This window comes from Micromonospora sp. NPDC000442 (assembly GCF_042898635.1).
Lineage (GTDB): Bacteria > Actinomycetota > Actinomycetes > Mycobacteriales > Micromonosporaceae > Micromonospora.
Genome location: NZ_JBIAYZ010000001.1, coordinates 507,656 through 563,420, shown reverse-complemented (window position 1 = coordinate 563,420; position 55,765 = coordinate 507,656). Strand labels below are relative to the sequence as shown.

General features: G+C 69.8%; 44 protein-coding genes (1 of these 44 only partly in view). 20 read left to right on the top strand and 24 right to left on the bottom strand.

Features of this window, described 5'->3' with window-relative positions:
• Nucleotides 1-286: 286 nt before the first annotated feature.
• Entirely contained in the window at nucleotides 287-3,358 is a 3,072-nt protein-coding gene (locus tag ACFY2A_RS02670) for a BTAD domain-containing putative transcriptional regulator (protein ID WP_387167449.1), read from the bottom strand.
• Nucleotides 3,359-3,935: 577 nt separating this feature from the next.
• Here ACFY2A_RS02670 and ACFY2A_RS02665 point away from each other — a divergent pair.
• From ACFY2A_RS02665 to ACFY2A_RS02650, 4 genes are read left to right on the top strand one after another with little or no spacing between them, the layout of a single operon-like run.
• The gene (locus ACFY2A_RS02665) at nucleotides 3,936-6,344 is read left to right on the top strand and encodes a putative bifunctional diguanylate cyclase/phosphodiesterase (RefSeq protein WP_387167545.1); all 2,409 of its coding nucleotides are present in this window, start codon (nucleotides 3,936-3,938) and stop codon (nucleotides 6,342-6,344) included.
• 13 nt (nucleotides 6,345-6,357) lie between these two features.
• Entirely contained in the window at nucleotides 6,358-7,662 is a 1,305-nt protein-coding gene (locus tag ACFY2A_RS02660; RefSeq protein WP_387167446.1) for a glycosyltransferase 87 family protein, read from the top strand.
• A gap of 17 nt (nucleotides 7,663-7,679) precedes the next feature.
• The gene (locus ACFY2A_RS02655) at nucleotides 7,680-8,312 is read left to right on the top strand and encodes a phosphoribosyltransferase (protein WP_387167443.1); all 633 of its coding nucleotides are present in this window, start codon (nucleotides 7,680-7,682) and stop codon (nucleotides 8,310-8,312) included.
• Nucleotides 8,313-8,331: 19 nt separating this feature from the next.
• Complete coding sequence (locus tag ACFY2A_RS02650; RefSeq protein ID WP_387167440.1) at nucleotides 8,332-8,733, top strand: zf-TFIIB domain-containing protein; 402 nt, start codon at nucleotides 8,332-8,334, stop codon at nucleotides 8,731-8,733.
• Nucleotides 8,734-9,194: 461 nt separating this feature from the next.
• Here the strand turns inward: ACFY2A_RS02650 and dnaB are convergent, their stop codons facing one another.
• Entirely contained in the window at nucleotides 9,195-12,134 is a 2,940-nt protein-coding gene (gene dnaB, locus ACFY2A_RS02645; protein ID WP_387167437.1) for a replicative DNA helicase, read from the bottom strand.
• A gap of 377 nt (nucleotides 12,135-12,511) precedes the next feature.
• Here dnaB and ACFY2A_RS02640 point away from each other — a divergent pair, with 377 nt between their 5' ends.
• Nucleotides 12,512-14,170 (top strand): hypothetical protein, encoded by a 1,659-nt coding sequence (locus ACFY2A_RS02640; RefSeq protein WP_387167434.1) that lies wholly within the window; start codon nucleotides 12,512-12,514, stop codon nucleotides 14,168-14,170.
• A 77-nt stretch (nucleotides 14,171-14,247) separates the two neighbouring features.
• Here ACFY2A_RS02640 and rplI read toward each other — a convergent pair whose 3' ends face one another.
• From rplI to rpsF, 4 genes are all read right to left on the bottom strand, one after another.
• Nucleotides 14,248-14,694, bottom strand: coding sequence for a 50S ribosomal protein L9 (gene rplI / locus ACFY2A_RS02635; protein ID WP_363921010.1), 447 nt, complete (start codon nucleotides 14,692-14,694; stop codon nucleotides 14,248-14,250).
• A gap of 13 nt (nucleotides 14,695-14,707) precedes the next feature.
• On the bottom strand, nucleotides 14,708-14,947 hold the full coding sequence (rpsR, locus tag ACFY2A_RS02630; RefSeq protein WP_007073789.1) for a 30S ribosomal protein S18: 240 nt from the start codon (nucleotides 14,945-14,947) through the stop codon (nucleotides 14,708-14,710).
• Nucleotides 14,948-14,988: 41 nt separating this feature from the next.
• On the bottom strand, nucleotides 14,989-15,498 hold the full coding sequence (locus ACFY2A_RS02625; protein WP_093409371.1) for a single-stranded DNA-binding protein: 510 nt from the start codon (nucleotides 15,496-15,498) through the stop codon (nucleotides 14,989-14,991).
• Nucleotides 15,499-15,598: 100 nt separating this feature from the next.
• Nucleotides 15,599-15,889 carry a 30S ribosomal protein S6 gene (gene rpsF / locus ACFY2A_RS02620; RefSeq protein WP_093409369.1) on the bottom strand — a complete coding sequence of 97 codons (291 nt, stop codon included), beginning with the start codon at nucleotides 15,887-15,889 and terminating at the stop codon, nucleotides 15,599-15,601.
• A gap of 510 nt (nucleotides 15,890-16,399) precedes the next feature.
• On the opposite strand from rpsF, the gene ACFY2A_RS02615 reads away from it, so the two are divergent.
• Both ACFY2A_RS02615 and ACFY2A_RS02610 read left to right on the top strand, forming a co-directional pair.
• A complete protein-coding gene (locus ACFY2A_RS02615; protein WP_387167430.1) occupies nucleotides 16,400-17,191 on the top strand; it encodes a deoxyribonuclease IV in 792 nt (263 codons plus the stop codon).
• Nucleotides 17,188-19,428, top strand: a complete 2,241-nt coding sequence (locus ACFY2A_RS02610) for a hypothetical protein (protein WP_387167427.1) — start codon at nucleotides 17,188-17,190, stop codon at nucleotides 19,426-19,428. The genes ACFY2A_RS02615 and ACFY2A_RS02610 overlap by 4 nt, the downstream gene beginning before the upstream one ends.
• An 18-nt stretch (nucleotides 19,429-19,446) precedes the next feature.
• Here the strand turns inward: ACFY2A_RS02610 and ACFY2A_RS02605 are convergent, their stop codons facing one another.
• From ACFY2A_RS02605 to ACFY2A_RS02590, 4 genes are all read right to left on the bottom strand, one after another.
• The gene (locus ACFY2A_RS02605; protein WP_387167424.1) at nucleotides 19,447-20,979 is read right to left on the bottom strand and encodes a glycosyltransferase family 87 protein; all 1,533 of its coding nucleotides are present in this window, start codon (nucleotides 20,977-20,979) and stop codon (nucleotides 19,447-19,449) included.
• A 233-nt stretch (nucleotides 20,980-21,212) separates the two neighbouring features.
• Entirely contained in the window at nucleotides 21,213-21,728 is a 516-nt protein-coding gene (locus tag ACFY2A_RS02600) for a hypothetical protein (protein ID WP_387167422.1), read from the bottom strand.
• Nucleotides 21,729-22,095: 367 nt separating this feature from the next.
• Entirely contained in the window at nucleotides 22,096-24,933 is a 2,838-nt protein-coding gene (locus ACFY2A_RS02595) for a transglycosylase domain-containing protein (RefSeq protein ID WP_387167419.1), read from the bottom strand.
• Nucleotides 24,934-25,129: 196 nt separating this feature from the next.
• Nucleotides 25,130-25,591: a DUF5318 domain-containing protein gene (locus ACFY2A_RS02590; RefSeq protein ID WP_363921023.1), complete on the bottom strand. Its 462-nt coding sequence runs from the start codon at nucleotides 25,589-25,591 to the stop codon at nucleotides 25,130-25,132.
• 174 nt (nucleotides 25,592-25,765) lie between these two features.
• On the opposite strand from ACFY2A_RS02590, the gene ACFY2A_RS02585 reads away from it, so the two are divergent.
• The 3 genes from ACFY2A_RS02585 (at nucleotide 25,766) to ACFY2A_RS02575 (ending at nucleotide 28,336) form a co-directional block, all read left to right on the top strand.
• Entirely contained in the window at nucleotides 25,766-26,404 is a 639-nt protein-coding gene (locus tag ACFY2A_RS02585; RefSeq protein ID WP_093409356.1) for a PadR family transcriptional regulator, read from the top strand.
• Between the two features lie 23 nt (nucleotides 26,405-26,427).
• Nucleotides 26,428-27,507, top strand: a complete 1,080-nt coding sequence (locus tag ACFY2A_RS02580; protein ID WP_093409473.1) for an inositol-3-phosphate synthase — start codon at nucleotides 26,428-26,430, stop codon at nucleotides 27,505-27,507.
• Between the two features lie 163 nt (nucleotides 27,508-27,670).
• Nucleotides 27,671-28,336 carry a hypothetical protein gene (locus ACFY2A_RS02575; protein ID WP_387167415.1) on the top strand — a complete coding sequence of 222 codons (666 nt, stop codon included), beginning with the start codon at nucleotides 27,671-27,673 and terminating at the stop codon, nucleotides 28,334-28,336.
• Here ACFY2A_RS02575 and ACFY2A_RS02570 read toward each other — a convergent pair whose 3' ends face one another.
• From ACFY2A_RS02570 to ACFY2A_RS02560, 3 genes are all read right to left on the bottom strand, one after another.
• Complete coding sequence (locus ACFY2A_RS02570) at nucleotides 28,337-28,816, bottom strand: methylated-DNA--[protein]-cysteine S-methyltransferase (RefSeq protein WP_363921027.1); 480 nt, start codon at nucleotides 28,814-28,816, stop codon at nucleotides 28,337-28,339. It lies immediately after the preceding gene.
• A 102-nt stretch (nucleotides 28,817-28,918) separates the two neighbouring features.
• Nucleotides 28,919-30,961 carry a S8 family serine peptidase gene (locus ACFY2A_RS02565; RefSeq protein WP_387167412.1) on the bottom strand — a complete coding sequence of 681 codons (2,043 nt, stop codon included), beginning with the start codon at nucleotides 30,959-30,961 and terminating at the stop codon, nucleotides 28,919-28,921.
• Nucleotides 30,962-31,210: 249 nt separating this feature from the next.
• Nucleotides 31,211-32,671 carry a CCA tRNA nucleotidyltransferase gene (locus ACFY2A_RS02560; RefSeq protein ID WP_387167409.1) on the bottom strand — a complete coding sequence of 487 codons (1,461 nt, stop codon included), beginning with the start codon at nucleotides 32,669-32,671 and terminating at the stop codon, nucleotides 31,211-31,213.
• A gap of 126 nt (nucleotides 32,672-32,797) precedes the next feature.
• Between ACFY2A_RS02560 and murJ the strand changes: the two genes are divergently transcribed.
• The 7 genes from murJ (at nucleotide 32,798) to ACFY2A_RS02525 (ending at nucleotide 41,328) form a co-directional block, all read left to right on the top strand.
• Entirely contained in the window at nucleotides 32,798-34,549 is a 1,752-nt protein-coding gene (murJ, locus tag ACFY2A_RS02555) for a murein biosynthesis integral membrane protein MurJ (protein ID WP_387167406.1), read from the top strand.
• 441 nt (nucleotides 34,550-34,990) lie between these two features.
• Nucleotides 34,991-36,589 (top strand): protein kinase family protein, encoded by a 1,599-nt coding sequence (locus ACFY2A_RS02550; protein WP_387167403.1) that lies wholly within the window; start codon nucleotides 34,991-34,993, stop codon nucleotides 36,587-36,589.
• A gap of 34 nt (nucleotides 36,590-36,623) precedes the next feature.
• Nucleotides 36,624-37,364 (top strand): RNA polymerase sigma factor SigM, encoded by a 741-nt coding sequence (gene sigM / locus ACFY2A_RS02545; protein WP_387167400.1) that lies wholly within the window; start codon nucleotides 36,624-36,626, stop codon nucleotides 37,362-37,364.
• A complete protein-coding gene (locus tag ACFY2A_RS02540; protein ID WP_387167396.1) occupies nucleotides 37,361-38,470 on the top strand; it encodes a hypothetical protein in 1,110 nt (369 codons plus the stop codon). The genes sigM and ACFY2A_RS02540 overlap by 4 nt, the downstream gene beginning before the upstream one ends.
• 174 nt (nucleotides 38,471-38,644) lie before the next feature.
• Nucleotides 38,645-39,595, top strand: coding sequence for a thioredoxin-disulfide reductase (gene trxB, locus ACFY2A_RS02535; RefSeq protein ID WP_363921041.1), 951 nt, complete (start codon nucleotides 38,645-38,647; stop codon nucleotides 39,593-39,595).
• 31 nt (nucleotides 39,596-39,626) lie between these two features.
• Nucleotides 39,627-39,950 carry a thioredoxin gene (trxA, locus tag ACFY2A_RS02530; protein ID WP_164448776.1) on the top strand — a complete coding sequence of 108 codons (324 nt, stop codon included), beginning with the start codon at nucleotides 39,627-39,629 and terminating at the stop codon, nucleotides 39,948-39,950.
• Nucleotides 39,951-40,161: 211 nt separating this feature from the next.
• On the top strand, nucleotides 40,162-41,328 hold the full coding sequence (locus ACFY2A_RS02525; protein WP_387167393.1) for an N-acetylmuramoyl-L-alanine amidase: 1,167 nt from the start codon (nucleotides 40,162-40,164) through the stop codon (nucleotides 41,326-41,328).
• A gap of 66 nt (nucleotides 41,329-41,394) precedes the next feature.
• Here the strand turns inward: ACFY2A_RS02525 and ACFY2A_RS02520 are convergent, their stop codons facing one another.
• On the bottom strand, nucleotides 41,395-42,060 hold the full coding sequence (locus ACFY2A_RS02520) for a GNAT family N-acetyltransferase (RefSeq protein ID WP_099848413.1): 666 nt from the start codon (nucleotides 42,058-42,060) through the stop codon (nucleotides 41,395-41,397).
• Between the two features lie 318 nt (nucleotides 42,061-42,378).
• Here ACFY2A_RS02520 and ACFY2A_RS02515 point away from each other — a divergent pair, with 318 nt between their 5' ends.
• Nucleotides 42,379-43,692: a PLP-dependent aminotransferase family protein gene (locus ACFY2A_RS02515; protein ID WP_363921046.1), complete on the top strand. Its 1,314-nt coding sequence runs from the start codon at nucleotides 42,379-42,381 to the stop codon at nucleotides 43,690-43,692.
• An 8-nt stretch (nucleotides 43,693-43,700) separates the two neighbouring features.
• A complete protein-coding gene (locus ACFY2A_RS02510; RefSeq protein WP_363921048.1) occupies nucleotides 43,701-44,690 on the top strand; it encodes a D-alanine--D-alanine ligase in 990 nt (329 codons plus the stop codon).
• Between the two features lie 381 nt (nucleotides 44,691-45,071).
• Here the strand turns inward: ACFY2A_RS02510 and ACFY2A_RS02505 are convergent, their stop codons facing one another.
• The 10 genes from ACFY2A_RS02505 to rpmH form a co-directional block, all read right to left on the bottom strand.
• The gene (locus ACFY2A_RS02505) at nucleotides 45,072-46,100 is read right to left on the bottom strand and encodes a hypothetical protein (RefSeq protein ID WP_387167542.1); all 1,029 of its coding nucleotides are present in this window, start codon (nucleotides 46,098-46,100) and stop codon (nucleotides 45,072-45,074) included.
• 1,043 nt (nucleotides 46,101-47,143) lie between these two features.
• Nucleotides 47,144-47,281 carry a hypothetical protein gene (locus tag ACFY2A_RS02500; protein ID WP_387167389.1) on the bottom strand — a complete coding sequence of 46 codons (138 nt, stop codon included), beginning with the start codon at nucleotides 47,279-47,281 and terminating at the stop codon, nucleotides 47,144-47,146.
• A gap of 1,183 nt (nucleotides 47,282-48,464) precedes the next feature.
• Entirely contained in the window at nucleotides 48,465-49,475 is a 1,011-nt protein-coding gene (locus tag ACFY2A_RS02495) for a ParB/RepB/Spo0J family partition protein (RefSeq protein WP_387167387.1), read from the bottom strand.
• Nucleotides 49,476-49,502: 27 nt separating this feature from the next.
• Complete coding sequence (locus tag ACFY2A_RS02490; protein ID WP_387167385.1) at nucleotides 49,503-50,789, bottom strand: AAA family ATPase; 1,287 nt, start codon at nucleotides 50,787-50,789, stop codon at nucleotides 49,503-49,505.
• A 339-nt stretch (nucleotides 50,790-51,128) separates the two neighbouring features.
• Complete coding sequence (gene rsmG / locus ACFY2A_RS02485; protein WP_387167383.1) at nucleotides 51,129-51,917, bottom strand: 16S rRNA (guanine(527)-N(7))-methyltransferase RsmG; 789 nt, start codon at nucleotides 51,915-51,917, stop codon at nucleotides 51,129-51,131.
• 3 nt (nucleotides 51,918-51,920) lie between these two features.
• Nucleotides 51,921-52,508: a R3H domain-containing nucleic acid-binding protein gene (locus tag ACFY2A_RS02480; RefSeq protein ID WP_363921056.1), complete on the bottom strand. Its 588-nt coding sequence runs from the start codon at nucleotides 52,506-52,508 to the stop codon at nucleotides 51,921-51,923.
• Between the two features lie 213 nt (nucleotides 52,509-52,721).
• Nucleotides 52,722-53,711, bottom strand: coding sequence for a membrane protein insertase YidC (gene yidC, locus ACFY2A_RS02475; RefSeq protein WP_363921058.1), 990 nt, complete (start codon nucleotides 53,709-53,711; stop codon nucleotides 52,722-52,724).
• 3 nt (nucleotides 53,712-53,714) lie between these two features.
• Nucleotides 53,715-53,954 carry a membrane protein insertion efficiency factor YidD gene (yidD, locus tag ACFY2A_RS02470; RefSeq protein ID WP_363921529.1) on the bottom strand — a complete coding sequence of 80 codons (240 nt, stop codon included), beginning with the start codon at nucleotides 53,952-53,954 and terminating at the stop codon, nucleotides 53,715-53,717.
• Between the two features lie 44 nt (nucleotides 53,955-53,998).
• Complete coding sequence (gene rnpA, locus ACFY2A_RS02465) at nucleotides 53,999-54,412, bottom strand: ribonuclease P protein component (protein WP_387167538.1); 414 nt, start codon at nucleotides 54,410-54,412, stop codon at nucleotides 53,999-54,001.
• Nucleotides 54,413-54,447: 35 nt separating this feature from the next.
• Nucleotides 54,448-54,585, bottom strand: coding sequence for a 50S ribosomal protein L34 (gene rpmH / locus ACFY2A_RS02460; RefSeq protein WP_013736606.1), 138 nt, complete (start codon nucleotides 54,583-54,585; stop codon nucleotides 54,448-54,450).
• Between the two features lie 617 nt (nucleotides 54,586-55,202).
• Here rpmH and dnaA point away from each other — a divergent pair.
• Nucleotides 55,203-55,765 carry the beginning of a chromosomal replication initiator protein DnaA gene (dnaA, locus tag ACFY2A_RS02455; protein ID WP_387167379.1) on the top strand. Its footprint extends 1,243 nt past the window's final position, so 563 of the gene's 1,806 nt are visible here — the first part of the coding sequence; it begins with the start codon at nucleotides 55,203-55,205; its stop codon lies off the right edge, out of view.

The following is a 55,765-nucleotide window of genomic DNA, read 5'->3' as shown; positions in this document are numbered from 1 at the left end:
GCGTGCCGCGCCGGCGGTGTCGACGTGGGTGAGCTGGGCGGGTTCGGTCACGGTCGCGAGCCTATCCCGGCGGTACGACAGCACGTTTCCGTAGCTCGGAAGGAGCGGCGCGGGAACGCCGCCCCTTCCTCACCAGCCTGCCTCGGGTTGCTGGGGTAGACCCGGCGGCAGGGGTCGCGACGAGATCCGGCAACTGTCGGATCTCCCCCCGTCGACGAACGCTCGGGAGGTTAGCGACCCTGGCGATAAGAAATCGATAAGGACGATGGCCAGCGAGATCCGGCGATCAGCAGATCGGTGTGCCCTGCTTCAGCGCGGCGAGACGGCGCTCGATCTCGAACCGCTCGGGTGCTCCGGTTGGCACGATGAGCACCAGTGCCCGTTCCAGATGTCGCCGGGCTTCGGTCGGGTCCGCGCTCAACAGGTGCTCGGCCAGACCGGCCAACGCCCGGGCCTGCTCGTAACGGTTGTCGATCCGGACCGCCAGATCAAGCGCTCGCCGGTGTGCCCGCAAGGCGCCGTCGACGTCGCCGTCGGCCGCCAGCGTCAGGCCGAACTCGTTCAGCGCCGTGCACTCCGCCTGCCGCTCGGCCGAATGGCCGGTGAGTTCCAGCGCCAGTTCGTGCTGCCGCCGGGCCTCCGCAAGCAGACCCACGCCGCGATACGCCGCGCCCATCACATTGCGCGCGTCGCCTTCGCCGTGCCGGTGACCAGTCTGGGCGTACAGCACCATGGCGGACCGCAGCAACCGCAGGGCCGGAGCGTGCTCCCCTAAGCGCACCCGTGCGGCGGCGATGTGGCTCAGCGCGTTGGCGATCTGGTACCGGTCGCCTTCCACCCGTGCCCAGAGCAGATGAAGGCGATGTACCCGCAGCGCCTCCTCGTAACGACCCAACCAGGTAAGGGCGATACCGACGTTCGGAAGGTGTATCCGAACCTGACCTATCAGCCGCATCGGAAGGTCGCGCAGTGCTGCCATAGCAAGATCGATCGACTCCCTAAAATCACCCACCATGCAGTGGACCACGCTCAGGTTTCCACGAATCCGGGCGATGTCTCCACGGCGGCCTGCTGCCTCAGCCTCCGCCAGCGCACTCTTCAAGCACTGAACCGCCTGGTGATGCGAGCCGGTCTTGGTGAGTGCGGAGGCGAGATAGTTGTTCATGATGCCGGCCGCGCGATCGTTCCCCAACTGCTGTGCGGCGGTGAGTCCCAACTCGTGCGTAAGCTGAATATCCTCAAAATAGCCCCGCACATAGTAGAAACGCCAAAGGACGCGAGCCAGTCTCCAGGTATGACCATGAAGAGAGTTTTCTGCGGCCAGTTCGATGAAGAGATTCAGGTTGGCCCTTTCCCGTTCAACCCAGTCGATGTCGACCGTCCCAGGCGCGGGCAGTAGATCGGGGCGCTCCGGCACCACTTCGCCTATGTCGCCGAAAATGTCGACGAGCCTGTTCAGCGACTTCGTGGCGGCGATTGACAGTTGCATGACCTGGTCGAGCAGACTGGCAAGCGCAGCCCTTCTGGCCTCGTTCGAATCTTTTTCCAGGCACTTCTCGCGAGCGTACTGTCGGACTAGGTCGTGCATCCGATAACGACCATTTTCCGACTCTTCGAGTAAGTGCCGATCCACCAGGTCATCGAGGATGTGCCCAGCTTTCGCGTATGACAACCCGGACATGGCCGCAACCATGCTGATGCAGTAGTGCCCATTATGCACACCAAGCAAGCGGAACACACGCTTACTCACCTCGTTCAACGGCTCGTACGAGGCGGTGAAGGCCGTAGCGACGCTGGGCTCACCCGTCCCGAAGGTGGCCAACCCTGACTCGTTTGCGGCGAGGCGAGCGGCCAAGTCAACCAGCCGACGGTTGCGCCGGTGAGCCAGCCGCGACCCGACCAGCCGGATTGCCAGCGGCAGGTAACCACAATTGCGGACTATCTCCGCAGCGGATTCAGGTTCTGCATTTACCCGCTCTTCTCCAGCGCTGACCGCGAGCAGACGGACAGCCTCTTCTGACGACAGCACCGATAGGGACTCCGGAGGCCCTACATCCAGGTCGAGGAGTCGCCGACGAGAAGTGATCAGTATTACCGAAGACGCCGTGACTGGTAACAGCGAAGCCACCTGCTCGCTGTCGGCCGCATTGTCGAGAACGACGACCGCACGGCGAACGGACAGTTCCCTACGCCACAACCCTCGCCGCTCATCGATGTCAACTGGAATTCGAGGAGCCGGAACACCCAACTGGCGGAGAAGCACCACGAGGGCAGTGGCGGGATCCATCACGTTGCCCTCATCGTGACCGCGCAGGTCGATGAAGAGTCGACCATCCGGGTGCGAGGTCGCCAGATGCCTGGCGACTTGCACGGCGAGGGTCGTCTTGCCGCTTCCGGCCATCCCGTCGATCAGGTGAACGACGGGTGCCGGGCCTGCGGCGGCTCGGCTCCGGCCGATCATTCGGTCGACGAGGGCCTCCCGGCCAACGAAGTGAGCTACAGGTCTGGGCAGCCAGTCCCAGTCGATCCCACCGATGTCAGGCGTCGTCGAGTGCAACGCGCTCGAATCGTCGCTGTCCCCGGAACCCCTGGAGGGGAACGCCGATATCGCAGCCGCTCGATGCCCGACCATCTCCTGATGCAGTCGCCGAAGATCGGATCCCGGCTCGACGCCGAGTTCGGCCCTCATGACTCGGGCCGCGGATCGAAATACCGAGATCGCGCCGGCCACGTCGCCGCGCCGATGCAGCGCCCTCATCAACAGCAGCAGCGCCGGCTCTCGGATCGGATGGGTCGCGACCGTTCGCCACAGCAGCGGTAGGGCCTCCTCCACGCGGTCCGCTGCGAGGTGGAGGTCCGCGAGGAGTTCCACGGCGAGAAGGTGCTGTTCCTGGGCGGCGGCCACATGAGCAGCCAGCGAGGCCCCGAGAGGCACACCCAGCAGGGGTGGCCCGTGCCAGAGGGGCATCACCCCGCTCAGCAACGACCGCGCCGTCTCCGGGTCGTCGCGGTGGTTGCGTTGACGGGCCCGCTCAACCTGGTCAAGGAAGTGGAACAGATCCACGTCGTCGGTCGCGACCTCCAGGCGGTACCCGCCGCGCTGACGTACCAGCACCCCCTGGCCAGCTTCGTGCGCCTCGAAGGTACGTCGAAGGTTTGCGGCGTAGGTCCGGACATTCGGTACGGCCGAACGCGGTGGGCCCTCCGGCCAGATCTCGTCGATCAGTTCCTCTATGGCTACCGTCCGTCCCGAGTTCATCACCAGCTCGGCCAGAACGGTTCGTTGCTTCGGCGTGCCGAGGTCCACCTCGGACGAACCAAATAAGACCCGAAAGCCGCCAAGCACCTCAATCTTCACTTTTCGAACCCCTTGTGAGGCAGGCATTCGCGTGACCGCACCTTAACAATGCGCATCGCACCGGGTGAACCGCAACAAACGCTCGGTCACGGGGATGGCGACATCGGCGATGTGCGACCACAATCCGAAGTGGCGACGAACAAGCCTTGCCGAATTCGGTAAGCCAACTGTCGGCAGTAGACGAGCAACTCGACAAACTTCACGATCGATGCGCTCCGCACAACACATATAAACGGACGGTCATGAATAGCGGCATCCTTGGCTAATGTTGCGTATTGTCACATTTATCCTGGCTCGTCCGACCTGTCTCGACTTAACCTCGCTTTCGCCATCGAATGGAGTCTCCATCGATGAGCTGAGGCGTCGAGTTGAGGAGGCGAAGACATGCGTGGCAACGACTGGACCTGATCGATACCGCGGGATGCCCGCACCGGCGGTAGGCTGCCATCACGGTGGAGCGGCCGTCAGGAGTGGCATGATCCATCTCTCGACACGAGACAATGAGACCGATCGGCGGCTCACGCTGCTAGTCGGTCTCGTCGTCGTGGCGGCGACCGCAGCCGTCTCCGCCTCGACCATGATCGCGTCGACCTCGCCGTTGATCACCCCTCTCAACGAGCTGTCCGTTCTGGTTATGTTGATCTTCATGAGTGCGGTCGGCACTCTCGTCAACACCCCCGTCCGGATCAGGTCGACAGGTCATTCGATCAGCTGGAACGAGACTGCGCTGGTGATGGCCCTGGCTCTCGCGCCAACGCCGTGGGTGGTCCTGTGCACCGCGGCCGGCGTGGCACTGGCCTCGCTCCGGCTACCACCGATCAAGCTCGCCTTCGGCGTGGGCAAGAACGTTCTGATGGCCGTAGGTGCCGGCGCCACCCTCCACGCCGCCGGTTGGGACGGCCTCAGCGGCGACCCGTGGCTGCTGATACCTCCGCTCGCAGCGGCCTACCTCGCCGCCGCTCTGCTCGACGAGGCGCTGGCGATGCCCGTGATCGCGCTGGCCTCGCGAACTCCCATCTCCCAGCACTTCCGCAACAACCTCGATCTGAGGATTGCTGGATACCTCGTACGCTTCTGCGTCGCCATCGGCAGCCTGCTCATCCTCGAAGCGGATCCCAGGCTGCTACTCGCCGTTCCACCGCTCGTGCTCAGTCTGCATCTGGCGTACGCCGGCCGGATCCGACAGCGCACCGAGCAGCAGGTGTGGCAGCGGCTCGCTCAGACCACCGACGCGCTCAACGTGGTCGAGCTGGACGAGGTCCTCACCACCGCGGTCACCCGGGCATCCGAACTCTTCTCCGCCGACGAGGTGGAGGTCGAGCTGCGCGAGACAGACCGGGTCGTGCGCGGCGGCGCCGAGGGAGTCAGCTACGACGGGCCGGCCGACGAGTCCACCACCGTCCAGGGCGCGGTGGTCCCCGTCCGCCTGGAAGGGCACGACAAGACGGTCGACGTGGGCATGCTGCGGCTGCGATTCCGCGGACCGGTGAAACTCTCCGAGCGGGAGCACTACACCCTCTACACCTTCGCCTCGGCGCTGTGCACCGCCATCCGCAACGCTCAGGCGTACGCCGAACTCGCCCGGGTGGCCCAGGCCCACGCGCACGACGCGACGCACGACGCGCTCACCGGTCTGCCGAACCGGCGTCACCTGCTCGACGCGGGCAACGACCACCTGAACCAACGGCACGCCGACGGGGTGACCGCCCTGGTCCTGATCGACCTGAACCACTTCAAAGAGGTCAACGACACCCTTGGCCACACCGCCGGTGACCAGATGCTGGCCGCCGTCGCCGAACGGCTGCGCGCCGCCGCCCACGCCGAGGACCTGGTCGCCCGGCTCGGCGGCGACGAGTTCGCTGTACTCCTGCGCGCCCTGCCCGCGCCCGCGGTCGCCGCACACCGCACCGAAACGCTGCTGGCGGCGCTGCACGAACCCTTCGACATCGACGGCATGCGGCTCAACGTGGAGGCCAGCGGCGGCATCGCCGCCGCGCCCGCCACCGGCGGCATGGTCGAACTGCTGCGCCGCGCGGACGTCGCCATGTACCAGGCCAAGCGGGCCGGGCAGCGTCTGGCCAGCTACGCGTCCGCCCGGGACACCGCCGACCTGGGTCGCCTCACGCTCGGCGGCGACCTGACCCGAGCCGTGGCCGACCACGAGTTCACCGTCAAGTTCCAGCCGATCGTCGAACTCGGCACCGGTAAGGTCATCGCCGCCGAAGCGCTGGCCCGATGGCGTCACCCCACCCACGGCATGATCGACCCGCTGCGCTTCCTGGAGACCGTCGAGCGGTCGGGCCTGCTACCCGCCTTCGCCGAAGCCATCCTCGACCAGGCCCTGATCGCCGCCGGCACCTGGCGGGACGCCGGCTTCGACGTACCCGTGGCGGTGAACGTCTCCCCCCGCAGCCTGCTCGACACCCGGTTCCCCGGTTCGGTGCTGGCCCGCCTGCGCGCCCATGACCTGCCACCCGACCGGCTGATCCTGGAACTGACCGAGACCCTCACCCTCAGTCAACTCGACGTCGTAGACCAGGTACTCACCCGACTGCGCGACGCCGGCATCCGGCTCGCCCTGGACGACTTCGGCACCGGCTACTCCTCGCTCTCGCTGCTCTCCCGGATCCCGGTGCACCAGCTGAAGATCGACCGGAGTTTCGTCACCGCCATGGAATCCTCCACCGAGGCCGCCGCGATCATCCGCTCCACCCTCGATCTCGGTCGCAGCCTCGACCTCGCCGTGGTGGCCGAGGGTGTGGAGCGGGAGGCGCAGCGACGCACGCTCTGGGAACTGGGCTGTACCGCCGGCCAGGGTCATCTCTTCGCCCGCCCACTGCCCGCCGGAACGCTGCTCGCCGCCCTCCAGCGCGGCACCGGTGACCGGACCGGCTGCCTGGCGGTCGCCCTGCACGACGCCGGTGCGGTGGTCCGGCTACCGCAGGGACGCCGACAGGGCGGCCGGGGCCGCCACCAGCCGGCCTGACACACTTGCCCGGGTGAGCACGACCCTCCCGACCCGCCGCCGTTCCGGGTGGTGGCACCGGATCGACAGCGCCGCCGGAGGTCTCGCTCTCGACCTCGGCCTCTACACCGTCTCCGCCGCCTTCGCCGCAGTCACCGCGGCCACCTCCACCCTCCTGCCGCACCGCGCCTGGGGCGGCATCGCCGCGCTCGGCTACCTCGGCGCGGCAATCGTGGCGCTCGGTCAACTCCTGCTCCGGCGGCACCGGCCCGGCTCGGCGCTGGCCGGACTTCCCGGACGCTGCCTGGTCACCGTCCTCACCTGGATCGCCGTCGCCCTGCTACCGCTGCTCTGGCAGAGCGTGCAGCGCGCGGCGGGGCGTACCGACCGGGCCCAGGAAGAGGTGCTCGTCGTCGAGGAATCCGGGCGGCGGCTGGTGGAGACCGGCACGCCCTACCTGGGACCAGACGCCATCGCCGCGCTGCCGCCCGGCGAACAACTGCTCGGCTACACGCCGTACCAACCGGCCATGGCCCTGTTCGGGCTGCCCCGCGCGGCCACCGACGCGTGGTGGAGCGACGCCCGGGTCTGGTTCGCGATCGGCACCGCCCTCGCTCTCCTCCTCGCCGTCCGCGTCCTGCGCCGGCCGGAGGGTGTGGCCGCAGCGGTCGGGCACGACGCCGCCGTGCTGCGCGGGGTACAGGCCGCCACCGTTCTGCCGATCTGCGCGCTGACCCTCGCCACCGGTGGCGACGACCTACCCGTACTCGCGCTCTGCCTGCTGGCCCTCGCGCTCGCCGCCACCGCACGACCCGATTGGGCCGGCGTCGCCGTCGGACTCGCCGGTGCACTCAAACTCTTCGCCTGGCCGGTCGCCGCCGTCCTGGTCATCTGGGGTATCTGCCGGCGGGCCGGCCTGCGGGTCGCCGCCGGTGCGCTCGGCCTACCCGCCGCCGCGCTGCTGCCCACCCTGCTGGTGGACCGGGACGCCCTGGTGGAGAACGTGCTGCGGTTCCCCCTCGGACACGGCCTGGTCTCCAGCCCGGCGCAGTCACCGTTTCCCGGCTATCTGATCGCGAACGCGCTACCGGCGGGCCGGGCCGTGGCAGCGGCCCTGCTGGTCGCCGCCGCAGTGGCGATCGCCGTCCGGCTCGCCCGCCGCCCGCCCCGCACCGCCCGCACGGCAGCGCTCGTCTGCGGGTACGGGCTGCTCGTGGCGATCCTGCTGATGCCCAGCACCCGGTTCGGCTATCTGCTCTACCCGGTGGCGTTCCTCGTGTGGGCACCCGCACTCGACGTTCCCGGGATCCGGCAACCGGCGAGCGAAGACGGCCCGTAGGGCGTAGACCTGAGAGCATGACCACCTACCGCGACCGCAGCGAGGCGGGCCAGGTGCTCGCCGACCGACTCACCGCCCTGATCGGCGAACCGGACGTCGTCGTCCTGGGACTGGTACGCGGCGGCGTGCCGGTCGCCCAGGTCGTCGCCGAACGCCTCGGCGCACCACTGGACGTGCTCGTGGTCCGCAAGCTCGGCATGCCGTGGGCCCCCGAGGTCGCCTTCGGCGCGCTCGGTCCGGCGGGCGTACGCGTGGTCAACGACGTGGTGGCCGGGCAGCTCAGCCCCGACGACATCGCCGACGTGCAGCGCCGGGAACAGGCGGAACTGGATCGGCGCGAACGGCTCTACCGGGCCGGCCGACCGCCGCTGGATCTGACCGGACGCACCGCCGTCATCGTCGACGACGGGCTGGCGACCGGGGCCACCGCCCGGGCCGCCGTGCAGGTGGCCCGCCATCTCGGCGCCCGTCGGGTGGTGGTCGCCGTACCGGTCGGTGCCCAGGAGGCGTACGAGATGCTCGCCGCCGAAGCCGACCAGGTGATCTGTGCTCAGCGGCCGCCCACCTTCACTGCCGTCGGGGCGCACTACGACGACTTCCACGAGGTTTCCGACGACGAGGTGACGGAGGCGCTGACCGCTACCGCGTGAGTCGACCAGGTACCGTCGGGTGATGAGCCTGACCTGTCCCAAGTGTCACGGAGAAATGCGTCAGTACGAGCGCAGTGGCGTCGTCATCGACCAGTGCGGCGAGTGCCGAGGGATCTTCCTCGACCGCGGCGAGTTGGAGAAGCTGTTCGAGGCGGAGGCCAACTGGAGCGCCCAGCAGGCCCCGCCGCCGCCCGCCCCGCAGCCGGCCCAGCACGCCCCCCAGCCGGGCGGCTACCAGCCCCCGCCCCCACCGCCCGCGCCACACCAGCCGGGCTACGGCGCCGTGCCGCCGCCTCCGCCCCCGCCGCACGGCTACCCGGCCCCGGCGCCCGCCTACGGCCACAGTCAGCAGCACTACGGCTACCACGGGCACTACCGCCGGAAGAAGCGCAAGAGCTTCCTCGACGACATGTTCGGCTGAGCCGTTCAGCTCCGGAAGACCGGTCCGGCCGAACGCCCGGACCGGTCTTCCACTCCACAGCCAGTCACATCCCGGCCAGCCCGGTCACCGGTGCCTGCGCCCGGCCAGCCCGCCGCCCGACCCGTCGCTGCCCGGCTGAAACCGGGTCCGGCCGCGCCCGGCACCGCCCGACCGGTCGCTGAACGCGCTGGCGGTCGCCGGCTGTGGGACGCTGCCGGCATGGGGTCGCGAGCTTCGCACATCGCACTTGCCAACGCGTACGACGGCATCATTCCATCAGCTACTGGCACGCGTTCCCCGGCGGTACCGGAAACGCCCGGCACGCCTGGTGGGCCCGTCGCTCCGCGGCTGCATTCGAGAGTCCGTCCGAAGTGGTCCAACTCCTGAGCGGCGTGATCTCGATGCCTTGGCCGCCCGCTTCCCGGTGCTCGGCTGAGCCCGTGAGCCTCGGCTGAGTCAGGTCAGACGATCGCCATGTCCACGAAGCGCGACAGGTGCAGCTGGGCGGCGACCGTCACAGTGTCAGTCGGGCCATTTCTGTGTTTAGCGATTATGAAATCCGCCTCTCCGGCGCGGGGGGACTCCTTGTCGTAGTAGTCGTCGCGATGCAGAAGGATGACAACGTCCGCATCCTGTTCAATTGACCCAGATTCACGTAGATCGGACAATTGTGGGCGCTTGTCGGTGCGCTGCTCAGGGCCACGGTTCAGCTGGCTGACCGCGATGACCGGACACTCGACCTCCTTAGCCAGCAGCTTCAAGCCACGGGACAGGTCCGCGACCTCCTGCTGCCGGCTCTCGGTACGCTTCGGCGAGGTCATCAGCTGGAGATAGTCGACCACGATCAACTTGAGGTCATGCCGCTGCTTGAGCCGACGGGCCTTCGCCCGGATCTCCATGAGGTTCATGCTGGGCGTGTCATCGACGAACAGCGGGGCCTCGCTGATCTCACCCATGCAGCGGGCCAGCTTCGTCCAGTCGTCATCGGACAGTTGCCCGCTGCGCAGCACGTGCAGTGGCACTCGGGCCTCGGCCGAGAGCAGCCGCATCACGATCTCGACCTTACTCATTTCCAGCGAGAAGATCGCCGCCGCCTGGTTGGCACGAATCGCAGCGTTACGCGCGAAGTCCATGCTTGCTGTGCTGTTGTGCGTGGGAATCATCGACCGCCCGGCAAGGTACAGGTGATCCTCGTTGTCGACCGTGACGCACCGCACGGGGACACTCGGCACCGGTCGCACATCCACGATGTAGCGGGATCGGGTACCCGCGTGCCGGCGCGTGGCGTGCGACTCCCGCTTCCTGGTCAACCGGAACACCTCGTCCGAGGTAGAGAAGTTCAGTGTGAAAGCCGTCGAGCTTTCGGGAGTGCGGCCGTTGACTCGCTTGCGGTTGATCGAGCATCGGTAGCCCAGGCTGACGACGAGTTCGTACATATCCTCGGCCATCCGCTCCGAGGTGGTGGTGTATTGGATGTGTCCGGCTGGCGCGGCGGTACCGTCGGTGTCGAGCAGTCCGGCCAGCAGCTTCCGTCGCTGCTCCTCCGACGCTCGGAGGTAGGGCTGCGGAATGTGCTTGTCGTTAAGGACACCGGCGGCTCGAAGCAGCCCGGTGAACGAGCCACGCAACCGGCGACACGACGCGCAGTGGCGGGCACCGTTCCAGCTGGACTTCGTCGCCGTACCGCAGGTCTCGCAACCCTCGCGGTCGGCGGTCTCGACCATGCCTCTCGACCTGGCGCCACACGTCCTTCCGCAGGTTCTTACCGCAGGCGCGCGGGGAGTGAAGATGACGCCGCAGACGATGCAGCGACGATCGTCGAGTGGTGCCCGCGGCGGCAGCTTGATGCCATAGGAGTAGGTCCCGCTTCCCGGGGCGACGATGAAGCCATCGGCTGCGACGTACTGTGCGATCTCCGGATCCGCCGACGTGAACCGGGCGCCTGCCGAGTGCCCGTCGCCCAGCCACACGCCAAGCGTGTACGGGGGGATCGGCAGGTCCTCGCGGGCGGGAAGGGACAGCGGTCGAGCATTGGTCACCGCGTGGTTTGCGCGCCCGTCAGCCGGATGCCGCAGTGTCGCGGCGATGTGTTCGGTAGTGACGGCCCGAGGGTGTGCCACGGTCGTATTGCTGTTCATCATCCGACTCACCCGGCTCAGGTGTGCGTCGAACAGGGCATGGGCGCTGTAGGCGTCGACCGTCCGACGCCAGGGCCTACCGTTCCGGGAGTACTGACGTTCGACAGTGCCTGCGATGCCGACCTTGGCCGCCACAACGTGCAGGACGTTCCGGAACTGGGACCCGGCGATCTCCACGGCTTCCCGGTAGGTGACAAGCCGGTCGGGAATTGCGGTGACGGTCCGGTGTACGGCTGCCGCCTTGACGCGCGCCGAGGCATCCCGCTGGTAGCGCGGCCGGCGCTCATTCTGTTGGCGGCGTGAGGCCCGGGTGGTCGTCGTCCACAGGTGCTCGGCATCGGCGACGATGACTGAACCGTCGGAGAACTCGACCTCGTAGCAGGGGCGGTCGTGGCGCACCTCGTAGGCGTGCGTGACGGTGGTAGGGCGGCCGTCCGCACCGATCAGCTGATCGCCTACCTGCACCTCGCCCATCGTCGTCCAGCCGGCCGGAGTTGGCAGGGGCGTGTCGAGCGCGAGCGCCTTTCCGAGGCCAGGTCTCCCCGCCACAATGATCAACTGACCGGCATGCAGCCCGTTGAGCAGGCGATCCAGGTCGGTGAAGCCGGTCGGCACGCCGGTCATCACGCCGCCCTGCGCACCGACCGCCTCGATCTCGTCGAGCGTCGGTTGCAGCATGTCGGCCAGGATGGCGAAGTCCTCACTGACCCGGCGTTCCGTGACGTCGTAAACGGCCTGCTGAGCCAGGTCGACGACGTCGTCCACGTCCCGGCTGCCACCGCTCGCGGTGCCGTAGCCGAGTTGGACGATCCGGGTGCCGGCCTCGACCAGGCGCCGGAGCACCGCGCGTTCGCTGACGATGCGCGCGTAGTAGGCGGCGTTCGCGGCGGTCGGCACGCTCGCGATCAACGTGTGCAGGTACGGAGCGCCACCCACGCGGGCCAGATCGCCGGAGTCGGCAAGTGCCGCCGCGACGGTGATGGCGTCGGCCGGTTCGCCCCTGCCGTAGATCTCCAGGATGATGTCGAAGATGGTGGCGTGCACCGGCCGGTAGAAGTCGTTGGTCTTGAGGATCTCGACGACGTCGGCGATGGCGTCCTTGGAAAGCAGCATGCCGCCCAGGACGCACTGCTCCGCGGCAACATCCTGCGGTGGCGTCTTGTCGAACTGACCGTCGCGTGGTCCGTCGCCGGACTGCTGCCCGCCGCCCGGGAACGACTCCGTCCGCCTGTCGTCGGTGACCGACACCGGGCCCCCCTCCACTGCGTCGGATCGGTTCCAGGCTTACCGCCCGGATGCGACAACGTCGACCGGCCGCTTCGATCGGGGGCCATCGGGTCAGCAGGTCGGTGGCAACCATACGGACTCCGAGGTCAGCCACTCAACCGTGGCGGTGGACGAGCCTCGGGACAACCTGTGGATTCAGGTGGACAACCATGTGCGCAGCGTGTGCACAGGGTGTGGATAACGGATGGGGAATTCTCGCCGGAAAGGCGCTGACCTGCGGAAACTCTTTCCCCAGCCTGTGGAGGGGAATTTCCGGGTAGGGCTTTGTCCTGAACCTCCCGTAAGATCGGTGGCCTACGGCTACACCTGGACAGCGGATTGCACTTTCGGTTGAGAAGGGTCACGCTCCGGCCGTGAGTTACCGGGACTGGGCACGCGGGGAGGACGGTCCGCGCGAGCGGCGACCGACCGCTTCGTGGGCCGAGCCCGTCGAGGATTCACGGGCCGACCGTTACGACTCGGCGGTCGAGCGCTACCGCACTCCGAGCCGTCGGCGGGCGATCGAACGTGGCCAGGAGGAACCGGCCGAGCCGTATCTGCCGCGTTGGGCACTGGAGTCGGGAGTCAGCAGCGTCGACGGTGGCGGCCGGCATGCCGCGCCGGACGACGATGACGATGACGACCGGCCGCGCTACGGCGATGACGGCTGGAGATCGTCGAGGGCTTCCCGGAGCAGTCGGAGCCGGCGCTCCCAGGAGGCTGAATGGCGTGATCCGCCGCCTCGCGCCATCGCCTCGTCGCCAGCGGTGGCACCGCAGTCCGATCACACCCGCGAGTGGACCTTCGACCGTCCACAGGAGGAGGGGTACGTCGGCAGCCGCCGGGCCGAGGAGGACGATCCGGTCTCGGGTGTGGCGCCGCAGAGTCGGCCTCGCCGCGCGCAGTCCCGCCAACGCCAGGTGACCTGGTCCGGCCTGGCGGACGAGGGCCAGCAGACCCCTGACTCGGAGCCGGTCGCCGAGCCGACGCCTCGACGTCGGCGGCGGGCGGCAGAGCCAGCACCCGGTCCAGCGGTGGATCCCTGGGAGCGGGCAGCGGAACCGTGGGATCGGGCGGCAGAGCCAGCACCGCGCCGGCCCGCGGTGGATCCGTGGGACGCCTCCGGTCTGCACGCCTGGGAGCAGCCCACCGGTCTGGATCGTCGTGCCGATTCCAGCCCGGTCGATCCCTGGGACGCCGACAGTACGAGCCAGTGGCTTCAGTCGTCGCCGTCGGAGCAGTGGCTGGAGCCGGACAGCACGGGCCAGTGGGACCGCGATCCCGAGCTTGACCGACGGGAACGGCAGCGGGACGGCAACAGGTGGGAGGACTACTCCGAGGCGGACCGTTGGGATCGTACGGAGCGCCCCCGGTCGGGTGGCGCACCCGGTGCCCAGCAGTGGTCGCGGAGCAGCCGGCCCCAGCCGGAGCCGCCGCAGGAGACCTTCTGGCCGGGTACCCGGTTGGCCGGTGACGATCCGCGTTGGGTGGACGCGCCCGCCTCGGCGCCCCGGTCGCCGGTGGTGGGCTACACGGCACCGCGTCCCCGCCCGGCACCACGGCGGCGTACCGCCGCGGTCCCGCAGGCTCGGCCGGTCGGTATGGCGGCGGTACGACGCCGCATCGAGTCGGTGGGCAACGCAGGTTGGAACCGCCGGCTGGAAGACGACCTGCTTGATCCCGATCCGGGCGGCCCCTGGCTGCCCCTGCTCTACACCGCGGCCTGTTACGTCCTACCGGCGGTCGTGGTCTTCGTCTGGCTGCTGACCCTGGACGGGGCGCCACCTGCGGGCTGTGTGACCGACATCAGTGGCGGTGGCTGCGAGTCGCCCCGGGCGCGGGCGTTCGGGGCGATGGTGGGCGGGCTGCCGCGCTTCGGCCTGGCCCTGGCCAGCAGCCTGGCGATCGCGACGCTGCTGCGTCGGGTGGGTACGACCTGGCGTCCGACCACTGTGGCGCTCGCCGCCGCCGTGGTGGGTGGCGGTCTCTCGACGGTGATGATCAGCGCGGTGACCGGCCAGCCCATCGGCTGACCGGGTACTTCACGAACAACGACGCAGGGCCTGCACCGTGCACCGGTGCAGGCCCTGCGTCATCTGCCGGCCGGGACTCAGCCCTGCACGACGTTGAGGTTGAACGTGGCGGTCACCTCGGGGTGCAGCTTGATCCGCACGGGGTGCGACCCGATCGACTTGACGTGACCGGAAACTTCCAGCCGCCGCCGGTCGAGGGCCGGGCCGCCGGCCGCCTTGACGGCGTCGACGATCTCGGCCGGGGTGACCGAGCCGAAGAGCCGACCACCTTCACCGGCGCGGGCCTTCAGGTTCACCTTGAGGGCCTCGAGCTGTGCCTTCACCTCGTTGGCGTGATCCAGGTCGCGGATCTCGCGGGCCGAGCGGGCCCGCTTGATGAGGGTGACCTGCTTTTCCGCGCCCTTGGTCCAGGCGATCGCGAAGCCCTGCGGGAGCAGGTAGTTACGGCCGTAGCCGTTCTTGACCTCCACGATGTCGCCCGGGGCACCGAGCCCGGACACCTCCTGAGTCAGGATGATCTTCATGTCGGTGCCTCTCTCAGCGGGCCGTCGCGGTGTACGGCAGGAGCGCCATCTCACGGGCGTTCTTGACCGCACGGGCGATCTGCCGCTGCTGCTGCGAGGTGACGCCGGTCACCCGCCGAGCGCGGATCTTGCCGCGATCGGAGATGAACTTGCGCAGCAGCGCGGTGTCCTTGTAATCGATGTACGTGATCCCGTCCTTGTCGAGCGGGTTCACCTTCTTCTTCGGCTTGCGCAGTGCCGCAGCCTTCGCCATTGCTCTTGCTCCTGGTTTACGATCACGGGCGCTCGGCGCCATTAGAACGGAGGCTCCTCGTCGAAGTTGCCGCCACCCGAACGTGAGGGGGCCGGTGCAGCCGAAGCCCAGGGGTCGTCGAAGTTACCTCCGCCGCCCTGGCCACCACCGCCACCACTACCGAAGCCGCCGCCACCGCCGCCGGACCGGGACATCTTCTGCACCTTCGCCGTGGCGTAGCGCAGTGACGGGCCGATCTCGTCGACCTCCAGCTCGATGACGGTGCGCTTCTCGCCCTCGCGGGTCTCGTAGGACCGCTGACGCAGCCGACCCGAGACGATCACGCGGGCACCGCGCTGGAGCGACTCCGCAACGTGCTCCGCGGCCTGCCGCCAGACGGTGCACGAAAGGAACAGCGGCTCGCCGTCCTTCCACTCACCGGATGCCTTGTCCATGAACCGGGGCGTCGAAGCGACCCGGAACTTGGCGACCGCGGCACCGGAGGGGGTGAACCGCAACTCGGGGTCATCGGTCAGGTTGCCGATGACCGTGATGGTGGTGTCTCCTGCCATGACCAAACTCCTCGCGCGCTCATCCGTTCCGCCGTACAGGTTCTCAGAACCCTCCGACAACGACGGTGAGGCTGATCCGGGTGGGGCCGGGGTGGGTTTGCTAGCGCATTTCCGGCCGGAGGACCTTCGTACGCAGCACGGACTCGTTGAGCCGCAGCTGGCGGTCCAGCTCGGCCACCGCCTCCGGCGTCGCCTGGAGGTCGATGACGGCGTAGATGCCCTCGGCCTTCTTGTTGATCTCGTACGCGAGGCGCCGGCGGCCCCACACATCGGTCTTCTCCACCGAGCCACCCGCGGTCCTGATCACGTTCAGGTACGTGTCGAGCGACGGGGCGACGGTGCGCTCCTCGAGGCTGGGGTCGAGGATCACCATGATCTCGTAATGACGCAAGACGTGCTCACCTCCTGTGGGCTAAGCGGCCACGGTCCTTCCGTGGCAGGAGGTCGTGCGTCGTGGCCCGTTCCGGTACCGGGGGGACCCGGCCGGGGACGGACAACCGGACCAGGATACCCGGCCCGGACGATCACCATCACCGAGGTGACGGGGTACAGCAAACCGGGGGTCCGTGCCGACGTCGCTGTCGGCACGGACCCCCGGCCACGGGCCGCGGGGCGCCTGGTCCGCATTCCTTGGGTGGGACCTGGGGAGGAACGACCACACCGATGAGGTTGGACCGGAGACGCCCCGCGGAGCTTTATCACGTTGTTACCTGACGTTATCGCAGAAGCCGGTGCTTCATGGGGCAAATCTTAGAATTACCGACATTTTCCTTTACTGGGTCCTGCCGAGTCGTCTTGACCGGAGGATCCATTGGCATCAACGACTGCCGTCGGTGCCGGTGACGCGGCCAGGTAGCGGGCGTCGGCCCGCCCGTCGGTGGCGGGACGTAGGCTCGCCTGCATGCGTATCGGAGCCCACGTCGATCCGACCGACCCGCTGGCGGAGGCGACCGCCCGAGCGGCAGACGCCGTGCAGTTCTTTCTCTCCGACCCCCAGGGCTGGAAGTCGCCGCAGCCCCGCGCCGACGCGGCAGCGCTGATCGGTTCCGATGTCGACGTCTACGTGCACGCGCCGTACGTCATCAATGTCGCCACCGGCAACAACCGCATCCGGATCCCCAGCCGCAAGCTGCTGCTCGCGCACGCGAAAGCGGCCGCGGCGATCGGCGCCAAGGGCCTGGTGGTGCACGGCGGGCACGTGAACGCCGGTGACGACCCGTCGACCGGGTTCGACAACTGGCGCAAGGCACTGTCGTACGCGGCCGAGTCGGGGGGCTTCGGGCTTCCGGTGCTGATCGAGAACACCGCCGGTGGCGAGAACGCCTGCGCGCGGCGGCTGGATGCGCTCGCCCGGCTCTGGGACGCCCTCGGTGACCAGGAGGTCGGTTTCTGCCTGGACACCTGCCACGCCCATGCCGGCGGTGAGGAACTGCTCGGCCTGGTCGATCGGGTGAAGGCGATCACCGGTCGGATCGACCTGGTACACGCCAACAACTCCAAGGACGGGTTCGGGTCGGGGCGGGATCGTCACGACAACCTGTCGGGCGGGACCATCGACCCGGATCTCCTGCTTGCGGTGATTCGCGCGGCGGACGCGCCGGTCATCGTGGAGACGCCCGGGGGCGTCGAGGGGCAGGGCAACGACATCGCCTTCCTGCGTCGGCAACTCGACGGGGAGACCGGAGCACGATGACCACGGACCAGTCCGCCCCTGGCGGCCCCAGGCCGACCTCGCGCAACGCTCGGGCCACCAATGGTCCGGCGCCCGGCGGCACCGACCCGCAGTACCGGCGCGACCCGGGCGACGAGGTCCGGGCGAGCGCCTTCGACGAGGCTGACCAGGGCAGACCCACCGGGAACGGTCCGGCCGACGCGGCTCGCACGACACGGAAGCGCCCCAGGGCCGACGATGCGCCGGGCAAGAAGGCAGGCACTGCGGACACGGCCGACGCCAGGAGCGAGGCCGGAGCCACGAACAAGGTCGGCGACCAGGACGAGCCTGGGGAGAAGGACAAGGGCGGAAAGAAGAACAAGGGCAGAGGCAGGAAGAAGGCGGGCGGCGACGGGGCCGGCGCGGGCGACAGCGGCACGCCCGACGGCAGTCCGGCAGCGGGCGGAAGCAAGCCCGACGGCACCCCGGCGGAGGGCGCAAGCAAGCCTGACCCGTGGGCCGCTTTCGGGCCCGCACCCGAGCCGGTACCCACCTGGTACGGGCGGTTGGGTCGGTGGGTCGGCCGGCTGCTGATCCACGAGTGGACGCTGGCCGCCGTCGCGTCGCTGGCGCTGGCCGTGCTGATGACCTGGCCGACGCTGCGTTACCCAGCACACACGCTGCCGCAGGACTACTGGGACCCGAGCCTCCAGGCCTGGCAGATGGCCTGGTCCGGGCACATCCTGCTGACCGAACCGGCCCAGCTCTGGCACGCCAACGCGTTCTTCCCGGAAAGGTGGAGCTTCGCCTTCTCGGACACCCTGCTCGGGTACGCGCCGGCCGGCATGATCGGCAGCGGCCCCGAAGCCGCCCTCGTTCGCTACAACATCGTGTTCGTGTTGGCGCACGCCCTCGCCACCTTCGGCGCGTACGTGCTGGCCCGGCAGCTCGGCGCGAGCCGGACGGGTTCCGCGGTGGTCGGTGTCGCCTACACCTACGCACCGTGGCTGCTGGCCCAGGCGGGCCACCTGCACGTGGTCTCCAACGGCGGTATTCCGCTGGCGCTGGCCATGCTGGCCCGGGGGCACGGCTGGTCGCTCCGGCACGGCTATCGACCGGAGCGTCGGCACGAGGGCTGGGTGTACGCCGGCTGGCTGGTGGCCGCCTGGCAGCTCAGTCTCGGATTCGGTATCGGCCTGCCGTTCGCGTACGTGCTCGCCGGCACCGTGCTGGTGGCCGCCGTCATCTGGTACGCGAAACGGATCTTCTGGCGGCTCAAGCGCCCCTTCGGCCAGCGGTTGTTCGTCGCCGACCTGATCGGCGGGCTGATCTTCGCCGGGGTGGGTGTCCTGATGGCCATCCCGTACTTCACCGTCGCGCAGCTGCACCCGAACGCGGAGCGGACGATCGACGACATCGCCATCTTCTCGCCGCCCGCGACCGGTTTCGTGACCGCCCCGGCCGAGTCCCGCCTCTGGGGTGGGCTGCACGAAGGTGCCCGGTCGCTGCTGCCGTGGCATCCGGAGATGACACTGCTGCCCGGCTTCGTGCTGTACGCGCTGGCCGTCGGCGGGCTGTTCTTCTCCATCTGGAAGGTCCGCCAGCGGCTCCTGCTGCTCGCCGGGGCGCTTGTCGCGATGGCCCTGTCGATGGGCACCGAGCTGTTCGGCGGTCGCTTCACCTACGTACCGCTCTTCGACCATCTGCCCGGCTGGAGCGGCATCCGGACGCCGGGCCGGTTGATGTTGTGGGCCACGTTGCTGCTCGGGCTGCTGGCGGCGGGGGCGGTAAGCGCGTTCGCCGAGCGGGTCCGGGAGATCTCCGCCGAACGCATTCCCTCCTGGCCGAGCCCCTGGCTGCGCCTGGCGACCCTGGTGCCGCTGCTGCTGGTCGTCGCTGAGGGCACCAACACCACACCCCATCCGGTGGTGCCGGCGCAGCCGGCGGCGATGCGTTCGATCGACGGCCCGCTACTCGTCCTGCCCAGCGGGCAGAACCACGACCAGCCGGTGATGCTGTGGTCGACCACGCGGTTCCAGGACATCGTCAACGGGGGCAGCGGTTTCACCCCACGTCAGCTCGACGACGTACGCCGGGTCACCATGACCTTCCCCGACCAGACCAGCGTCGATTACCTGCGCACGCTCGGCGTGCACAACGTCCTGGTGCTGCGCGGCAAGATCGCCGGCACCCCGTGGGAGGTAAGCGTCGACGCACCGGTCGACGGGTTGGGCATCACCCGCGAGGAGATCGACGACGTCGTCGTCTTCCGCCTCTGAGCGTCAAGCGTCACCGGGTCAGGTGGTCGCAGCCACGGGCGTCGGGGTTGGCTCGATGGTTGAGCGGCGGCTTCGCCATCGGTCCAGCCAGGGGGCGTCGGGGGTGCCGTCGAGCAGGCCGCCGTCCGGGTCGTCGGCGTAGTTGCGGCGTACCGCGTCCTGCTCCGGGTTCAGGATCTCGCGTACGACCAGGACGACCAGGGCCACCACGGCGGCCAGACGTAGGCTCGCGGCCAGCACGAAGACGCCCTCCGGGAAGACCGGCGTGCCGGTCGACGCGCCGAGCAACTGGCCGTAGAAGGCGATGAAGTAGCAGACCTCGGCCGCCTGCCAGACGAGGAACGCTCCCCACTTGGGCCGGGCGAGCACCACCAGCGGCAGCAGCCAGAGCACGAACTGCTGCGACCAGACCTTGCTGAAGATCAGGAAGGCGGCGACCACCAGGAAGGCGAGCTGGGCGAGCCGGGGACGCCGCGGTGCCAGCAACGCCAGCGCGCCGACGCCGAGGCAGGCCAGCCCGAACAGGGCGTACGACAGGTAGTTGAGCGTGGGAATGTTGGCGTCCAGCCACTGGAAGGGCCCGATGCTGGCGGGGTCGCCGAACTTCCCGTCCAGGTAGCGACCGATGTACCAGAAGGTGCCCCAGTCGATCGGACGAGTGGTGTTCAGCTCGAAGAAGCGGTCCCAGTTGTCGCGGTACGGAATGGCTGCCGGCAGGTTCACCAGCACCACCGTCACCGCGGCCGTGACGATGGACAGCAGCGCGGCCCGGATCCGGTTGGCACGTAACGCGAGCACCAGGATCGGTCCGAGGATGAACAGCGGCCACATCTTCGCCGCGCCACCGAGCCCGAGCAGCACTCCGGAAAGCGCCACCAACATTGTCCCCTTCGGGCCTGGCCCGGAGCGCGCCCAGGACAACAGACCCAACGCGGCGAGCCCGATGGCGAGGAAGTCCCAGTTGACGGTGGCGGTGAGCAGCAGCGCGGGAGCGAGCGCGAAGAGCGCGGCGTCCCATGGGCGCCGACGGCGCAGCGCCAGGATCACCGCCACGGTGACCACCGCCAGCGCACCGAGCACCAGTGCGTTGAGGTTGTAGAACCACTGGCCCTGGTTCATGTCGGGGTTGCCGTCGCCGGCCGAGTGGACCGGCAACCCGAGCGCCCCCATGAAGTACCCGGTCAGCACCGGGTACTCGACCGGGTGGTCCCGGTAGGGCACCGCCCCCTCATTGAGCCGTTCGGCGTAGTAGAGCGCCAGCACGTCGGTGTAGCAGAAGCGGGTGTACTGCTCGTTGTTCACCCACGCGCCGTCCTGGCAGGGCGACTTCTGCACCCAGTGCAGGGCCAGCGTGAGGCAGGTCAGCGCCAGGACGATCCGTACCGCCGTCCAGAGCCGATTCTCCGCGCCGACGGGCCGGTCGCGGGCGACCGCGTGGTCGCCGAGCGGACCGCCGATCAGCCCGGAAAGCCCCCGGACGAAGCCGTCGGAGCGGGACGGGTGATCGGGGGCACCCGATCCATCGATGCCTGGCGTCGACTTCGTGCTCATGACCGTGCATCCTGCCGCATCCGGCGACGGCGTTGAAGCCGAAACCACATCGAATCCCCGAGGCGCTGTCGCCGTTGTGTGGACACCTCCGCCACCTGGGCACTGGCGACCGGCGCTCGGCAACCGACGCCCGGCGCTCGCGGTCTGCGGCATGTCGCGGTATCCCTGGCGTCGGAAACCCCGACATGCCGCATCTGACGATCCGGCGGCCGGTTGCGCTCAGGTACGAAAGCTCAGAGCACGAAGAACAGGACCGCCGGGGTGATGAGCAGGGCGGCAAGTGCGACGCGAACCGCTCGGGACAACCCAGTAAGACAGGCCAGCGCGACGGCCGTATAGCAGGCTCCCCAGGCCAAGGCGCAGATCGCGACCGGTGTCGCGTCCGACGAGCCGGCGGCCTTCTGGTAGAGGCCCTCGACGTAGGCTCCGGCAGCCAGCCCCGCGATCGTCACCGTTGGCGCCACCCAGGCCGGACCGGTGAGCGCCAGTACTACCCAGCTCACCACCAACAGCACCGGAAGACCGACCAGCCAAGCGAGGAAGGTCAGAGCGATTATGTCCTCGGCCGGTCGATCGGACTCGGTGAGTGCCCGCCAGGTCGCCCCGATCACGGTGCCGATCACCGCGCCGAGCAGCGCTGCGATCGTGACCCGCCAGAACAGGGAGGCAGGCAGTCTGTTGTCGACACGTTGCGGACCCTGCGCCGACGCGCGCGGCGAATCGGATGGGCCCGGCACCGACTCGACCACGTGATACTCCTTCTAGCCGTCCACCACGTACCGGTCCCCGTCCCGGTCGGATCCCCTTCAGCACCTCGTCGACCGGCGTCTCCGGAGACTCCGACAGGACGGCCACGACGCACCTGGAGCCGTCGGTGGCCATCTCGCGCAGCGGGCTCGTGGTCACCACCCGCGCCAGATCTTCCCGGCAGCAGCGTGGCGAAGTTCCCGTACCCCTCCGCCGTGAGCAGGCTGCGGAGATCGGCCATGCCGACACGGCTCGGCCTTCCCGAGGTTGATACCGCGCAGAAGGACCGCGTACCGGGCCATCGTCGTCCCCTCCGTACAGCGCCGCGGGCGGCCGGAATTCTCCGGCCGCCCGCGGCGTCAGCGGGAGCTAGTCCCGGCTCGTCGTTCTGGGTGGTAGCAGGCCGCCGCCTTCGCCACCCGGCGCTTGATCACGATCGGGCGGGCCGCCCGGGTTGTTGCCACCGTTGTCCCCGCCGCCGGGACCGCCGTTGTTGCCACCGCCGAGCTGGCAGAGGAGGTCGAGCGGGTTGCAGTTCTGCTGGTTGCCGCCCGGCGGGGGCGAGGGCGGGGCGGGCTCCTCGCCGTTGCCGGCGTCCTGATCGCCGACCCCGGTCACGTCGGGCAGGTCGGACGGGTCGTAGCCCTTCAGGGCGTCGTCCATGTACCGCTTCCACAGCGCGGCCGGGATGTTGCCACCGCCGATGTTGACGCCATTTCGGTCCACGATCGCCGGCTTCTTCGGGTCGCGGCTGCCGATCCACACTGCGGTGGCCACGTTCTCGTCGTAGCCGACCATCCAGGCGTGAGCGTTCTTGTCGGTTTTGCCGTGCTGCCAGGTGCCGGTCTTACCCGCGGCCTGCCGGTTGCCGACCAGCGTCGCGTTGTTTCGGCCGGGGATCTCCTTGAGCACCGCGGTCACCTCGTCGGCGACCTCCGGCCGGATCACCTGCTGCGGCTTGAGCTTCTCGCCGGTGCCGCGCACCTTGTCCCACTTGCCGGTGGCCTTGTTCTGCTTCTCCACCATCCGGACAAAGTGCGCCTTGTTGTACTTGCCCTTGTTGGCGAGGGTGGCCAGACCGTTGGCATGGTCCAGCACGGTCACCGGATACTGACCGAAGCCGACAACCCGGTCGAACTTGCTCGGCGCGAGTTTCTCGGGCTTCTCCTTCGTCAGGTCGTAGACCTTTTGCTTGTCGTCCCACATGGTGCGGATGCCGGCGCGGCGAGCCATGTCGAGGACCTTGTCGGGGCCGATGTCCTCGGTCACGTGGAAAAACGGCACGTTGTACGACTGCACCGTCGACTCCTGCAGCGTGCACCACTTGTTACAGGTTCGCCTGACATCCCGGCCAGCGTTCACGATCGGATCGTCGTACCCCTCGGGCTTGAACGGGGTGGCGTCCCAGTGCGACTTGACCGAGATTTCCGCGTCGATCGCCGCGGCCAGGGTGTAGACCTTGAACGACGAGCCTGGGGGATGGCCACCGACGATGTTGCCATTCTGATCCGTGTTGAGGCCGGCGTAGTCGAAGTCGGCGCCGCTGTCACCGCCGTAGTAGGCGAGCACCCGGCCGGTCTTCGGGTCGACGGAGACCACCGCCGACATCAGGTTCTTCGGCTGCCCCTTGAGCACCGAGCCCTTCCGGTCCGGCTGGGCCGCCTCCTCCAGCGCCTTCTGCATCTTCGGGTCGATGGTGGTGGTGATCCGGTAGCCGCCCTCGCGCAGCTCGTCCACGCAGCTGGGCTTGCCCTCGGCACCGGAGTTGGAGCAGAGGCCCCACTCCTCCATCTCCTTGCGGACGTAGTTGATGACGTTGCCGCGTGGAGTGGCGACCCCGAAGCCGTTGTTCTTCTTCGACTTCTCGACCTTCGGATACTCGGCCGGCCGCTCCGGCTTGCCCGGGGCGTTCAGCCAGCCCTCCTCGACCATCCCGTTGATGACGTACTCCCACCGGGATTTCGCGTCGATTTCGTTGGTCTCCGGGTCGAAGCCCTTGTGGGTGGCGCTGGCGACCGGCTGCTTGATCAACGCGGCGAGCACCGCGCCCTGCGCCACCGTCAGCTTCTTCGCGCTGGTTTTGAAGTACGTCTGCGCCGCCGCCTCGATGCCGTACGCACCACGACCGAAGTAGATCACGTTGAGGTAGTTCTCCATGATCTCGTCTTTGGTGTAGTTGTCGTTCAGCTTGGAGGCGAGGATCGCCTCCTTCACCTTCCGCGCGTAGCTGTCGTCCTGGAGGTTCTCGTAGGCGTTGCGGGCGTACTGCTGGGTGATGGTCGAGGCGCCCTGCTTGTCGCCGCCGGAGAGGTTGTTCCAGGCGGCCCGGGCGATGCCCTTGTAGTCGACGCCCGAGTGTCGGTAGAAGTTCCGGTCCTCGGCGGCGGCCACGGCGTCGCGCACATGCTGCGGGATGTTGTCGATGGTGACGAAGGTGCGGTTCTCGTTGCCGAGCTTGGCGACCAGCGACTTGCCATCCTTGGCGTAGACGGTGGTGGACAGCGGCAGCGGGATCTCCTTGGGCAGCACCACGTTCGTCGAGTAGTAGGTGAACCCGACCACGCCGATGCCGGCCAGCATGATGAACACCGCGAAGCCGGCGATCAGCATGTTCATCCGCTTGCGCTTGCGGGCGCGGGCCACCGCACCCGGGTCACGGCCACCGCGACCGGGCCTGGTCGGTCCACCCGGTCCACCGGGACCGCCCGGTCCGCCGGGGCCGCCGACGCTTGCCCGGGCCACCGCGGCCCGACCGCCGACGCCACCCACGGACGCCGACCCGACGCTCGCCCGACCGGCTGACGCCGCGCCCACGGCGGCGGCACCGACCGAGGCACGACCGGGTGCAGGCGAGACCGGCACCGAGGCACGGCCGGCACGGCCGGGTGCGGGCGAGACCGGCACCGAGGCACGACCCGGTCCGGCTGGTGAGACCGGCACGGAGGCGCGACCGGGGCCGGCCCGGCCGACCGGGGCCGCACCGGTGGAACCGCCCCGCGGCGGAACGCTCGCCGAGCCGCCGACCGAGGCACGTCCGCCGACCGAGGCGCGGGCCGACGGGCCGGATGTCTCCGGCCCGGTCGACCAGTTGACTCCGCGCGGTTCACCACCCGGGCGGCGGTACGCGTCGTCCGTCTGCCCCGAGTCGTCCTGGCCCGGAATCCAGGCCCGGCCGCGCGAGGAGCTGGGATCGCCGTACGAGTTCATTCCTCACACCCTGCCGTCGCGGTGGGGCGCGGTCGCACCGCCACCGGTTTGCCGTGAGTTTTGACACCTGCGACCACGGCACGGGGGTGCTGTGGTCCCGGCGTCAGATCCGTATCAATCGGACCATTCAGACCTACAAGCCGTCGGTCACCCCAGCCGCGTCGCACGCGACCGGGGCCGGCCGATCGAGCTCGTATCACCGTTGCGCCTCTCGCCTTCGCCGGACACCCGTTCCGTCCGCGGTCATGCCGCTCGCCTCACCGTGCTCCGGGTCGCCGTCGGCGACGCCGGTCAGACCGTCCCGCCCGAGCAGGTACTGCTCGATGAGATGGTTCCAGTCACAGCCGAGGCACACCTCCACCACGAAGACCTGGAACTCACGCAGCGTCATCGCCAGCACGGTCAGCTCAGCCACATTACGGGCTTGGCCGGCCGACTGCTTGAGTTCGTCTCCGTAAATGTAGTGGACCAGGGTCAGGTTCTCGCTGCGGCAGATCGGGCACCGCTCGTCGGTGGACTCACCGTGGAACCGAGCCGCGTTCTTCAGGTAGGGCGACGCGTCGCACAGGTCATAGGTGCCGACGCGGCCGGCGAGGAGCTCACGCAGCGCCGCTCGCTTTCGGAGCGAGTAGTCGACGACCTGGCGCTGCGTACGCATGCGGGAAAGGGTACGCGGTCTCTTCTGACGAGGCGACCACCGTGACGATCCGTGACCGAAGGACATCAGAACGGGGGTTTGCCCAGACTGGAACGAGACGCTACGGTGCGATGTATCGGTCCGATACATCGTGGCGGTTAGCGCTTCACGCACAGGGTAAAGGGAGGGTGGCCAGTGCTCGAACTCGCCATCCTCGGCCTGCTGCAGGAGGCCCCGATGCACGGCTACGAGCTGCGCAAGGAGCTCACCGCCAAGCTCGGGGCGATTCGCGCCGCCATCAGTTACGGCTCGCTCTATCCGACCCTGCGCCGGCTGCAGGCGGCGGGATGGATCACCGAGGCCGACGAGACACCCGCCACCGCCGAGGAGGTTCCCGCGCTGACCAGCCGACGAGGTCGGGTGGTCTACGAAATCACCGCGGAAGGAAAGGAACGCTTCGCCCAGCTCATCGCACAGACCGGGCCGGAGACGTACGGCGACACCGGCTTCGGTGTGCACTTCGCGTTCTTTTCCCGAACCGACCAGGCGACCCGACTTCGAATTTTGGAAGGTCGCCGCCGCACGATCGAGGAACGTCGCGAGGGCCTTCGCGACATGCTGGGCCGGGCGGCCGAGCGCCTCGACGCGTACACCCTGGAGCTGCAGCGCCACGGCCTGGAGGCCTGTGAGCGTGAGGTCCGCTGGCTGGAGGAGCTCATCGCCAACGAGCGCTCCGGCCGTGCCCCGACGGTCCCGCACGACGGGACGGCCGGCGGCCCACGACAAGACAACAGCCCGCCTCCGCCTGGTGAGACCAGGACAGAGCGGCCGTGACAGAGAAGAAGGAGGCACACGCGATGGGCTCCGTCCGCGTCGCCATCGTCGGTGTGGGTAACTGCGCCTCGTCCCTGGTACAGGGCGTCGAGTACTACCGGAATGCCGACCCCAACGACCGCGTCCCGGGTCTCATGCACGTCACCTTCGGCGACTACCACGTTTCTGACGTGCAGTTCGTCGCGGCGTTCGATGTCGACGCCAAGAAGGTGGGCATGGACCTCGCGGAGGCGATCGTCGCCAGCGAGAACAACACCATCAAGCTCTGCGACGTGCCGCCGACCGGCGTCACCGTGCAGCGCGGCCCGACCTTCGACGGCCTCGGCCAGTACTACCGCGAGATCGTCGAGGAGTCGGACGCCACGCCGGTCGACGTGGCCAAGGCGCTGCGCGACGCGCAGGTCGACGTGGTCGTCTCGTACCTGCCGGTCGGGTCGGAGCAGGCCGACAAGTTCTACGCCCAGGCCGCGATCGACGCCGGCTGCGCGTTCGTCAACGCCCTGCCGGTCTTCATCGCCTCCGACCCGGAGTGGGCGCAGAAGTTCACCGACGCGGGCCTGCCGATCGTCGGCGACGACATCAAGAGCCAGGTCGGCGCCACCATCGTGCACCGCGCCCTGGCGAAGCTCTTCGAGGACCGGGGTGTCGAGCTGCTGCGGACGTACCAGCTCAACTTCGGCGGCAACATGGACTTCATGAACATGCTGGAGCGCAACCGCCTGGTCTCGAAGAAGATCTCGAAGACCCAGTCGGTGACCTCCCAGGTGCCGCACGAGATGGCCAAGAGCGACGTGCACATCGGCCCGTCCGACCACGTGCCGTGGCTGGACGACCGCAAGTGGGCGTACATCCGCCTGGAGGGCCGCTCGTTCGGTGACACGCCGCTCAACGCCGAGCTGAAGCTCGAGGTGTGGGACTCGCCGAACTCGGCCGGTGTCATCATCGACGCCGTCCGGGCCGCCAAGATCGCCCTGGACCGGAAGATCGGTGGCCCGATCCTGTCGGCCTCGTCGTACTTCATGAAGTCCCCGCCGGTGCAGTACGCCGACCACGACGCGCACGCCGCCGTCGAGGCGTTCATCGCCGGCGAGGTCGAGCGCTGACGCGCCGACCACCAGCAGCAGCACCGGCGAGGGCCGGGTCCGCGCGGACCCGGCCCTCGCCGTCTCCGCTCAGGCCAGCCGCACCGGGTACGGGGGTGGACGTCACAAGCGCCGCCGGGCGCACGGGGCCGCGTCGTCGATGGTGGAACGTTACGCTGATCGCGTGCCGTTCACCGACGCTAGGCCCGCCCGCGGGTCGGGTCGCCGAATCGCCACCGCACTCACGGGCACGCTGCTGACCACCAGCCTGTTCGCCTGCGCTGTCCCGGGCAGCCGTCCGGCAGCCGAGTCGGACCAAGACGTCGTGCCGCCCAACCCCCTGCCATCGGTGGCCGAGGCCCGCTGTGTCGCCGCCGCGGCCGCACCGCCGGAGGGCGTGACGAAAGCCCCGGTCCCGTCCGGCGCGTCGACCGCACCGATACCGTCCGGCACCGGACATTCGATGGCCGACGAACGGGTACGCGAGGAGATGCTCCGCCGTCAGCAGGCCGCCAACGACGCCTTCCGGCAGCGCGGCACGCTCGAACCCGAGACGGCTGCCGGCGCTCGGGCCTGTGCCACCGAGGTGCTCAAGGGCCTGAATCTGCTGACCGCTGACGGCCGGGACGAGCCCGACGAGGAGGCCGTGCGGCGGGCGGTGACCGCCACCGGCCTCACCGACGTGGTCGTCAGACCGCCTGGACGCCTCGATCTCGGCCCCGGCGGCGGGCTGATCTTCGCGGGGTGGACCGGCCGGGCGTGCGTCTTCGGCAACGTCCGCTCGGACGACATCACGGTGGAGATCGGCGCCCGGATCGCCGACGGTGGCTGTCTGCCCGCTCCGGACTGATCAGGACCAGGCGCGTTGCAGGGCCACCCGGGCCTCCAGCTCCAGTAGTTTGACCTTGCGGTCCAGGCCACCACCGAAGCCGACCAGCTTCCCGCCGGCCCCGATGATGCGGTGACACGGCACGAGCACCGGGATGGGGTTGCGGTTGCAGGCCACTCCGACCGCTCGGGCCGCTCCGGGGTCGCCGACCCGCCGGGCCACCTCACCGTAGGTCAGTGTCTCGCCGTACGGAATGAGGGTCATCTCCCGCCACACCGCCCGCTCGAAGTCGGAGCCGCGCGGCACGGTCACCGGCACCCCGAAGTCGGTCAGTTCCCCGGCGAAGTACGCGCGCAGCTCCGCCACCGCCCGCCGGGAGGTCTCGTCGGCCGGCTCGGTCGTCCCGTCACCGACCGGGCCGAAATGCGCCCCACAGACGCTGTCCCCGTCGGTGGCCACGGAGAATTCCCCGATCGGTGAGTCGAGCACGGTCCAACGCATCTCGCCATTGTCCACCTGTGAGCAGGGGCGGGAAAGGCCGACGCCCGCCGGAGCGTCCGAGTGCTCGGTAGCTCCGGCGGGCGCCGGTCATGTCGCGACGGATCAGGCGGTGGAGACGGTGAATCTCTCGCCGTTGCCCAGCCCCAGACCGGGGGACGACCACTTGATGGTCTTGTTCGAGATCAGTTGGCTGGTGCCGGACGACCCGGCGGAGACCGCCTGGCCGTCGCTGGCCCTGAGGAAGATCGTCCCGTCGATGTTGTAGTTGGCAAAGTCGAACGTCTCCCAGAGACCCCGCGAAGTGCTGCTGGCGACCAGCGGCTTGGTGCCCTTGCTCGCCGCGGTCACGTACCTGCCGTTGGCGTGGGCCCGGAGACCGAAGAAGCCGTCACCCTGGTTGATGACGTCGAACCTCGCCGCCTTGGTGACTGTCGTGCTGCTGGCGACCAGCGGCTTCGTGCTGCTGGCGGCCACGACGTACTTGCCGCTGGCCTTCGACCTGAGGCTGACGATCGGCGGCGCTGCGTCGATGGTGAACTTCTCGTTGGTCCCGATGGAGGTCCTGCTCGCCATCATCGACGAGCTGCCGGACGTCGACGCCGTGACGTACTTGCCATTGATCTTGGACTTGAGGCTGACCGTGCCATCGGTGTGGTTGACGATTGTGTACTTGGCCGACGTGACGATCGTCTTGTGGCTGGCGATCAGTGGCTTGGTGCCGTTGCTCGGCGCCACCACGTACCGTCCGTTGGCCCTGGAACGCAGCGCGACCAGGCCGCCGCCAGCGTCGACGAAGTCGAATCGCTGCGCCGTGCCCATGCTCGTCCCGTTGTTCACCAGCGGCTTGGTGCTGCTGGCGGCGGTGACGAACTTGCCGTTGGAACGGGCCTTGAAGCCGTGCGAGTAGCGGGTCGGCGTGACCGAGCCGACGGTCAGCAGCCGGTCGATAGAACCCTTCGTGTCGTACACCCCGCCGGCCAGGCCGGTGGTGACGATCCGGTCCCGGACCTGCCTCGGCGTCCAACCCGGATTGGTGTTCAGCAGCAGCGCCGCGGCGCCTGCCACGTGCGGAGCGGCCATCGAGGTACCGCTGAACACCGCGCTGCTGGTGTTGCTGTTGTGGCGCGCCGAGACGATGCTCACGCCCGGAGCGAAGACGTCCAGGCACTTGCCGTAGTTCGAGAACCACGCCCGCATGTTGATCCGGTCGGTCGCGCCCACCGTGATCGCCTCCGGTACCCGGGCCGGCGACGCCTTGCAGGCGTCCATCCAGCTGTTACCGGCCGCGATCGAATAGGTGACACCGGATGCGATGGACCGGTTCACCGCCTCGTCGAGGGACGGGACGGCCACGACGTCACCGAGGCTCATGTTGGCCACGGCCGGCTTCTGGGCGTGCTCGGTCACCCAGTCGACGCCGGCGATGACCTGCTCGGTGGTGCCGAAGCCGTCGCAGTCGAGCACCCGTACGCCCACGAGCTTGACGCCCTTGGCGACACCGTACTTCGTGCCGCCGACGGTCCCGGCGACGTGCGTGCCGTGGCTGTTGCAGTCCTGGGCGACCTCGTCGGAGTCAATGGCGTCGTAACCGTGCCTGGCCCGGCCGCCGAAGTCCTGGTGGGCGACGTTGATCCCGGTGTCCAGGATGTACGCGGTGACCGAGCTACCGGTGTTGGGGTACTTGTAGGTGCTGTTCAACTTCGGCGAGGCCTGATCGATGCGGTCGAGGCCCCAGGACGGCGGGCTGCTCTGCGAACCGCTGTTGGCCGACAGCCGCCGGACCTGCTCCACGTAGGCCACGTCGGGGTGGCTGGCCAACTTGTCCGCCTGCCGCTGGCTCATGGTGGCCGAGTAACCGTTGAGGGCGTTGCCGAACACCCGGCGGACCGTGCCACCGTTCGCGCCGGTGAGCGCCGAGGCGGCGGCCCGAACCGAGCTCTTGGTCACGCCCCGGTCCTTGAGGACGACGATGTAGCGGTCCGGCACGACACCGACGCCCTTGGTGCCGAGCACCTCGGCGCGGGGCTGGTCGGCCGGAGCGGCCATCGCGGCACCGCCGGTCACGACGGTGAGGATGGACGAGGCGGTGGCGAGGGCGAGCCCCGCCGCCGCCGCCGAGCGGCGCAGTGCGCCACGGCGATTCACTGGATGTGCCCCCGTCGGTCGTCGACCAGGCCCGGTGGGCGGTCGGCCGGATAGTGGATCGTCCCGCCTCCGACTGCGAAGCAGCGGGCTGATGGACGTGCCAACATCATGGACGAACCTCGCTGGCACCGCGTCCACCGTTCGGTCGAGACGTGAGCGTTTCGACGTACGGCCGTCGCCTTGGGACGGGCCACGATGGACCTCGGGGTGCGGCCGGGCGCACCCGGCGCGATCAATTCGCGTAGCTGGTCAGTCGCGGATGCCTTCGTCGCGGGCCCAGCGCAGCAGCTCCGCCTCGGCCGTGTCACGATCCAACGGCCCACGCTCCAGCCGCAGGTCCTTCAGGTGCTTCCAGGCCCGTCCCACCACCGGCCCGGGCGGCACACCCAGCAGCTCCATGATGGCGTTTCCGTCGAGGTCGGGCCGGACCCGGGCGAGGTCCTCCTCGGCGGCGATCCGGGCGATCCGCTCCTCCAACGCGTCGTAGTCCGCGGCGAGCTGGGCCGCCTTCCGCCGGTTGCGGGTGGTGCAGTCCGAGCGGGTCAGCTTGTGCAGCCGGGGCAGCAGGTCCCCGGCGTCGGTGACGTACCGACGCACCGCCGAATCCGTCCACTCGCCCCGGCCGTACCCGTAGAAGCGCAGGTGCAGTGCGACCAATGCGGTCACCTTCGCGGTGACGTCCTTGGGGTAGCGCAGCGCCTTCATCCGTACCTTGGTCAGCCGGGCGCCGACCACCTCGTGGTGGTGGAAGCTGACCCGCCCGTCCGGGCCGATCGCCTTCGTCGCCGGCTTGCCCACGTCGTGCATCAGCGCGGCCATCCGCAGGATGAAGTCCGGTCCGTCCTCCTCGTACGAGACGGCGTTGCGGACCACCGTGAGGGTGTGCTCGTAGACGTCCTTGTGCTGGGCGTGCTCGTCGATCTCCAGCTTGAGCCCGGTCAACTCGGGCAGGAAACGCTCGGCCAGGCCGGTGTCGACAAGCAGCCGCAGACCGGAGATCGGGTCCGCGCCGCAGAGCAGCTTGGTGAACTCGTCGCGGATCCGCTCGGCGGTGATCCGGTCCAGATCGGTCGCCATCCTGCTCATCGCCGCCCGCACGTCCGGGTGGACCGCGAAGCGCAGCTGCGCGGCGAAGCGGGCGGCCCGCAGCATCCGCAGCGGGTCGTCGCCGAACGACTCGGCGGGCGTACCCGGGGTACGCACGATCTTCGCGGCCAGGTCGGCCAGGCCGCCGTACGGGTCGGTGAACCGGTGCTCGGGGACACTTACCGCCATCGCGTTGACGGTGAAGTCCCGCCGTCGCAGATCCTCGGCGAGGCTGGTGCCGTAGGCGACCACCGGGTTCCGGCTGACCTGGTCGTACGACTCGGCGCGGAAGGTGGTGATCTCCAGGCGTAGGCCGTCACGCTGGCAGCCGATGGTGCCGAACTCGCGGCCGGTCTCCCAGATCGCCTCGGCCCAGCCCCGCACGACGTCAAGCGTCTGGTCGGGGTGTGCGTCGGTGCAGAAGTCGAGATCCTCACCGAGCCGGCCGAGCAGGGCGTCGCGTACCGAACCGCCCACGAGGTGCAGTTCGTGACCGGCGGCGGCGAACCGGCGGCCCAACTCGTCGGCCACCGGGGAGACCCGGAGCAGTTCGGCGACGGCGTTGCGCTGCGCGGCGGTGAGATCGCGGCGGTCGGTGGCGTGGGATGCGGCGGCTTCGGACATCGGATCCGCAGCCTATCGGTCCTGACCGGCATCTCCTCCGCCGGGCGCGGGTAACCGGCGGGGGTTGACTAAGGTCTGTGGCGTGTGGGCCGGTGCCGGCTCCGGCTTACCCCTTGGAGGCAACAGATGAGCGGCGGGCTCTACCGCAGCGCGAACGCCCAGCAGGGCGGCGCGGCCGGCGGCCGGCCCGGTGACGGTGCCACGTTCATCTCCGCCGAGCCGCTCAACCAGCCCGCGATGGAGTCGACCGCCCCCCCGCAGGAGCAGGTGGCGGAGGGCAGCGCCGCCGCCAACAGCGCGATCATGGCCCTGGGCAGCCTGGTCAGCCGGGGTACCGGCTTCCTACGCAATCTGGTCATCGGCGCCGCCCTCGGTGGTGCGTTGGTGGGAGACGCCTACACCACCGCCCAGATTCTGCCGGGGATGGTCTACGAGTTCCTGCTCGGCGGCATCCTCACCAGCGTGCTGATCCCGGTGCTGGTGCGTCGGCGAAAGGCGGACGCCGACGGCGGTCAGGCGTACGCGCAGCGGTTGCTGACCCTGGCGGTGCTCGCGCTGGGTGCCGCCGCCGTGCTCGCGGTGGCTCTGGCCATGCCGCTGACCTGGCTGTACGGCGCAAACGAGTCCGCTGCCGGTTACTCCGGACTGGTCACTGGCCTGGCCCGGCTCATGCTGCCGATGATCTTCTTCTCCGGCCTGAGCGCGCTGATCAGCGCGGTGCTCAACACCCGGGGCCACTTCGCCGCGCCGATGTGGGCACCGATCCTGAACAACCTGGTCGTCATCGGTACCGCCGCTCTCTACATCGCCATCTTCGGCGCCGACATCGTCGAGCCCGATGACATGACGACCGGACGGGTCCTGCTCATCGGCGGCGGCACCCTGGTCGGCGTGGCCGTCCAGGTCGCCGGTCTGTTGCCGGCGCTGCGCAGGGTCGGGTTCCGGTGGAAGCTCCGCTTCGACTTCCGCAAGCTCGGTCTGGCCGAGCTGGGGCGGCTCGGCGCCTGGATGATCTGCTATGTCGCGGTCAGCCAGCTCGGCCTCATCGTGTTGTTCAACCTGCTGAACCGCGCCGGCAAGGAGAACGCCGCCGGTCCGCTGATCTACAACAACGTCTTCCTGCTGTTGATGACCGCGCACGGCATCATCGCGGTGTCGATCATCACCGCGCTGATGCCTCGGATGAGCGCCGCCGCCGCCGACGGCAGGTACGCCGACCTCGCCGCCGACCTGTCCCGGGGCACCCGGACCGTGTCTGCCGTACTCGCCCCGATCGCCGTCTGCTACGCCGTGCTGGCCACCCCGATCGCGTTCACGCTGTTCCGGTGGGGCGCGTTCACCGCCGACAACGCCACCGCGACTTCCCTGGTGCTGCTCGCCGCCGCGCTCGCGCTGGTGCCCTTCGCGATCAGCCAGTTGTTCACCTTCGCCTTTTACGCACTGCCGGACACCCGCACCCCGGCCCTGATCAACATTCCGGTCGTGGCGCTCCGGATCGCTGTGCAGATCGGCCTGTTCGCGATCTTCTCGGCGAGCTTCGTCGGAGCGGGGATGATGATCGGTAACGCGATCTCGTATCTGGCCGCGGCGATCGCCTCCGCCTGGCTGCTGCGCCCCCGGGTCGGCCGCATCGGGCTGGGCGCGATCCTGCGTACCCTCGGCCGGGTTGCCGTCGCGGCGCTGGGCGCCGCCCTGGCCGGCCTACTGGTGGTGGCCCTGCTGCCCGGCGACGACACGCCGACGCGGTTGGAAGCGATCGCGCAGCTGCTGGTCGGTGGCGCGGTCATCGGTGGCACCTACCTCGGCCTGGCGACCGTGCTGCGGATCTCCGAGATCACCGAGGTGGTCGGCATGGTCCGCCGCCGGCTCGGCCGCTGAACCTGCCCACCCTGCCGTACACCCAGAGTGACCGCGGATCACCAGGCTGGGGATGCGCCTGTGGATAACTCCGCGCGCCGCCGCTCAACTGGCGGATCGACCTGTGGATAACCAACCGGACGGCCGAGTATGCCCGGCCGATTGACGGGAAATCCGGCGCTGCCGAACCCGCCGATGCGACCGGTTCCGCCCCAGCCGGAGCCGGTTGTGGTCAACCTCTAGATTGGCTGGTAAATGTACCGGCAACGTGGCCGACAACGGTGGTAACAGGACAAGTCCGCCGACTGCTGACTACGCCGTCACCGGACGGCGGGAAGATGACATGTCGGGGACCGGGCCATCCCGGGTAAGGTCGCACTCGACGGGTACGGCAGACACCGGCGCGCGGCACCGTGCTGCGACCGGCCGGCCGGTACCAGACGAAGGCGGAGCGGGAAGCAGATGCCCAGCAGCGCGGGTCCATCGATCGACACGATCACCGAGGGAGGACGGGTGACCCAGGTCGGCGAGGGTCAGGACGCGGACGAGACCACTCCGCCGGTCATGACCTTCGGTGCTCCGACGGCCGGTGAGATCCTCGCCGAACGTTACGAACTGGTCGAGCACATCAACAACGACAGCGCGGGCCGTCTGGTCTGGCGTGGGGTCGACGTCGTGCTGCGCCGGCCGGTCGCGGTCGTCATGCGCTACCCGGGCGGCGAGTCCGCCACCGAGATGCTTCAGGCCGCGGTCGCCGCCAGCCGGGTCGTACACCCCAACCTGGTCGGCGTGTACGACGCCATCGACGAGGCCGAGCGGGCCTACGTGGTACGCGAGTGGGTCGACGGTCAGTCCCTGCGGGACCTGGTCGCGGGCGGGCCGTTGGACGCCGCTCGCGCGACCGCCGTCGGTAACTCCGTCGCCAGCGCCCTGGCCGCCGTGCACGCCACCGGCATGGTGCACGGCAACGTGCACCCCGGCACGGTGATGATCAGCGATGACGGCCGGGTGGTGCTCGCGGACGCCCGCACCGACGGTGACGACAGCCAGGAGAGCGACGTCCGCGCCGTCGGCGGCATCCTCTACTTCGCGATGACCGGCTACTGGCCGCACGCCGAGGCGCCGCTGCGCGGTGCCACCGCCGGGCACGGTCGAGCAGCCATTCCCGATGCGGTACGCGACGCCAACGGAGCCGTGGCGGCGCCCCGTCAGGTCCGGGCCGGTGTGCCGGCCTACCTGGACGACCTGACAATGGATCTGCTCGACGCCGAGATCGCCCCACCCCCGTCGGACGTCCTGACGGCGGAGCTGGCCCGGCTCGACGTGCCCGACGACGACTACCTCGACAACAGCGGCCCGCTGCGGTTCGCCGGCGAGACCGGCGAGGAGCCGTCGCCGTTGGCCGCGGCCGGCGGGCGCAAGGTCGCCCTGGGGATCGCCGGGCTGCTGACGGTGGCCCTGATCGGGCTCCTCATCGGGATCAGCACCCTCGGCGACGACGACGGGGACCCGCAGACGAACCCGGTCGCGGCGCCGACATCGAGCGCGCCGGTGAGCGAGGAGCCGGCAGCGCCTGCGGTTCGGAATCTCAAGATCAGCAATGCTCGGATCATCGACCCGGACAGCAACAACCGGAGCGAGGTACGCGACGCCGAGAAGGTCTTCGACGGCGACCAGGACGAGGGCTGGTCCACGGAGACCTACAACCGCAGCAACTTCGGCAACCTCAAGCGGGGCATGGGCGTCTGGATCGACCTCGGCACCGAGCGGACCGTCAAGTCGGTACAGGTCAACCTCTCCGACCGGGGTGCCTCGGCGGAGCTGCTCACCGGCACGATCGACGCCCCGTCGTCCAGTTCTGGCGACGATGAGGTCCTCACGTCGTACCTGAAGAACAAGATCGGGCAGCCCTTCGAGGCACACGACGGCACCACGATGACCTTTGACGGCTTCGACGCCGACCAGAAGTACCGCTACCTGCTGTTCTGGATCACCGAGCTGCCGCCGAACGGAGGCGGCTTCAAGGTCGGGGTGCAGGAAATCACGGTCCAGGGGTCATGAGACGCCAGCACGGCGGCAGCCACCGGGTCGGGTGATGGAGGTACGCGACGCCGGACGCAACCACACGGGCGCCGCTCCCGTGGACGACACGGTCAGCGACCTCGATCTGCTGCGCGCCCACGTCACCGGTGACCGGGACGCCTTCGGCGAGCTGTTCCGCCGGCACCGGGACCGGCTCTGGGCGGTCGCCCTGCGTACGCTCGGCGACCGTGAGGAGGCCGCGGACGCCCTCCAGGACGCGCTGCTGTCCGCCCATCGCGCGGCCGACCGGTTCCGGGGTGACTCGGCGGTCACCACCTGGTTGCACCGGATCGTGGTCAACGCCTGCCTCGACCGGATCCGCCGTCGGCGGGCCCACCCGACGGTGCCGTTGCCCGACGGGATACACGGCCCGGAGGACGGTCCGGCCACCGGCGGCGTCGAGCCGGCCGCACCGGTACCCGACCACGACACCGCGATGGTCGTCCGGGATGCCCTGGCCTCGTTGCCGCTGGAGCAGCGGGCCGCCCTGGTCCTGGTGGACGTGCAGGGCTATCCGGTAGCCGAGGTCGCGCGGATCCTCGGGGTCGCCGAGGGGACGGTCAAGAGTCGCTGCGCGCGGGGCCGTGCCCGGCTCGCGGTCACGCTCGGCCACCTGCGACCCGGCACCGGGCCGGCGACCGTTTCCCGGCCGGACGTGCCGGAGGTCACCGGCGGGAACCCGAAGGAACGATCGGGCGTCCGATCGGGGTCGGGGCGGTCCCGGCCGGCCGCCAACCAGCAGGAGGAAGCGTGAGTACCGGGGAGTTCAGCGAGGTCGACCACGACCTGCTCGCCGACTACCTCGGTGGCGCGCTGGACGGCACCCCCGAGCACGCTGAGATCGCCCGGCTGGTGGCGCAGGACCCGACCTGGACCCGCGCCCACGCTCTCCTGGCCCCGGCCGTCGACAGCGTCCGCACCGAGCTGGCCGAGTGGGGTGAGCCGACACTGGAGCTTCCGCCGGAGATCACCGACCGGATCAGCGCCGCTCTCGCCGCGGCGGAACCGCCCGCCGCACCCACCGCCGAGGTCACGCCCACCCCAGCGGCGTCCGAGGACCCGGAGCGTGCCGCAGCGGCCACCCGGGATCCGGATCCGGCTGTCGACCACCCCGGCTCGGAGCCGGCCGGCGGGAAGGTGACGCTCGTACCAGCCCAGCCGCTTGGCGGTCCCCGTCGGCCCGGCGGGCCGCTGCGGCCGGGACAGGATCGGTCCTCGTCGTCGCGGCCGGGTCGGCGACGTCGCCGCTGGGCCCGCGTGGCCGGGCCGGTTGCCCTCGCCGCCGCCGCCGTGGTCGGGCTGGGCGCGCTCCAGCTGTTCCAGCCCGGCGGGGGGGACGACGTCGCCACCGACACCGCCCTGAACGATCGGGCCGCCAGTCCCGTGGTGCCGCACGCGTACCCGCAGGAGTCCGCCGGGCAGCCCGCCACCCGATCAGCACCCGAACGTGCCACCGCGGCGACCGGCGATCCGTACCGCGTGGTCGGCGCTCCTCAGCGCAGCGACACCGACTACACGCCGGAGGCACTGGCCCGCATGACGCCGAGCGTCAGGCAGTTCTCCAGCGGTGGTGATCCGGGGCTCGGCGCGGAGAACCAGGAGCGCCTCCCCGCCCCGGGCGACCTTTCCCGGCTCGGCGACCAGACGGCGTTGAGCGCCTGCCTCGCGGAGATCGGTGCGGAGCACAGCGGAGGACCGCTGGTCTTCGAGGTCATCGACTATGCCCGCTTCCAGGGGCTGCCGGCGCTGGTCCTTCAGTTCACCGACGCCTCCGGCACGAGCTGGGCGTGGGTCAGTGGCCCGGAGTGCGGCGTACCCGGGTCCGGCTCGGACGCCCGCTACCGTACGCGGGTAGGGTGATCCTGCGGTCACCGGACTTTTGACCGTCCACGTGACCTGACCCACCGGGTGATCGGCTCGGGAATTCCCGCTTCGTACGATGACGTTCTGCACATCAGTTGCCGCCGCGTCGGCACTCGGATCGGCATCGGCCCGTACGCCGGTGACGACAGTCAACACGATTGGGAGACGGCAGTGGACGAGGTCCGCAACCTGGTCATCATCGGCTCCGGGCCGGCCGGCTACACGGCGGCGGTCTACGCGGCGCGCGCCAACCTCAGGCCACTGGTGATTGAGGGTGTGCAGTCCGGTGGCGCGTTGATGACCACCACCGAGGTGGAGAACTTCCCCGGTTTCGCCGACGGCATTCTCGGCCCCGAGCTGATGGACAACATGCGCAAGCAGGCCGAGCGGTTCGGTGCCGAATTCCTGACCGACGACGTCACCCGGGTCGAGCTGACCGACACCGGTCACCCCGGTGCGCTGAGCACCGTCTGGGTCGGGGAGACCGCGTACCCCGCCCGGGCCGTGATCCTCGCCACGGGTTCCGCCTGGCGCCCGCTCGGCGTACCCGGCGAGCAGGAGTACCTCGGCCACGGTGTCTCCTCCTGCGCCACCTGTGACGGCTTCTTCTTCCGCAACCAGCACATCGTGGTCGTCGGTGGCGGCGACTCGGCGATGGAGGAGGCCAGCTTCCTGACCCGCTTCGCCGACTCGGTGACGATCCTGCACCGCCGCGACTCGTTCCGGGCAAGCAAGATCATGGCCGAGCGGGCGCTGGGCAACGACAAGATCAAGGTCGAGTGGAACACCGTGGTGGAGGAGGTGCTCGGCGCGGACGGCAAGGTCTCCGGCGTACGGGTGCGCAACGTCCACACCGGCGAGGCCAAGGTGCTCGACGTCACCGGCGTGTTCGTGGCGATCGGCCACGACCCACGCAGCGAACTGTTCCGCGGGCAGGTGGAGATGGACGACGAGGGGTACGTGAAGGTGCAGGCCCCCAGCACCCGGACCAGCATCCCCGGTGTCTTCGCCGCCGGTGACCTGGTCGACCACACGTACCGGCAGGCGATCACCGCAGCCGGGACCGGCTGCGCGGCCGCTCTGGACGCGGAACGCTTCATCGCCACGCTGCCCAAGGGCTGAACCAGACACAACGGAGGAGGAGGGGTCAACAGTGGGAGCAACCAAGTCGGTCACCGACGCGAGCTTCGCCGCAGACGTGCTGAAGTCCGACAAGCCGGTCCTGGTGGATTTCTGGGCCGAGTGGTGCGGGCCGTGCCGCAAGGTGTCGCCGCTGCTGGAGGAGATCGCCGGCGAGATGGGCGACCAGGTCAGCATCGTCAAGCTCAACATCGACGAGAACCCGGAGACCGCCCGGACGTACCGCGTGATGTCGGTGCCGACCCTCACCGTGTTCAAGAACGGTGAGCCGGTTCAGTCGATCGCCGGCGCCAAGCCCAAGGGCGAACTGGTCAAGCTGATCGAATCGGCGCTCTGACCCCCAGCGACGACGTCGCCGTCGACCCCGTGCCGGGCCCACCGGCACGGGGTCGACGCGTTTTTCGCCGCCCACCACCCCAGCGGATCGCCTAGCGCATAACCTCGAACCCGGGGCCGCCGGACGCCGGTGAGCACCTGGTCCCCGCCAACGACACCCACCCGTCGTCGGCGGGGCCCGGCAGCCACCGACCGTGCAGAGGGGGTCGTGCGTGCGTCCGATCCGTCCCGGTGACCGGGGACCCGCAGTGACCGAGATCCGTGCGGTGTTGACCGGCCTCGACCTGCTGTCGAAGGCGGCCGGTCCACACAGCGACGAGTTCGACCCGGCGACCGAACGGGCGGTCCGAGCGTTCCAGCAGTCGCGGGGACTCAGCGTCGACGGGCGGGTCGGTGCCGAGACCTGGCGGGCCCTCGACGCCGCCCGTTGGCGGCTGGGCGCCCGCACCCTCTACCACGCGGTGCCGGTCCCGCTCACCGGCGAGGATGTCCGGTCGCTACAGGAACGGCTGCTGGAGATGGGATACGACACCGGCCGGGCGGACGCCATCTACGGCCTCCGCACGTCCCGGGCGGTGGCGCAGTTCCAGCGTGAGGTGGGACTGGTCCCCGACGGCACCTGCGGCCCACACACCATGGGTGCCCTGCGCCGGCTCGGCCGCAAGGTGGTCGGCGGCCGGCCGCAGTGGTTGCGCGAGTCCGACGCCATCCGACAGTCCGGCCCGACCCTGGTCGGCCGGACCGTGGTGATCGACCCGGGCCACGGCGGGACCGACCCGGGCGTCGTGGTGGCGGACGGCCCGCTGCGTTGGACCGAGGCGGATCTGATGCACGATCTGGCCAGCCGGCTGGAGGGGCGCCTCGCCGCGTCCGGGGTACGGGTGCAACTCACCCGAGGACCGTCGCCGGAGACCTGCCTGCCCGACATCGACCGGGCGCAACTGGCCAACTCGCTCGGCGCCGACGTGTTCATCTCGCTGCACACGGACGGCCACGCCAACCCGATGGCCGAGGGCGTCGCCACGTACCACTACGGCACCGACAACGGGGTGACCTCGGCGACCGGCGAACGCCTGGCCGGGCTGGTCCAGCGGGAGATCGTGGCGCGTACCGGGCTGCGGGACTGCCACACCCATGCCAAGGCGTGGGACCTGCTCCGGATCACCCGGATGCCGGCGGTCCGCGTCGAGGTCGGCTACCTCACCTCACCGACCGACCGGGAACGGCTGATCGGTCCCCGGTTCCGGGACAAGCTGGTGGAGGCGATGGTGGCCGCGGTGCAGCGGATGTACCTGCCGATCGAACGCGACGTCCCGACCGGCTCGATCGACGTCAGCGAACTGCGGGCGGCGGTCGCCGCCGGCACCGTGGTGGACTGAGCCGTCCGCCCGCCAAGGCCGCTCCTCGCGTCGGTTCGACGTCGACCGGTCAGGCGTCGGGCGCGGTCAGCCGGCCGTGGAACGGGTGGCCGGCGTCGGTCGGACCGGACGTAGCAGCGACTCCGGGCTCATCGAGCCGAGCAGCTTCTCCAGCGCGTACTCGACGTCGGACTTCCAGCTCAACGCCGTCCGCAGTTCCAGCCGCAGTCGCGGAAACCGTGGATGCGGTCGAACCGTCTTGAAGCCCACCGAGAGGAAGAAGTCGGCGGGTGCCACGCACGCTCCGCCCGGATCGGCGGAGTCACCGAACTTCGCGTCGCCGAACGCCTCGATCGCCTTGATCCCGCGCTTGGTCAGATCGCGGGCCACGCCCTGTACCAGCATCCGGCCGAGGCCGCCGCCGGAGAACGCGGGCACCACGTTCGCGGTCATCAGCAGCGCCGCGTCGGCGGAGACCGGGGAGGTCGGAAAGGCCATCGAGCGGGGAACGTAGGCCGGCGGGGCGTACATGACGAAGCCGGCCGGCATGCCGTCGACGTAGATCAGCTTGCCGCAGGAACCCCATTCCAGCAGGGTCTGCGAGACCCACGCCTCCTTCTCCAGCCCAGGGTCGCCAGCAGCGCAGGCGCGGTCCGCGGAAACCGGATCAAGCTCCCAGTAGACGCACTGCCGGCAGGGACGGGGCAGGTCCTCCAGGGTGTCCAGGGTCAGGCTGACCAGACGTCGCGACATTGGCGCTTCCCCACACTAGGCTCGGAGGTGGGACCGGCCAGGGCGGCACCGCCGCCGCAGCGGCCCGGACGGCACCGCCGTGTTCCTGCCCCCGACGAGCGATCGTACGCCGCCGATCGCCGACAGGGGAGACTAAGCGTGAACGTCCACCTCAGGGGCGTGGGCCGCCGGTCCGGCATGTGGACGCCCGAATAATCGAGGGAGCGTCGGACGACGTACGGCGGCTAGGATCGACACTCGGCGCGCCGTACCGCCATGGTCGCCGTTGTCCGGGGTATCCGGGACCGGAGCCGTCCGAGCAGCCATCGGGGTGATGTGATGACCGGCACGACACTCGACGACTACACCGACCGGTACGCCCGGCGGGTCCGGGGAATGACCGCCTCGGAGATCAGGGCTCTGTTCGCGGTGGCCAGTCGACCGGAGGTCGTCTCCCTCGCCGGTGGCGCGCCGTACATTGCCGCGCTGCCGCTGGACGCGGTCGGCGAGATGCTTGGCCGGCTCGGTGCCGAGCATGGCAGCACGACCCTGCAGTACGGCATCGGTCAGGGCACCCTGGAGTTGCGGGAGCGAATCTGCGAGGTGATGGCGCTCTCCGGCATCGACGCGGCCTGTGGGGCCTCCCCGGAGGACGTGGTGGTGACAGTCGGTGGGCAGCAGGCGCTCGACCTGGTGGCCCGCCTCTTCCTGGACCCGGGTGACGTGGTGCTCGCCGAGGGGCCGACCTACGTCGGTGCACTCGGGGTGTTCCAGGCCGCCCAGGCGCAGGTCGTACACGTGCCTATGGACGACGACGGGCTGATCCCGGCGGCGCTGGAGCTCGCCATCGCAGAGCAGGCCCGGGCCGGACGCCGGGTCAAATTCCTCTACACCATCCCCACCTTCCAGAACCCGACCGGCGTGACGCTCACCGAGCAGCGGCGCGAACAGGTCCTCGACATCTGCGAGCGCGCCGGGCTGCTGGTGGTCGAGGACGACCCGTACGGCCAGTTGGGCTTCGAGAGCGAGGCGCCCGCGCCACTGCGGGCGCGGCGTCGGGACGGTGTCTTCTATCTCAGCACCTTCTCCAAGACCTTCGCGCCAGGGCTGCGGGTCGGCTGGATCCTCGCGCCACACGCGGTACGCGACAAGCTGGTGATCGCCAGTGAGGCACAGATCCTCTGCCCCAGCGCGTACGCGCAGGCCGCCGTCAGCACCTACCTCGGCACCATGCCCTGGCGTGAGCAGCTGAAGGTCTACCGGGAGGTCTACCGGGAGCGGCGGGACGCGATGCTCACCGCACTGGAGGACCTGATGCCGGCCGACACCCGCTGGACGGTGCCCGGCGGCGGGCTGTTCGTCTGGGCCACGCTGCCCGACGGACTGGACTCGAAGGCCATGATGCCCCGGGCCATCGCCGCGCGGGTGGCGTACGTGCCCGGCACCGGCTTCTACGCCGACGGCAGCGGCAACGGTCACATGCGGCTCAACTTCTCGTTCCCGCCGCCGGAGCGGATCAGGGAGGGGGTGCGCCGGTTGGCCAGCGTGATGGAACAGGACATCGCCATGCGGCGGGTGTTCGGCGCTGTCGGCGGGCCCGGTACCCGGCGAGGCCGGACCGGCTGGGACGCGCCAGGACCAGACTTGGCATGATGCCCGGCATGGGTGTCACCGCTGCCGAAGAACCCGCCGTGTCGGGCCCCGAGACCACCGATCTCCACGTGCTCGTGCTCGCCGGTGGTCTGTCGTACGAGCGTGACGTGTCGCTGCGCTCGGGCCGCCGGGTACTCGACGCGCTGCGCGCCGTCGGAATGCAGGCCGAGCTTCGCGACGCCGACGTCGCCCTGCTGCCGGCCCTGACCGCGGACCCACCCGACGCCGTGGTGATCGCCCTGCACGGCGCCACCGGCGAGGACGGGTCGCTGCGCGGCGTTCTGGACCTGTGCGGCGTGCCGTACGTCGGATGTGACGCTCGGGCTTCCCGCCTCGCCTGGGACAAGCCGTCGGCGAAGGCAGTGCTGCGGGAGGCCGGCATCGCCACCCCCGACTGGGTCGCCCTGCCACACGACCGGTTCAGCGAACTCGGCGCGGTGGCCGTGCTGGACCGCATCGTCGACCGGTTGGGGCTACCGCTCATGGTGAAGCCGGCCCAGGGTGGTTCCGGCCTGGGCGCCGCCGTGGTCCGGGACGCGGCGTCGCTGCCGGCCGCCATGGTGGGTTGTTTCGCGTACGACTCGACGGCGCTCGTCGAACAGTACGTTCCGGGCATGGACGTGGCGGTCTCCGTGGTCGACCTGGGAGACGGTCCGCAGGCCCTACCGGCGGTGGAGATCGTGCCCCGCAACGGGGTGTACGACTACGCCGCCCGCTACACCGCGGGCCGGACCACCTGGCACACCCCGGCCCGCCTGGAACCCACCGTCGCCGAATCGGTGGCCCAGGTCGCCCTGGCCGCCCACACCGCCCTCGGCCTGCGCGACCTCAGCCGGGTCGATCTGATCGTCGACTCGACCGGTCAGCCGCACGTGCTAGAGGTCAACGTCTCTCCGGGCATGACCGAGACGTCGCTGCTGCCGCTCGCGGTACAGGCCGCCGGTCTCGACTTCGGAGGCGTGATCGGCAACCTGGTCGCCCGCGCCGCGGCCCGCTGATCTCGCCAGCCGGCACAACGTCCACCGGTACCCGCTGACCCTCTGCGCAGAAGCGGGCGATGATCAATTCGGCGCCACACCGACCGGGCCGCCGGATCTCTGACTGATCGCGGTCGCGTTCAGACCCCGGCCCACCGATCGCCCTACTCGGGGATCGGTGGGCGGGCGGGCTGAAGCCGACGCTCGGCGCGGTCTGCGCGGTCTGCGCGGTCTGCGCGGTCAGAGCGGTCGGCGGTCTGCCGGTCAGGGCGGTCGGCGCGGTCGGCAGCAGGGGGCTGGTCCTCACCGAAGACGGCAGGGCGACGAAGGAAGCCATCCGGTGTACGCATCGCCGACTCCACCGGCCGGCATGCCAGGAGGTGTGCCCCAGCCCCGCCAGTCCTACTGCTGACCGCTCCCAGGCCTCGGTTCGCCGGACGGCGTCGTCCGGCCGGCGTCAGAGGTCTCCGCTTGCGCCTGCTCGGTCTCTGCTGCTTCCGCCTTCCGCGCACCGCCGGCGGTTCCGCCGGTCTCGGCGGTGCCGGTGGCCTCGGCATGCGGAAGGTTGTCGACGGTCCCGGTTTGCGGCTCCGCTTCTACTGCCCCGGGAACCGGCTGCCTCGTCGGCTCAGGTCCAGCCACCTCGGCCACGTCCGTTGCCGTCTGTCGCTGCGGTGCCGCGTCGATCGCCTCCTCCGGCACCGGGCCGCTCGCCGGCATCGAGGTCCCCGCCTCTGGCGACTCCGAGCCGACAGTGGCGCCTGGAGCGTCCGGTGGCTCAGCCGTCTCACCGATGGCGTCCAGCAGCGACCCTCCTTCTGCCGGCTTCGTCTCGGTAGGCAAGGCCGACTGCGCGGCCAAGCTGGACGGCGCCTGCCACTGGATGCGGGGTGGTTCGGCGAGTGGCCGTCCACCGAACTCAGCCAGCCAGGCCGCAACGAGGGCGAGGTTCTCCCGCCACTGCTCCTCCGAGATCGGCGGCAGGATCGAGTCCCAGAGCGACAGGAAGGTGCCGCGGAGCTGGAGCCGACCGTACGGCCGGGCAAGGAACCACATGTGGAGATGGGCGGACCCGTCGCCCCAACGGTTGACGTGCACTCGAGCCACTCCGTCCAGCGACCGGATGGCCCTTTCGAGCCGTACCGTCATCACGCCCAACTCGGCGGCGAGCAGATTCGGCAGGTCGCCGAGATCGAGGTGCGACCGTGACTCCAGGATGAGGACCATGGGCAGGCCGGTCGGCCGGTCCATGGCTCGCACGCGCCATCGTTCACCAACCCAGATGTAGGCCTCGTCGGGCGCTAGGCAGGCAGTGCATTCTCGGTGAGCCTCACCCTTGCGGGGTGGCTCGACAGGGACCGGATCGGCGAGTTGCTTGACCCGGAGATCGCCCTCGAAGGGGAAGGACGGCCACTGGGTGAAGTCCGGGATTGAGGGAGGGGTGTCGTGCACGACGCTGACCCTAACCGAGTCCGAGACCACTGTCCCTACCCGAATCGTCTTCGACTCTCCGCAGCGCTCGAATGGCGAGACAGGGAACACCAGCATGGTTCTCCCCAGAGTTATCCACAGGCTGCGGGGGTGCGGGATCCGTACTGCTGTCGCGGTTCGACAAGGGGTTTCGGTCCATGTTTCACGTGAAACGGTGCGGGCCTGTGGACAACTGGTGTGGATAACATCAGCGGACGAGCCGCCTCGCCGGGCAGGCGGTCGGCTATCGGCGCGACGCCCAACGCCCCGCGCCCAACGCCGTCGTTTCACGTGAAACGACGGCACGGCGGACGACCGGAGCCGCCGGCCCGATCCAGCCCGACTCACCCTCGTCGCCTCGCCGACCGGGTAGCCCCCGAGAGGCGTTCCGCTGCCGTCGAGCGACGCGCTCCTCACCCAGGTCCCTCACCGCCCGACGGTGCAACCGCCGGGCCGCCCGACGAGCAGAGGACGGAGGGGATGCCACTTCGAGTCCGGTGGTGGAACGTGCCGCTCCTTGATCAATCGGCCCTCAGCATGCTCCTGGCTTCTCGTTCACCGCCGCCGACAAAACCCACCCACCGTCTGAGCCCGCGTCCGCCGCCGATCTGTACGACAGCGACGGACGCGGGCGACAGTCCCGCCGAATTAGAAGTGGAGGTCATCGGCGGCCCTCCACACCCGTGGTGTTTCACGTGAAACATCTCCCCTGTCCGGCCCCGCCCGTCCATCCGGCCCAGCCCGTCTATCCGGCCCGCTCGTCTGGTCCGTGTCCGCCCGTGCGGGCTGCTCGCCCCTCTGGGTCATGTCCGACTCTGGCTTCAGCCCGTCTAGGCCGCCCGCCCGTCTGGGTGGTGCGCGTCTGGGTCGCTCCCCGTCCAGGTCCGTCCCTGACAGGACCGCGCCCTGTCCACCTGGCCGACGATTAGCTGCCCTGACGGTCTGTCCTTGGGCCGGCGTCCGTGTGGCCCCTGTCCGTGTCCGTCCGAGGTCCGGGCGTCCGGTCAGGCGGTCAGGCGGGTTGGCGTCCGGACGTCCGGGCGTACGGTCAGGCGGGTTGGCGTCCGGGCGTCCGGGCGTACGGCAGGCGGGTTGGCGTCCGCCCGGGCGTTCATCCGGCTGGCGTCCGGTCGGGCGGTCATCCGGGCGGGCCGTCGGGTCGGGCGGGCAGGTTGGCGTCCGGTCGTCCGGTCGAGCGTCCGGTCAGGCGTCCGGGTGGGTTTCGGGTCGAGCGAGGCGCGGGTTTGTGTCCGGGCGGTCGGGCTGGCGTCCGTATAAAGCGGGTATCCGAATGGGCTGGCTCGCGTCTGGCCACGCTTGCCCGCCTGACTCGCCCCCTGCCGGACGCGGCTCACCTAGCCCCAGCCCTGTCCCAAACCGCCGCCACACGTCCGGCCGGGTCTGCCCGACCCGTTGCGAGCCGAACCAGATGGCGACCGTCCGGCGCGCTCAGACGGCCATCCGATCCGACATCCGGCTGAGACCGACAGCCCGCCCGGTAGCAGGCCGGTCCGGCGTGGTGGTTCCGGCGTGGCGGGTCCGGCGTGGCGGGTCCGGCGTGGCGGGTCCGGCGTGGCGGGTCCGGCGTGGCGAGTCGGCGTTCCACTGCCCACGCCAGCCGATCCCGACGGCCCGCCGCGACCACCTCCGTTCGGTGCCAAACTCGGCGGTCAGTCACGGCTTGCGGTATGTCGCGCGATAGCTCCGGTGCGAGGGCCCGACATGCCGCAAGTCGCGAGTCCCCTGCGTTAGGCAGGGCGCCCCCTCGGCGTCTGCACGGCAGTCCAAGTGGGACCGCCCCAGGTGCCGTCCTCAGGGACCGCCCCCCGGCGCCGTCCTCGTGTGTGCGCGAAGACTGCTCGTGGCGGCAGCCTCGGGGCATGTCACTGCGGTGTGCAGCCGACCGGACAAAGAAGTGTTGGCTCGCGGCCACTGAACGAGCGGCCGATGCGGTACGCCCCTGTCGGAGCCGGCACGGGTCGCACTGTCCATAGGCTTGCGAGGTTCACGCGCGTGAAGATGACGGCGGACGGGCTGAGGCTCTCGTCCTCCGCAGCGCAAGCCGGACCACGGAAGGCCGCCCCCGCAGCGGAAGGGGAAGCGGAAGACAGCGGCAGCAAGCGGAAGCGGGCGAACGGAAGCAGCGGCACCGGCACCCGCCACCGGCGCGAAACCCGGCTGTTCGGTGCGTGCGGTTGCACCGATTCTGCGGGTGCCGGTCCGGTTCGGATGAGCCGCTCGCCCCGGGCGCCCGCTGCGGCTACCCAGACGACGACAAGGCCGCCTCGTCGCATTGGGGCGAGGCGGCCTGGTCGGTTCCCTAGATCAGTCTTCCGGTTCTTCGCGCTCTACTCCGATGATGCCAACGATCCGCTCCAGGTCGTCGACGGTCGCGAACTCAATCGTGATCTTGCCCTTGCTGCGCCCGATGTCGACCTTCACCCGGGTGTCGAACCGGTCGGAGAGGCGGTCGGCGAGATCGGTCAGAGCCGGTGCGTGTGGCTTCGGTCGACGCTTCGCCGAATCCTTCTTGCTCGGTCCGTCGTTGAGGGCGAGCGCGACGATCTCCTCGGTCGCACGGACCGACAGTCCCTCGGCGACGATCCTCAACGCCAGCTGCTCCTGGGTCTCCGGATCCTCCAGGCTGAGCAGCGCCCGGGCGTGCCCGGCGGAGAGGACACCGGCGGCCACGCGCCGCTGTACCGGTGCCGGCAGGTTCATCAGCCGGATGGTGTTCGAGATCTGCGGCCGGCTGCGACCGATGCGTCGGGCGAGTTCCTCGTGGGTGGCCCCGAACTCCTCCAGCAACTGCTGATAGGCGGCCGCCTCTTCCAGCGGGTTCAGGTTCGCCCGGTGGATGTTCTCCAGCAGCGCGTCCCGCAGCATGGCGTCGTCTCGGGTGTCTCGCACGATCGCCGGGATGTTCTCCCGACCGACCGCCTGGGCGGCTCGCCACCGGCGCTCGCCCATGACAAGCTCGAATTTCTCACCGTCGAGTTGCCGCACCACGATCGGCTGAAGAAAGCCGACCTCCTGGATGGAGGTCTTCAGTTCCTCCAGGGCCTCCTCATCGAAGACCTGGCGAGGCTGCTTCGGGTTGGGCACGATCGAGTCGACCGGGATCTCCGCGAAGCGCGCACCAGGCACCGGGCTCAGGGTCGCCTCAGGGTCGATCGTCGGGGCCGACACCGGCATCGCGGCCGGGGTGACAACGGCCGTCGACCCGCTCGATCCCGGCGTGGGCCCGCCGACGCTGGCGCCGGCGTTCGGCGCCGGCCCGGTCGGAATGAGCGCCCCCAGGCCCCGCCCCAGACCGCCCCGTGGACGGTTCTTCATGCCACGCCTCCCAGCGCCTCGTCCGCACTACGCATTCCGGCTCACCGGCTCCTTGACGCCCCGCTCGGCGATCTCCTGGGCGGCCTCGAAGTAGCTCGTCGCGCCCCGTGAACCGGGATCGTAGGTCATCACCGACTGGCCGTAGCTGGGTGCCTCGGAGACCCGCACGTTACGCGGGATCACCGCCTGGAGCACCTTGTCGCCGAAGTGGTTCCGGACGTCCTGCTCGACCGCGTCGGCGAGCCGGGTACGGCGGTCGTACATGGTGAGCAGGATCGTGGAGACCTCAAGCCGAGGGTTGAGGTGCTGACGAACCAGGTTGATGTTGTTGATGAGCTGGTTGAGCCCTTCGAGCGCGTAGTACTCACACTGGATAGGTATGAGCACCTCCTGCGCGGCCACCAACGCGTTGACGGTCAGCAGACCGAGCGAGGGCGGGCAGTCGATGAACACGTAGTCGAAGTGGCCCGGGTAGGCGGTGATGGCACGGTCCAGGCGCGACTCGCGGGCCACCACTGACACCAGCTCGATCTCGGCACCGGCGAGATCGATGGTGGCCGGCACGCACCAGAGGTTGGGAATGCCCTCCACCGCCTGGGTCACGTCCTCCAGCGGCACACTGTTGATCAGGCAGTCATAGACGTCCGGCACGCCGGTGTGGTGTGGCACGTTGAGCCCGGTCGAGGCGTTGCCCTGCGGGTCGAGGTCGACCACGAGCACCCGGTTGCCATGCAAGGCCAGGGCCACCGCGAGGTTGACCGTGGTCGTGGTCTTACCCACGCCGCCCTTTTGGTTCGCGACGCACATGACCCGGGTCCGGTCGGGCCGAGGCATGGTCACCTCGCCACTGGGATTCAGGATCTGCACGGCGCGCATCGCCTCCATAGCCAACGGTGGATCATCCTCTTCGCGCGTCGGGGTTTCACGTGAAACGTACGCGGCCTCGGTTGCGGCTGACGCGTAGGACCCGGCCGCAGGCGCGGGCGTGTCGGAAGCCGGTCGAGGATCCGGCACCGTTCCGGATGCCGGAGGTTGCGCTGCCGCCTCGAACCGAGCGGAGGCGGAGGTGTTCCGGCGAATCGGAATCACCCGCGCGTCGGGGGACGCGTTGACCGGACGGCCACTGGCGTCCATGCCGTCGCGTCCATCGTCGGTCGACCACGGAACGCCCGACGTCGGCGCGTTCCGACCAGGCTCCGGTGGGCTCTGCGGCACCTCGGAGGGCCGCCAGTTCGGATATTCGGTTTCACGTGAAACGGGGTCACCAGCTGACCCGGTCACGCGCGGATCGTCGTACCTGCCGTCGTCATGCACCTGTCATCCCTGCCCGCTTCGGATGGTCGGTCCGCACCCGTCAACCGGGCCACTCGCGCGCTCTCCGCAGAGGTACCGCCCGGCGGGAGCGGTCGGGCCCCGGAGGGAGATCCATCGCCGCCCGCTCCACACTATCGACGCGCGGCCAGCCTACGGCGCACGGGCGCGGCCGGTCCACGTCGGGTTCGTAACCCGCCGGTCGCGGCGTGCGCGACGAAAGATCGACGCCACTCCGGAACGTTGACTTCCACCGCCGTCAGCGGCCTACGGGCCCAGGTCAGCCGCGCGACCATCCGATGCGGCTCGGGAGTGGGAGCGCCCCGGAGCCTGCGCTCCGGCTCACCGTCGACGCGACCGCGACTTCCTGGGCGCCGTCCGGGCCGCCGGACCGACGGACCGCTCCCGGACGATCTCGACGACGGTGGTCGGCGGATCCACGACGCCTTCACCACACCGGCGCAACACAGGTCGACCACCACCGAGACGATGCACCGCGTCGGCGTGCTCGGCGATCTCATCCGCCGCCGAGGCACCCTTCAGGGCGAGTAGTCGGCCGCCGATCCCGGTGAGGGGCAGACACCAGCCCGCCAGCCGGTCCAGCGGTGCCACCGCCCGGGCGGTGACCACGTCGCCGGGCCCGACATCCGACCCCGCGCCCGCCTCCTCGGCTCTACCGCGGAACACCCGCACGGAGTTGGTCAGCCCGAGCGCCTCCACCGTCTCGTTGAGGAAGGCGGTACGGCGAGCCAGCGGCTCGATGAGTGTCACCGCCAGGTCCGGCCGGGCGATGGCAAGCACCAGACCGGGCAGCCCGGCACCCGATCCCACGTCCAGCACGGAGGCACCCGGTGGGATCAGCTCGGCCACCGCCGCGCAGTTCAGCAGGTGACGATCCCAGATCCGGGGGGCCTCGCGTGGGCCGATCAGCCCCCGTACCACCCCGTCGGTGGCGAGCAGCTCGCCGTAGGCAGCCGCGACTTCGAGGCGTACGCCGAAGAGCCGGCTCGCCGCCTCGGCAAGTTCGGGCGGCAGCACCGCCGTGGTGGGCCGAGGCGGGACAGCCGCCGGCCCGGGCGGCGTACCACCCGGGCCGGTTGCGGCAACACCGCTGGCGTCGTCTCGAGTCACCCGTCAGTCCACGGGACGAACGACGATGCGCCGGCTGGGCTCGACGCCCTCGGACTCGCTTTCCACTCCGTCGATCGCGTTGACCACGTCGTGGACGCACTTGCGCTCGAAGGCGGACATCGGCTCCAGTCGCACCGGCTCGCCGTGCTCCTTGACCTTCTCGACGGCGTTGCGGGCGACCGCGGCCAGTTCCTTGCGCCGGTTGGCCCGGTACCCGCCCACGTCGAGCAGCAGGCGGCTCGGCGAACCGGTCTGCCGGAACACCGCGAGCCGGGCCAGTTCCTGAAGTGCTTCGAGGGTGGCACCGCGCTGGCCGACGAGGTTCTGCAGGCGGCCACCGACGACCTCGACCACCGGCCGGCCACCCGACACCAGTTCGTCGATGTCGCCGTCATAGTCGAGGATGTCGAGCAGCCCCTCCACGTAGTCGGCCGCGATCTCGCTCTGCCGGAACAGATCGCTCTCGCCGGCGGCCTTGCTCGGCGCCGCTTCGGCGTCGGTCTCCTCCGGCTCGCCCCCGACCGGAGCCGCCGCGGTCGGCTCCTCGTCGTCCAGGGGCTGTTCGGCGCGGGGGATGCTGGTGTCGGTCACGGTGTCATCTCCGTACTCGCTCGGCCGGACCTCGGGTCCGCTGGTTCCCCGCGGCCGGCGGGACGTCGCCGGTGCCCACGGGCACGTCTGTAGGGCAGTTTCGCCCGTCCGCCACGGCACGCGTGGCGCTTCGCGCTTCCGGCGCCGGCCTTCGCAGGCGGCCGCACGGCGCGCAACGGGCCGCCGCCGGTCTCCCGGCGGCGGCCCGGACGATTAGCCCTGCCGCTTGGCGGGGCGGCCCTTCTTCGGGTTGACCGGCTTGGCGCCCGGCTTCGGACCGGCGATCTTCGGCGCGGCCGCGGGCGGCGGCGCGGCAGCCGGCTTGCTCCGGCCGAACAGCCCACCGGTCTTCGCCGGCTGCGCCCCGTTACGCGCCGAGGTGCCCGGCTTGCCACTGGTCGCGGTCACCGGCGGCGGGAACTTGCGCAGCACCCACTGCTGCTGCCCGAGGGTGAACAGGTTGTTGGTGACCCAGTAGATGATCACACCGATCGGGAAGATGGCCCCGGAGACCAGCAGGGACAGCGGGATGCCGTAGAGCATCAGGCGCTGGATCATGCGCTGCTGCGGGTCCTCCGCCCAGCCCGTCTTGAGGATCATCTGGCGGCTGGTGAGGTACGTGGTGCCCATCATCACCAGCACCAGGACACCGGCCATGATCTTCACAACGGTGCCGTTGGCGCCGAGCTGCGCCAGCTCCGCCGCGGTCGAGCCGAACTTGCTGGCGATCGGGGCGGTGAACAGAGTTGCGTCAGAGGCGCTGTTGAACTGGTCGACGGTCCAGCCGTAGATGTCCTTGTTGGTCTTCGCCGGGTCCGGGTTGAGGCGGCGCAGGACGTGGAAGAGACCGAGGAAGACCGGGATCTGGAGGAACATCGGAAGGCAGCCCATGAGCGGGTTGGCCTTTTCCTTCCGATAGAGCTCCATCATCTCCTTCTGGAGCGTCTCCCGGTCACCCTTGTGCTTCTCCTGGAGGGCCTTCACCTGCGGCTGGAGCGCCTGCATCGCCCGCTGCGACTTGATCTGCTTGACGAAGACCGGGAACAGGATGACCCGGACCGTGACCACCAGGAAGACGATGGCGAGGATCCACGCCCAGTTGGTGCCGAGGAACGCAGTGTCCGGGATGCCGATGGCGTCCCAGGCCGAGTGCCAGGCCAGCAGGATCCACGAGATCGCGTAGTAGATCCAGTCGAGACTCAATTCTCAGGCTCCAGTCACGTCGGCAGGTCGGCGGCCGCCCGGCTCCGGAACCGGATCGTATCCACCAGGATGAAATGGGTGGCAGCGCGCCAGCCGCCGGACCGTCAGGCCGGCTCCCCGGAGCGCGCCGTGCCGGGCCACCGCCTCCAGGGCGTAGGCGCTGCACGACGGGTAGAACCGACAGCGGGCCGGCAACGCCGGGCTTATCCACCGACGGTACGCGATGATGGGCAGGGTCAGCACCCGGGCACCCGGGGTAGCCGGGCGCGACGGCGTCTGCTCGGCGCTCACCGGGACCGCCGTCCCCGGCCGGACCGGGCGGCGACGAGCGCCGCATCCAGGTCGGTGCCGAGCCGCTGGTACGTGGCGTCAGCCGCCGCCGCCAGGGCGCGTACCACGAGGGTGCTTCCGGTCGGCAGGTCGACGAGGCGTTCCCGGGTCAACTGCCGCAGCCGGCGGCGCACCCGGTTGCGGACAACTGCCGGCCCGACCGCCTTGGAAACCACGAAGCCGGCGCGGGACACCGGCGGGGAGTCTGCCTCCGCGTTATCCCGCGCCGGCTTCGGCGCTGTGTTGTCGGATCCGGTTGCGGTTGGCACGGTCAGATGCACGACCAGAGCGCCGCGACCGGCTCGACGGCCACCGCGAACCGCTGCGGCGAAGTCGCTGCTGCGCCGCAGTCGTTGCGCGGCCGCCAGCACGACTGCCACGTCCTCCGGAGCGGACCTGACCGGCCTCAGGCCGACAGGCGGGCGCGGCCCTTGGCGCGACGGGTCGAGATGATGGCGCGGCCGGCCCGGGTGCGCATGCGCAGCCGGAAGCCGTGGGTCTTCGCGCGCCGGCGGTTGTTCGGCTGGTAGGTGCGCTTGCTCACGTCAGGCTCTCCGTTGTCGGACGCCCCGGACGAGTGGATCGCCGGGTCGTGGTGGTCCGGGCCGCCGCTGTGGTGGCCCCGATCGGTGCTGCCCGGCGGTGCGTGACCTCGATTGTGCGGTGAGCAACCGCGGGCAGCGAGCACCCATCACCCTAGCAGAGGGCGTGAGAGCAGCCCCTCCAGCCTAGGTCGGGGTGCAATCAGCGTCAAACCCGGCCACTCCGACGGTGAGCTGCGACGGAAGGCGACCGAAGCGGTGGTTTTCACAAATGCCGACAGGGGTGACCCGCGTCGGCGGTTGAAGACGCGGCAACAACGCTGTTACCGTGCCCGATTGCGGTCAGCGTCGGAGTTGTGCCGATGTCGCCGGCAGGCAAGACCGGACACGGTAGTGAATCGTTCGGCACGGTGAACCCCGCTTCAGTGCCCGGCCACGGCAGGGGGCAGGTCCGACCCGCGCCCGGCGGGCGGCCACAATCGGTCGGTACACAGGCTGTGGATAACTTGTGGAGAACGACCGGGTGCGGCGATCGGGTGGGTGGCGTGATCTCGCCCGCCGGTACGGGCCACCGGGAGACGGCGGCGTCCGGGAGCAGAGGCGAGGGGGTGGCACGACGGTGGCCGGTACGACCGACCTTGCCGCGGTGTGGACGGCGACGACCGACGAACTCGCTGACGAGATCATTTCCGCGCAGCAGCGGGCGTATCTGCGGCTGACCCGGCTGCGGGCAATCGTCGAGGACACCGTCCTGCTCTCCGTGCCGGACGCCTTCACCCGGGACGTCATCGAGTCCCGGCTGCGCCCGGCCATCACCGACGCGCTCACCCGCCGGCTGGGCCGGCCGATCCAGGTCGCCGTCACCGTCCGGGTGCCCGAGGACGGGCGGACCACCGGCACCGTCTACCGCAGCACCCCTGAGTCGGACCAGTTGGACCACGGTCCCGGCGAGGTCGACGACCGGTCGACCGGTCCCGACGGAGGGCGGCAGCTCCCGCTGATTCCCGAACAGCCGCACCCCGGCCGCTTCGACCGGACGCCGCCGGACGCACCGCGCGTCGAGGACGATCCCCGTACCGCGGCCCCCGACGGTCAGGAGGCCCTCTTCGGTGCCGGCTTCGGCGAGCCCGTCCGGCCAGCGGAGAGCACCGGACGGCGGGCACCGGAGCGGTTGGGCTTCAC

What these genes read in the sequence shown, in the direction of transcription:
- ACFY2A_RS02510 (WP_363921048.1), top strand. Translation starts at nt 43,701, where the DNA reads ATGGGTGTCACCGCTGCCGAAGAACCCGCCGTGTCGGGCCCCGAGACC.
- ACFY2A_RS02590 (WP_363921023.1), bottom strand. Translation starts at nt 25,591, where the DNA reads ATGCGTACGCAGCGCCAGGTCGTCGACTACTCGCTCCGAAAGCGAGCG.
- ACFY2A_RS02655 (WP_387167443.1), top strand. Translation starts at nt 7,680, where the DNA reads ATGACCACCTACCGCGACCGCAGCGAGGCGGGCCAGGTGCTCGCCGAC.
- ACFY2A_RS02580 (WP_093409473.1), top strand. Translation starts at nt 26,428, where the DNA reads ATGGGCTCCGTCCGCGTCGCCATCGTCGGTGTGGGTAACTGCGCCTCG.
- ACFY2A_RS02495 (WP_387167387.1), bottom strand. Translation starts at nt 49,475, where the DNA reads ATGAAGAACCGTCCACGGGGCGGTCTGGGGCGGGGCCTGGGGGCGCTC.
- ACFY2A_RS02605 (WP_387167424.1), bottom strand. Translation starts at nt 20,979, where the DNA reads ATGAGCACGAAGTCGACGCCAGGCATCGATGGATCGGGTGCCCCCGAT.
- ACFY2A_RS02550 (WP_387167403.1), top strand. Translation starts at nt 34,991, where the DNA reads ATGCCCAGCAGCGCGGGTCCATCGATCGACACGATCACCGAGGGAGGA.
- ACFY2A_RS02515 (WP_363921046.1), top strand. Translation starts at nt 42,379, where the DNA reads ATGACCGGCACGACACTCGACGACTACACCGACCGGTACGCCCGGCGG.
- ACFY2A_RS02520 (WP_099848413.1), bottom strand. Translation starts at nt 42,060, where the DNA reads ATGTCGCGACGTCTGGTCAGCCTGACCCTGGACACCCTGGAGGACCTG.
- ACFY2A_RS02560 (WP_387167409.1), bottom strand. Translation starts at nt 32,671, where the DNA reads ATGTCCGAAGCCGCCGCATCCCACGCCACCGACCGCCGCGATCTCACC.
- ACFY2A_RS02615 (WP_387167430.1), top strand. Translation starts at nt 16,400, where the DNA reads ATGCGTATCGGAGCCCACGTCGATCCGACCGACCCGCTGGCGGAGGCG.
- ACFY2A_RS02570 (WP_363921027.1), bottom strand. Translation starts at nt 28,816, where the DNA reads ATGCGTTGGACCGTGCTCGACTCACCGATCGGGGAATTCTCCGTGGCC.
- sigM (WP_387167400.1), top strand. Translation starts at nt 36,624, where the DNA reads ATGGAGGTACGCGACGCCGGACGCAACCACACGGGCGCCGCTCCCGTG.
- ACFY2A_RS02625 (WP_093409371.1), bottom strand. Translation starts at nt 15,498, where the DNA reads ATGGCAGGAGACACCACCATCACGGTCATCGGCAACCTGACCGATGAC.
- rpsR (WP_007073789.1), bottom strand. Translation starts at nt 14,947, where the DNA reads ATGGCGAAGGCTGCGGCACTGCGCAAGCCGAAGAAGAAGGTGAACCCG.
- murJ (WP_387167406.1), top strand. Translation starts at nt 32,798, where the DNA reads ATGAGCGGCGGGCTCTACCGCAGCGCGAACGCCCAGCAGGGCGGCGCG.
- ACFY2A_RS02610 (WP_387167427.1), top strand. Translation starts at nt 17,188, where the DNA reads ATGACCACGGACCAGTCCGCCCCTGGCGGCCCCAGGCCGACCTCGCGC.
- ACFY2A_RS02595 (WP_387167419.1), bottom strand. Translation starts at nt 24,933, where the DNA reads ATGAACTCGTACGGCGATCCCAGCTCCTCGCGCGGCCGGGCCTGGATT.
- rplI (WP_363921010.1), bottom strand. Translation starts at nt 14,694, where the DNA reads ATGAAGATCATCCTGACTCAGGAGGTGTCCGGGCTCGGTGCCCCGGGC.
- ACFY2A_RS02500 (WP_387167389.1), bottom strand. Translation starts at nt 47,281, where the DNA reads ATGACCGCCCGACCGGACGCCAGCCGGATGAACGCCCGGGCGGACGCC.
- ACFY2A_RS02665 (WP_387167545.1), top strand. Translation starts at nt 3,936, where the DNA reads ATGATCGCGTCGACCTCGCCGTTGATCACCCCTCTCAACGAGCTGTCC.